Annotated in this window: 38 protein-coding genes and 1 pseudogene (1 of these 39 running past the window's edge); 20 read left to right on the top strand and 19 right to left on the bottom strand. The window is 36.2% G+C overall.

Going from position 1 to position 44,788, the window contains the following annotated elements:
- A pseudogene (locus ACL9RH_RS12485) lies at window positions 1–762 on the bottom strand (alpha-mannosidase); the annotation flags it as partial.
- Between the two features lie 95 nt (window positions 763–857).
- Here ACL9RH_RS12485 and ACL9RH_RS12480 point away from each other — a divergent pair.
- The 3 genes from ACL9RH_RS12480 to ACL9RH_RS12470 all read left to right on the top strand — a co-directional run bounded on the left by ACL9RH_RS12480 (window position 858) and on the right by ACL9RH_RS12470 (window position 4,806).
- Window positions 858–3,200 carry a TonB-dependent receptor domain-containing protein gene (locus tag ACL9RH_RS12480; protein WP_422693688.1) on the top strand — a complete coding sequence of 781 codons (2,343 nt, stop codon included), beginning with the start codon at window positions 858–860 and terminating at the stop codon, window positions 3,198–3,200.
- A gap of 200 nt (window positions 3,201–3,400) precedes the next feature.
- Window positions 3,401–4,507, top strand: coding sequence for an Mrp/NBP35 family ATP-binding protein (locus tag ACL9RH_RS12475; RefSeq protein ID WP_422693687.1), 1,107 nt, complete (start codon window positions 3,401–3,403; stop codon window positions 4,505–4,507).
- A 50-nt stretch (window positions 4,508–4,557) separates the two neighbouring features.
- Complete coding sequence (locus ACL9RH_RS12470; RefSeq protein WP_045500144.1) at window positions 4,558–4,806, top strand: NifU family protein; 249 nt, start codon at window positions 4,558–4,560, stop codon at window positions 4,804–4,806.
- A gap of 152 nt (window positions 4,807–4,958) precedes the next feature.
- Here ACL9RH_RS12470 and ACL9RH_RS12465 read toward each other — a convergent pair whose 3' ends face one another.
- From ACL9RH_RS12465 to ppk1, 7 genes are all read right to left on the bottom strand, one after another.
- Window positions 4,959–5,351: a DUF3060 domain-containing protein gene (locus tag ACL9RH_RS12465; RefSeq protein WP_422693686.1), complete on the bottom strand. Its 393-nt coding sequence runs from the start codon at window positions 5,349–5,351 to the stop codon at window positions 4,959–4,961.
- 79 nt (window positions 5,352–5,430) lie between these two features.
- Entirely contained in the window at window positions 5,431–6,258 is an 828-nt protein-coding gene (locus tag ACL9RH_RS12460; RefSeq protein WP_422693685.1) for an SIR2 family NAD-dependent protein deacylase, read from the bottom strand.
- 92 nt (window positions 6,259–6,350) lie between these two features.
- Window positions 6,351–9,389, bottom strand: a complete 3,039-nt coding sequence (locus tag ACL9RH_RS12455) for a choice-of-anchor I family protein (protein ID WP_422693684.1) — start codon at window positions 9,387–9,389, stop codon at window positions 6,351–6,353.
- Window positions 9,390–9,537: 148 nt separating this feature from the next.
- Window positions 9,538–9,687, bottom strand: a complete 150-nt coding sequence (locus ACL9RH_RS12450) for a hypothetical protein (protein WP_422693683.1) — start codon at window positions 9,685–9,687, stop codon at window positions 9,538–9,540.
- Window positions 9,684–10,337, bottom strand: a complete 654-nt coding sequence (locus ACL9RH_RS12445; protein ID WP_422693682.1) for an NAD-dependent epimerase/dehydratase family protein — start codon at window positions 10,335–10,337, stop codon at window positions 9,684–9,686. Before ACL9RH_RS12445 ends, ACL9RH_RS12450 begins: the two co-directional genes overlap by 4 nt.
- A gap of 126 nt (window positions 10,338–10,463) precedes the next feature.
- Window positions 10,464–11,348 (bottom strand): exopolyphosphatase, encoded by an 885-nt coding sequence (locus ACL9RH_RS12440; RefSeq protein WP_422693681.1) that lies wholly within the window; start codon window positions 11,346–11,348, stop codon window positions 10,464–10,466.
- Window positions 11,345–13,417, bottom strand: coding sequence for a polyphosphate kinase 1 (ppk1, locus tag ACL9RH_RS12435; RefSeq protein WP_422693680.1), 2,073 nt, complete (start codon window positions 13,415–13,417; stop codon window positions 11,345–11,347). The genes ACL9RH_RS12440 and ppk1 overlap by 4 nt, the downstream gene beginning before the upstream one ends.
- Before the next feature lie 174 nt (window positions 13,418–13,591).
- Here ppk1 and ACL9RH_RS12430 point away from each other — a divergent pair, with 174 nt between their 5' ends.
- From ACL9RH_RS12430 to ACL9RH_RS12385, 10 genes are all read left to right on the top strand, one after another.
- Window positions 13,592–14,059 carry a hypothetical protein gene (locus tag ACL9RH_RS12430; RefSeq protein WP_422693679.1) on the top strand — a complete coding sequence of 156 codons (468 nt, stop codon included), beginning with the start codon at window positions 13,592–13,594 and terminating at the stop codon, window positions 14,057–14,059.
- Window positions 14,060–14,068: 9 nt separating this feature from the next.
- Window positions 14,069–14,611, top strand: coding sequence for a hypothetical protein (locus ACL9RH_RS12425; RefSeq protein ID WP_422693678.1), 543 nt, complete (start codon window positions 14,069–14,071; stop codon window positions 14,609–14,611).
- A 162-nt stretch (window positions 14,612–14,773) separates the two neighbouring features.
- Window positions 14,774–16,672, top strand: a complete 1,899-nt coding sequence (dnaK, locus tag ACL9RH_RS12420; protein ID WP_422693677.1) for a molecular chaperone DnaK — start codon at window positions 14,774–14,776, stop codon at window positions 16,670–16,672.
- 1,368 nt (window positions 16,673–18,040) lie between these two features.
- Window positions 18,041–18,874 (top strand): M12 family metallopeptidase, encoded by an 834-nt coding sequence (locus tag ACL9RH_RS12415; RefSeq protein WP_422693676.1) that lies wholly within the window; start codon window positions 18,041–18,043, stop codon window positions 18,872–18,874.
- Between the two features lie 349 nt (window positions 18,875–19,223).
- Complete coding sequence (locus ACL9RH_RS12410; RefSeq protein ID WP_422693675.1) at window positions 19,224–19,703, top strand: GNAT family N-acetyltransferase; 480 nt, start codon at window positions 19,224–19,226, stop codon at window positions 19,701–19,703.
- A 351-nt stretch (window positions 19,704–20,054) separates the two neighbouring features.
- Entirely contained in the window at window positions 20,055–22,778 is a 2,724-nt protein-coding gene (locus ACL9RH_RS12405; RefSeq protein WP_422693674.1) for a TonB-dependent receptor plug domain-containing protein, read from the top strand.
- A 23-nt stretch (window positions 22,779–22,801) separates the two neighbouring features.
- Entirely contained in the window at window positions 22,802–24,151 is a 1,350-nt protein-coding gene (locus ACL9RH_RS12400; RefSeq protein WP_422693673.1) for a DUF4876 domain-containing protein, read from the top strand.
- Complete coding sequence (locus ACL9RH_RS12395) at window positions 24,141–25,733, top strand: DUF6850 family outer membrane beta-barrel protein (protein ID WP_422693672.1); 1,593 nt, start codon at window positions 24,141–24,143, stop codon at window positions 25,731–25,733. The genes ACL9RH_RS12400 and ACL9RH_RS12395 overlap by 11 nt, the downstream gene beginning before the upstream one ends.
- A 7-nt stretch (window positions 25,734–25,740) precedes the next feature.
- A complete protein-coding gene (locus ACL9RH_RS12390) occupies window positions 25,741–26,889 on the top strand; it encodes a cytochrome-c peroxidase (protein ID WP_422693671.1) in 1,149 nt (382 codons plus the stop codon).
- A gap of 203 nt (window positions 26,890–27,092) precedes the next feature.
- Entirely contained in the window at window positions 27,093–27,605 is a 513-nt protein-coding gene (locus ACL9RH_RS12385) for a thioredoxin family protein (protein WP_422693670.1), read from the top strand.
- A gap of 62 nt (window positions 27,606–27,667) precedes the next feature.
- Here the strand turns inward: ACL9RH_RS12385 and ACL9RH_RS12380 are convergent, their stop codons facing one another.
- From ACL9RH_RS12380 to ACL9RH_RS12360, 5 genes are all read right to left on the bottom strand, one after another.
- Entirely contained in the window at window positions 27,668–28,258 is a 591-nt protein-coding gene (locus tag ACL9RH_RS12380) for a hypothetical protein (protein ID WP_422693669.1), read from the bottom strand.
- 205 nt (window positions 28,259–28,463) lie between these two features.
- On the bottom strand, window positions 28,464–28,859 hold the full coding sequence (locus tag ACL9RH_RS12375; RefSeq protein ID WP_422693668.1) for a DUF7674 family protein: 396 nt from the start codon (window positions 28,857–28,859) through the stop codon (window positions 28,464–28,466).
- Between the two features lie 51 nt (window positions 28,860–28,910).
- Window positions 28,911–29,042 (bottom strand): hypothetical protein, encoded by a 132-nt coding sequence (locus tag ACL9RH_RS12370; RefSeq protein ID WP_422693667.1) that lies wholly within the window; start codon window positions 29,040–29,042, stop codon window positions 28,911–28,913.
- Between the two features lie 82 nt (window positions 29,043–29,124).
- Entirely contained in the window at window positions 29,125–29,481 is a 357-nt protein-coding gene (locus tag ACL9RH_RS12365) for a DUF7674 family protein (protein ID WP_422693666.1), read from the bottom strand.
- A gap of 11 nt (window positions 29,482–29,492) precedes the next feature.
- A complete protein-coding gene (locus ACL9RH_RS12360) occupies window positions 29,493–29,657 on the bottom strand; it encodes a hypothetical protein (protein ID WP_422693665.1) in 165 nt (54 codons plus the stop codon).
- Window positions 29,658–29,951: 294 nt separating this feature from the next.
- On the opposite strand from ACL9RH_RS12360, the gene ACL9RH_RS12355 reads away from it, so the two are divergent.
- From ACL9RH_RS12355 to ACL9RH_RS12335, 5 genes are all read left to right on the top strand, one after another.
- Complete coding sequence (locus tag ACL9RH_RS12355; RefSeq protein WP_422693664.1) at window positions 29,952–30,965, top strand: nucleoid-associated protein; 1,014 nt, start codon at window positions 29,952–29,954, stop codon at window positions 30,963–30,965.
- 62 nt (window positions 30,966–31,027) lie between these two features.
- Window positions 31,028–31,990: a hypothetical protein gene (locus ACL9RH_RS12350; protein ID WP_422693663.1), complete on the top strand. Its 963-nt coding sequence runs from the start codon at window positions 31,028–31,030 to the stop codon at window positions 31,988–31,990.
- A gap of 219 nt (window positions 31,991–32,209) precedes the next feature.
- Complete coding sequence (locus ACL9RH_RS12345) at window positions 32,210–32,413, top strand: bacteriocin-like protein (protein ID WP_422693662.1); 204 nt, start codon at window positions 32,210–32,212, stop codon at window positions 32,411–32,413.
- Window positions 32,414–32,485: 72 nt separating this feature from the next.
- On the top strand, window positions 32,486–33,343 hold the full coding sequence (locus tag ACL9RH_RS12340; protein WP_422693661.1) for a GLPGLI family protein: 858 nt from the start codon (window positions 32,486–32,488) through the stop codon (window positions 33,341–33,343).
- A gap of 165 nt (window positions 33,344–33,508) precedes the next feature.
- A complete protein-coding gene (locus ACL9RH_RS12335) occupies window positions 33,509–34,282 on the top strand; it encodes a cyclase family protein (RefSeq protein WP_422693660.1) in 774 nt (257 codons plus the stop codon).
- A 104-nt stretch (window positions 34,283–34,386) separates the two neighbouring features.
- Here ACL9RH_RS12335 and ACL9RH_RS12330 read toward each other — a convergent pair whose 3' ends face one another.
- The 6 genes from ACL9RH_RS12330 to ACL9RH_RS12305 all read right to left on the bottom strand — a co-directional run bounded on the left by ACL9RH_RS12330 (window position 34,387) and on the right by ACL9RH_RS12305 (window position 41,690).
- Window positions 34,387–35,136, bottom strand: a complete 750-nt coding sequence (locus ACL9RH_RS12330; protein ID WP_422693659.1) for a succinate dehydrogenase/fumarate reductase iron-sulfur subunit — start codon at window positions 35,134–35,136, stop codon at window positions 34,387–34,389.
- Window positions 35,137–35,149: 13 nt separating this feature from the next.
- A complete protein-coding gene (locus ACL9RH_RS12325) occupies window positions 35,150–37,066 on the bottom strand; it encodes a fumarate reductase/succinate dehydrogenase flavoprotein subunit (RefSeq protein ID WP_422693658.1) in 1,917 nt (638 codons plus the stop codon).
- A gap of 11 nt (window positions 37,067–37,077) precedes the next feature.
- Window positions 37,078–37,734, bottom strand: coding sequence for a succinate dehydrogenase cytochrome b subunit (locus ACL9RH_RS12320; RefSeq protein WP_422693657.1), 657 nt, complete (start codon window positions 37,732–37,734; stop codon window positions 37,078–37,080).
- 16 nt (window positions 37,735–37,750) lie between these two features.
- Entirely contained in the window at window positions 37,751–39,181 is a 1,431-nt protein-coding gene (locus ACL9RH_RS12315; protein ID WP_422693656.1) for an anion permease, read from the bottom strand.
- 21 nt (window positions 39,182–39,202) lie between these two features.
- Window positions 39,203–40,369, bottom strand: coding sequence for a porin (locus tag ACL9RH_RS12310; RefSeq protein ID WP_422693655.1), 1,167 nt, complete (start codon window positions 40,367–40,369; stop codon window positions 39,203–39,205).
- Between the two features lie 271 nt (window positions 40,370–40,640).
- Window positions 40,641–41,690, bottom strand: coding sequence for a linear amide C-N hydrolase (locus tag ACL9RH_RS12305; protein WP_422693654.1), 1,050 nt, complete (start codon window positions 41,688–41,690; stop codon window positions 40,641–40,643).
- Between the two features lie 381 nt (window positions 41,691–42,071).
- Between ACL9RH_RS12305 and ACL9RH_RS12300 the strand changes: the two genes are divergently transcribed.
- A complete protein-coding gene (locus ACL9RH_RS12300) occupies window positions 42,072–44,270 on the top strand; it encodes an ATP-binding protein (RefSeq protein WP_422693653.1) in 2,199 nt (732 codons plus the stop codon).
- A gap of 22 nt (window positions 44,271–44,292) precedes the next feature.
- Window positions 44,293–44,788, top strand: the 5' portion of a protein-coding gene (locus tag ACL9RH_RS12295) for a biliverdin-producing heme oxygenase (RefSeq protein ID WP_422693652.1). It continues 56 nt past the right edge of the window; only the first 496 of its 552 coding nucleotides appear in the window; it begins with the start codon at window positions 44,293–44,295; its stop codon lies beyond the right edge, outside the window.

The raw sequence follows: 44,788 nt of genomic DNA, 5'->3' as shown, positions 1-44,788 counted from the left end.
TCCTTCATATCCGGTGGGAGAAAGAGACACTTTTACATGGATGGTTTCTCCTTTTTTAACCTCAGCAGAAAAGGCCAAAGCCAGTTTTGTTCCGGTAAAATGTTGACTTTCCTGTTTTCCATTGACTTCTTTTTTTGAAATTTTCATAGGTTTTGAAAACTCAATTCTGGCATAAACGTATTGATTCTTAGCCCAGGCCTCACTTCTTCTGAATACTTCAATCGTTTTATCATCAATGATCTTTACTTCACCTTCCAGAAGCTGATCTCTGTGGTTCAGATCTAAAATGATATTGGCCTTTCCCGCATTGTTGAACATATATTCGTGATAACCTACTCTCTGCGTAGCGGTAAGACGGACATTGATATTGTTTTTATCTAATTTGACCGAATAAAATCCGGCTGTTGCTTTTTCATTTTTATGCGAAAATTGGGAAGAATAATCTTTACTGTTCAGACTTGGATTTCCCATCGTAGGCATCAGCATAATATCTCCATAATCTGAAACTCCTGTTCCGTTGAGGTGAGTATGAGAAAAACCATAGATCACCGAATCTGAATAATGATATCCGCTACAGCCATCCCAGCTTCCGTCAATTCTTGTGTCGGGAGAAAGCTGAACCATCCCAAAAGGAACGATAGCACCTGGAAAAGTATGCCCGTGGCCTCCGGTTCCAATGAATGAATTTACATATTGAGAATAATTTTGTGCGGAAATAATCTGAGTGATAAATAAAGAAAATGCAATAAGCCTTTTTTTCATATTCTAATTTTATAACAGCGAATATATCGAAAAAGGGGCATACGGATGTAATAAAAACAGAATACGCATTGTCTTATTAAAAACGATAATAAACTATGAAAAAAGTATTTCTTTCTGTGATCATGCTGCTGCCGGTAATAGCATTTTCCCAAAGTATAACAGGAAAAATTACTCAAACCGGAAATGGAGTTTCTTATGTTGAGATAGTGGCCATTAAAGATCAGCAAAGGCAGACCGCCATTTCGGACGAAAAAGGAAATTACTCACTGAAGCTTTTGGAGAACGGAAACTACCATATAAAGCTGATTCAGGATGGAACAGAAATATCCAGTACTGAATTTACTGTAAACGGGGAAGTAAAAAAAGATTTTTTTATTGAAGGAAAGAATGAAAAACAGATTGAAGGAGTTACGCTTACCGCCAGAAAAAAGCTAATAGAAAGAAAAGCAGACAGGTTGGTTTTTAACGTTGCCAATTCTGTTGCCTCGCAGGGAATGGATGGCGCCGATGCGCTGGGCACAACGCCGTTGGTAAAGGTAGATGAAAATACCGGGATTTCAATTGCCGGTAAAAGTGGTGTGGCCATCATGATTAATGAAAGAATACTCAATCTTTCAGGAAGTGAATTGGTAAATTATCTTAAAAGCCTGCGATCTGAAAATATTGAGAAAATTGAAGTGATTACAACACCTCCCGCAAAATACGAAGCACAGGGAAATAGTGGAATTATCAATATTGTTCTGAAAAAAAATCAAAACCTTGGATGGAGTGGGAGCTTTACAACCACTCTTCAACAACAGACGTATACGGGGTTTTCCAACAGTGCGGGAATCAATTATCAGAATGAAAGATTACGCTCTTCATTGAAGCTCAGACAGTCTCAGTATAAAAAGCATTCTTATGAAAATTATAGGATAGAAGGTTTTGACGGGCTTAAAAGTAATGATAACAGACAGGATTTCGGGGACGGACTGGGAGCTAATTTAAGTATTGATTATCAGCTCGGTAAAAAATCGAATATTGGATTCATCTACGATTATGGGTTTGGACATACCAATATGGATATTGTGAATACTTCAGATTATTTTCAGAACAATCAGTATACCAATACGCTGCTTACCAATTCGGAGCACAGAGCAACGGGAAAACAAAATACAATAAGTTCCTATTATGACGTAAAATTTGGAAAACAGGATAATAAACTGAGTATTACCGGTAATTATTTTTCCAATATTCCAGAAACAGTCATAGATTTTACAACCAAAGAAAATTCTGGAGACCAGTTTATCGTTAAGTCTCCATCTAAAGTAGATTATAAAATTTATTCCGGGCAGGCAGATCTTACTTTACCATATCAGTTTGCCAAAATGGAAACCGGGGTGAAGTTTACCAATTTTGATAACAATTCAAATATTTTCTATCAGAATCTGGAGAACGGGAATTATGTTACAGACCCAATAAAGAGCAACGAATTTCAATACAATGAAAAAAATTACGCAGCATACATCAGCTTTGAAAAATCTTTTAATGAAAAATGGTCTGCCAAAGCAGGGCTTCGCTATGAGTATTCTACGGTGAACGGAAATTCTTTAACTTCAGGACAGCAGACAGAAAACACTTACGGAAAGTTTTTCCCAACGGCTTATATTTCTTATAAAAGCAATCAGAATCATACCTTCAGTCTCAATTATTCCAAAAGGATCAACAGACCGGATTTCAGAGCAATCAATCCCTACCGATGGTATATTAATATCAACTCTTATTCTACCGGAAATCCTTTCTTGAAGCCGTCTTTCAATCATAATATTGAATTTTCCTATGTGTACAGAGGAAAGTTATCGGCATCAGCTTACTACCAAAGAAAATTGGACGGTTTTAGTCAAATTGTCAGCCTTGAAGGTGAGAACAGGACCAGTACTTTTGCCAATTTCTATAATGTGAACAGTATAGGACTTTCGCTGAATTATTCTGACACTTTTTTCAAAATGTGGGAAGCCAATTATGCGGCAGATTTATCGTATATGTCGACGAGTGTTTTTGCTACCGATGCTGCATCCAGAAAGGGAAGTGGTTATGAGTTTAATTTTCAGAACAATCTGTCTTTGAACAAAAATAAAACGGTTCAACTGATTCTGAACTACTGGATGCGACTGCCTTCCAATTCAGGAAATGTACGTTGGGATTATCTGGGGAATTTTACAACGGGTCTGAAAATGAATTTTATGGAAAAAGATTTGCAGATTAATGTCTTCGTTTCAGATATTTTTAAGCAATCTAAAAGTAAAGGAAGTATTTTTTATACGACCGGAACCCATTTTTTCAACAATTATTACGATGCAAGAAGATTGAATGTATCAGCCACGTATACTTTCGGAAATAAAAAAGTAAAAGGAGCAGACCGTACTATAAAATTTGAAGAAAAAAACAGAGCGAACTAATGATGAGTAAAGTATTTTACCCTATTTTCTATTCATTAAACTTCGCAATATAATTTGGCATAAATAGATAGTTTCTGATGATTGTTTTCTGAAGGATAAAATACTGCAAATCTGTGTTTACAAAAGAATTTATCTATGATTGTGTTTACTTATTCTAAATAGGCAAAAAATCCGTAAATTTGTAAACAATTTATATTTATATGTTGACGAAAGAAAAGGTTCAGGATTTCCTTAAAGAAATAGAAGTAGACGATTTGGTGAATAATCTTCAGATTATGGGTGATGATGTTTATATCGACATGACAGCTCATTCACCAGCGATGCACGAAAAGAAAAAACTGGAGGCTGCTATGAAGCAGGCTTTTGCCAGTGAGTTTGGAGAAAATATTAATCTAAAACTTAAAATCGCTTCACCGGAGCCTAGTGAAATTCAGCAAAGTCAGATCAAAGGAAAACAAATTCCTGGAATTCAAAATATTATTGCGATCGCTTCCGGAAAAGGAGGAGTAGGAAAATCTACAGTTTCTGCAAATATGGCAGTAACATTAGCTAAAATGGGTTTCAAAGTAGGTTTATTAGATGCCGATATTTATGGGCCGTCTGTTCCTACCATGTTTGATACAGAAGGTGAAAAACCTATTTCTGTAGAAGTAAACGGGAAAAGCTTAATGAAACCTGTGGAGAACTATGGCGTGAAAATGCTTTCTATAGGATATTTCTCAGGGGCTAATCAGGCTGTGGTTTGGAGAGGACCGATGGCGTCTAAAGCTTTGAATCAGATGATCAGAGATGCGGCATGGGGAGAATTAGATTTCTTATTGATCGACCTTCCTCCAGGAACAGGTGATATTCACTTATCAATCATTCAGGAAGTACCTGTAACAGGGGCTGTGATTGTAAGTACACCTCAGCACGTAGCGTTGGCAGACGTAAGAAAAGGGATTGCCATGTTCCAAATGGAAAGTATTAATATCCCGGTTCTTGGATTAATCGAAAATATGGCGTATTTTACACCGGAAGAACTTCCTGAAAATAAATATTATATCTTTGGAAACCAAGGAGCACAATATTTAGCTGAAGATCTGAATATTCCTGTATTGGGAGAGATTCCTTTGATCCAAAGTATCAGAGAAGCAGGAGACGTAGGAAGACCGGCTGCATTGCAGGAAGGATCTAAAATTGCAGATATCTACACAGAAACGGCAAGAAAAATGGTAGAAAGTTTAGTGGAAAGAAACAAAAACCTTCCTCCAACTGAAGCTGTGAAGATTTCTACAATGGCAGGTTGCTCTCCAAAAGCGAAATAATAACAACTTTCAATTAACATTGGAAAAAACCGAATTGAACTGAAAAAAATATGGAAACAAACATAACGCACGAAGATACAGTAACAAGAGTAATGGAAGCTCTGGAAAGCATCAGACCGTTTTTGAATAAAGACGGAGGTGACATCGAGCTTATTGATGTGAAAGATAATCAGGTTTTTGTAAAGCTTTTGGGAAACTGTTCCGGATGTTCATTGAATTTTTCAACCCTGAAATTGGGCGTTGAAAATACGATCAAGCAACATGCTCCGGAGATTGAAAAAGTAGTAAATGTAGAGTAAAAACTACATAGAAGATATTTTTTAAAGACAGCCTGTTTTAGGGGCTGTCTTTTTTTGTTTAAATTAAATAAGAAAATATAAACTAAACCTCACAGGTTATGAAAACCTGTGAGGTTTTATTGATGATCAGAATACTGTAATGATTTAGATTCTTATTGTTTCACCACCTTATTTCCCACTCCTGTAAGAGCAGCGTCCGGTTTTCCTGATTTTGTTCCGGAAGTTCGGTAATACACGGTGTTGTTACCTCCTTCTATAGAAATTTTGTCTACACTGTCGATATACACTTTGTTACCAGTCCCAGAAACGGAAATTTTTTTGGCGCTTCCTTTGATGGTTACTGTATTATCACCCCCTTCCACTTCTACATTTCCCCCTTTAAGGTTGTAGTTCAGTTTATGGCCAACTCCTTCTACTTTTATCATTTTAGAGTTATCCGTTTGTTCTACTCCCTTTGCAGACTCTGTTTTTCTGGATTGAGAAAATGCTGTACCTGTTGTGAACAGTAAGATAGCCAGAACGGCAATTGTTCTAATATTTTTCATTGTGAATTTGGTTTTTCTATCGGGGTAAATATATAAAAAAATATTTTCAATTTTTAATCGTTAAAATTGTTCTCCACTTTTACAGGATCAATTCATCAATAATCTCGTGAATCATTGTGAGCACATCGGTAGATTTTTCCCTAATGATTAAGGTATTTTTTTTATTCCTGATTAAGTTTGTGAAATTATTGTCTTCAATATTAATATCTACTACAAGTGCACCGTATTTTAATGCTGTTTCTGTAATAGCAATGGGAAGATTTGTAGCTCCTGAAGTACCAACAATAAAGAGAACTCCGCTGTTTTTTGCAATTTTCAATGCGCTGAACCTTTTATGGGTTTTCTCATTATAATATTCATCAAACCAAAGAATATTGGGACGCATCCAATGGCCGCACTGGGTGCAGGTTAATAATTCTTTATCGCGGTCTGTAAGATCTTCTCTCAGATCTTTTCCTTTTATTTCCTGGGGAAGAAGAAGAATTTCTTTACATCCGTTTGAACATTTTATTTCCCGGTTATTTCCGTGTATTTCATACATTCTCTGGTTGCCGGAACGACGGTGAAGATTGTCGATATTTTGGGTGATCAAATGAAATCTGTCCTGTAATTGATGCTCAATAGCAGCCAGCTCAGCGTGGCTTTCATTAGGAGAAGCTTCCTCAAACATTTTTTTTCTGAAAAGAGAATATTGAAGGACTTCCTCCGGATGTTGCTTAAAATACCGTAAAGTTCCAAACTCTTCCGGCTTATGAAACTGAGTTCCTTTTACCCAAATCCCATCAATCCCTCGGTAAGTAGGAATACCACTGTCGGAGGAAATTCCTGCTCCGGTAAGAAAAGTAAAAAGATTTCGTTTTTCCTTTTGCCAGACTTGGTGAATGATACTTTCTAATTGTGCTTTCATGGGTTTTATAAGAATCTAAAACTACTCAATTTTTCAATAATAAAAAAGCTCCGGAATTACCGAAGCTTTCTCAATCAACTAAATAATATATTCTACTTTACAATCACTCTTTTTACCTGTCTCTCAGAAGTTTTTACAAGATAAACTCCTGCAGAGAGGGTAGAAGTATTAATTGTTAAAGCATTTTTTTCTTTTCCGATTAGTTTTCCGGACATATCATACAGCTCATAATCCTGCTTTCTGTTGAAATACAATACATTTCCTTTGTTAACAGGATTTGGAAATACATTAAAGGTTGCTGTTTCAGATTGTACTTCACCCGTACCTAAAGTAGGAGGTAATGCTACTTCATACATCGATAAAGTTCCGCTGATTTCATTGGCGATAATCACGTAGCCCTTATTGGTTGTCGTATTTTCCGGAGCGATATAAATAATTCCTTCAGGACCATTGTCTCCACCATAGGCAGAAGTTGATCGGGAATGTTTATAATCGGTGAAAGTAGGGTTGTTAGGATCTGTGATGTTGTACACCATTACACCTCCTGTTCTTTCCAAAGTGATGAAAGCGTAGGTTTGGCCGCTAATTGTTCCTAAAGCAATTCCTTCCGGCTCAGGTCCCTTGGCACGGCTTCTGCTTTTCACTGTATTAGACTCATTATCTGCGTTGAAAATTAATGGATGGTTAGCGGCAATATATCTTTCAAACTGATCACCACTATCATAAACAACTTGCTTCGTATCTGTGTTGAAGATAGAGAATGAGCGGGCTCCCAAAGCAGCCATTTCTTCAAAATCTGAATCTCCGTCTGTATTCCCGGTTGCTGTGGAAACTCTGAATCGTCCCAGATTATAAGATGCCTTTAAAATAGCAGATTGTGGGAAAATAGCAGGATCCAAAATATAAGTATTGGCCCCTACAGTTGTTCTTTCACTGAATCCAGGAAGATCTTTTTCGTCCCCTTCATTGGCGGTTACGATATAATGAGTGTTTCCTACCTTATAATTCTGTACAGCGTCAGGAATATAATAAGCTTTTACCGGCCAGTTGGCAATCAAAACTTCTCCATTATTATCCGAAGCATCAAACCCATTACCTGGAAGGCTCATATCTTTTTTACCCAGTCCCCAGATTCCTGTAATGGTTTTGGTAGCAAGATTGACTTCTGCAATGGCATTGTTTTCCTGAAGCGTTACCCAGGCTTTCTGACTGTCTGCACTGATGGTGACATACTCAGGCTCAAGATCCTGAGAAAGGGTATTGTTGGTTCTTACTTTTCTTAAACCTGTAGCCGTTAAAGAAGCCAACTGAGAATCAAAAGCATTGAAATTAAGGGTTGTCACATTACTTTGTGAAAGACTTCCAATACCGCCTGAAATATCAATAATACTGATGGTTCCTTCAGGATCTATGGTATATGCATCATTGGGTTCCCCTTCATTAGCTGTAACCACTTTCGTTCCGTCTGGAGTAAAAGTAACCATATCCGGTAAAGCTCCAACTGTAACCTGTTTAAGGAAGTTTCCATTAATGTCGAAAAATACAACTGATCCATTTTGTTGAGGATTGGTATTAGGTGAAGCAGCGGCAATAATTCCATTTTTCACGGCAATACTTGTGATTCCTCCATACGCTGACATATTTACAGTTTTTATTACAGAAGGAGTCGTTGGATTGCTGAAATCAATAATATCAAAAACATCTGTAAGAGAACTTATCGTAAATAATCTTTGAGTGGAAGCATCGTGTACTACAATTTCTGTAGAGCTGTTGTTGTTTCCTGAAGGATCAAAACTTCCTATATAATTCAGCTGAATCTGGTTGGAAGGTGCCGGAGCAGGTTTATCATTATCCACAATATAAATGGTGGCAGCATTGTCTCCCGAAATAGTGGCGCCCACTGGATTTTCCAGACTTACCACAAAATATTCTGCCTGCTGTTCTGCCAGAGTATCATCAATGATAGGAATATTAACCGTATAGCTTGTTGTAGAAGGGGTGATATTAATTGTCTGATTGGCTAAAGTGAAATCGCTGCTGTCTGCCGTACTGTAAGGAGCCGGTTTTACCACTAGGTTAACCGTAGCATTGGAAGGATTGGCAACATTGATTTTGAAGGCCAGAGTTCCCACATTTTCATTCACTTTAATGAAATTCTTTTCCAACGAAAGAGAAGTTCCTGCTGTTGTAAATGTTGTAGATGTGGCTGCAGTTAATGCATTATCACTAAAGTCCTCAACAGTATTAGGTTTCAAAGCCAGATAATATGATTGTCCGGCAATCAAAGTTGAGGTTGGGATTACAGTAATGACATTATTACTGAAAGTGATGGTGAAAGGAACCTGTGCACCTGTAGAATTTCCAAGTCTGAACTCTACAAAATTCTGTGCATTGGAGCTATTGATGGCAGAATTATCTATCAATCTTATATTTTCATTAAAAGATAGAGTAGGGTTTACTGTAATGGAAGCGTTATTGGTATTGTTTAAAGGCAGATAAGCAACGGTTGGTGGCGTTGTGTCCACTGTTCCTGCCGGTGTGGCATCCACGGTGAAGTTGTCAAAACGGTTATTACCTCCAGTTCCTCCTCCCGTAGCCGAAAATTCTGCTTTTAATTTAAAATTTGGGTTATTGGATACCCCAGAAACGGTCGAAAAATCAAATGTAATAAGCTGCGGATTAGCATCCTGAGGACTTACCACCTGATATGGAGTGAAATTGGTTCCATCGATAGAATAAGACCATGTTTGGGTTCCTGCTCCCTGCGCAGATCTTCTGGTGGTAAATTTGGCAATCACATTATTGTATCCCGTTGTAGGAAGATTAAACTGTAATGCACCTCCAATAGGGTTATTAAATCTCAGATGGCTCCCTGAAGGATCTCCATTTCTGGCATTTAAATTATCAACATTAAAGTTCTGCCCGGTACCGTTGGCAAAATCAATAACACTCGTTCCTCCGGCAATAGGCAAAAGTGAACCATTCACCATTGTAGAGGAAGGTGTTGTAATCGTTGCTGAGGAAGAATTGTCATTAAAATTCCAGTAATGAATAAGTGTCTGCCCGAAAAGACCGCTTTGGAAAAAGAATGCGGCAATCACAGACCCTTTTAATAGGTAGTTGTTGATCATTTTTAACTTTTATTAGATAAATGCAAAAATGAGCTTTCTGTTTAGCAACTACTTTAATGGAGTTTTAAGAAATGTTTAAAAAATAGGTTTGTTTCTTATAAAAGATAAAATAATAATTGTTCTACGAATGTGTTTTCAGGAAATTGGATTATTTTGAAGGCTTTCCGGAAAAATTCAACATCTTTCCAGTCTTGCTTCCTTCCAGTGGATGTTTCTGCATATAAAAATATCCTGAAACGGCTGTAAGAAGCAAGAGTACAAAAATAACCAGAACGATCCTTTTTAACATATCTCTCATATCGCTAAATTTTTAATATCTCTGATTTCTAAAGTTGCTGTAGGGTATCCTTTTTGGGTAACATTGATCATTGCTCTCCCCACTTCGTGTAAAGTTAGTGATTTTGTTGGTAAAAAAACAGGGAAAATCCAAATAAGAGGTTTGAAAAACCATTTTACATTTGCTTGTCCGTCAACAGGTTTCATAAATCCGGGTCTGAAATTGTAAGCTCCTCTGAAGCCCATCTTTTTCAAAGTGTTTTCTGTTCTGCCTTTTACTCTTGCCCACATTATCTTTCCACTTTCTGTACTGTCAGTATGTGCTCCGGAAACATAGTTGAATACCATTTCCGGGTTTTGATTCAATACAGCTTTCGCAAAATGAATGGTTGTATCATAAGTAATTTGGGTATAATCCTGTTCGTTTATTCCCACGCTGCTGATTCCTGCACAGAAAAAACAAGCGTCGTAGCCTTTCAGCTTTTCATCATTTATATCTATGGACAAAAAGTCGGAAACGAGGTATTCTTTCAGTTTGGGATGGGTTTTTCCGGAAGGTTTTCTGCTGATACTCAGGATTTCAGATACATTGGGGTTTTCCAGACATTCCATTAAAACACCTTCTCCTACCATTCCTGTTACTCCTGTGATAATTATTTTGATTGGGTTCATTTTTTTGCTATTGATATTTATATGACGAATAAAACAGAGGTTTTACTTTAAATGTAAGAAAGAAAATTGAAAATAAAAAAACCGGACAGAATATTAGTCCGGTTTTAAATCATTATGATGTAAAAATTATTTTTTATGCTGCAGTTTGCTATAGATATTTTGAATCAATCCATCTGCTACTGAAATTTTGGGAACAAATATCTTATTGATATCCGACCATGACATGACGTTGTTGAAAATATTCAAAGCATGAACCAAAACATCTGCTCGGTCTTCTCTAAGGCTATAATTGGTCATTCTTTGCTCCACAGAAAGTTCATTGAACTCTTTATACACTTTTTTAAGATGAGCCAGAGACATCGGCTTTCCGTCTTTGGTTTTACTCATAGAAAATACCTTATTGATGTTCCCTCCCGAACCGATCGCTAGAATTGGTTTTTTGCTGACAATATTTTTCTTGATTTCGTCTTTCATTTCCTTCCAGTTATCTACTGTGACAAGATTGTTGAGAAGACGAATGGTTCCGATATTGAACGATCTTTCGTAGACCATTTTTCCGTTTTCGTAGAAAGTAAGCTCTGTAGAACCTCCTCCTACGTCAATATAGAGGTAGGCGAATTCTTTGTCGAGCCCTTCTGCTACATGGTTTTCGTAAATTAAAGTAGCTTCTTCATCACCGGAAATAATCTCAATATTGATGCCGGACGCCTCCAGAACCTGACTGATAATTTCATTTCCATTGGCAGCATCGCGCATTGCACTTGTTGCACAGGCTCTATAATGATCTACTTTATAGATTTTCATCAGATCACTGAAGATTTTCATGGAATCGATGACCATTTTTTCTCTTTCGGGACCTATTTTTCCGATGGTGAATACATCCATACCCAATCTCAAAGGAATCCTCAGAAGATTGAGCTTGATGAATTCTGGCTTTTTATTATTAATTTTAACTTCATTGATAAGAAGGCGGGCGGCATTACTCCCTATGTCTATCGCTGCTATCTTCATTTTTTGCTTGTTTTAGCTTTTAAATATTTATAGGTTTCTATTTGTGATCGGCATTCTTTTTTGTCGTTTCTTACATATTCATTGCTCAGTCTTTTGTCTAAGATTCTTGCTTTTACATTATCTCTGAGTTGAATATCAAGAATATCTTTCAATTCTTTCTTAAGGCTTTTATCTGTGATTTTGGCAGCAGCTTCAATTCTGTAATCAAGGTTTCTGGTCATCCAGTCTGCGGAAGAAATGTACATATCTTCTGCTCCTTTGTTGTAAAAATACATCACTCGGGCATGTTCCAGATACTCGTCTACAATACTGATAGCTTTTATTTTTTCTTTAAATTCTTTTTGGTTTACAGCGCAGTAAATTCCTCTTACGATAAGCTTTATAATAACGCCTACAGTGGCGGCATCATATAGTTTTTCAATCAATAATCTGTCGCTCAGTGAGTTTGCTTTCACAATGATTTCGGCTTTTCTTCCTGCTTTGGCTTCTTCAATTTCCTTATCAATATGATGCACGATCTTTTCACGCATAAACTGGGGGCAAACTAATAAATTTTTGCAAGTTTTCAAAACCGGAAGATAATCATCTTTTGGCTTTTTCAGGACATTGAATACTTTATTGATATCTGCCATAATGCCACGATCTGCTGTTAACAGAAGATGATCACCATATATTCTGGCTGTTTTTTCATTAAAGTTTCCGGTGCTTACAAACCCATACTGAATGGTTTTGTTGTGCGCTCTTTTTTTGATCACACAAAGCTTTGCATGCACTTTTTTGTTGGGAAGACCTACAAGAACTGTAATTCCTTCTGGTTCCAGCATATCTTTCCATTCCAGATTTGATTCTTCATCAAACCTTGCCTGAAGTTCCAGCATAACGGTTACTTCTTTGCCATTTCTTGCAGCGTAGATAAGGGCGTTAATTATTTTTGAGCTGCTTGCAAGTCGGTAGGCCGTAATTTGTATAGATTTTACATCCGGATCCATTGCTGCTTCACGAAGAAGATCAATAACGGGATTGTATTTATGATAGGGGAAAGTGAGGAGTACATCTTCTTTTAGAATAACATCTGTAACTCTTTCACCGTGTTCAAAAGCCTGGTGGGTAAAAGACGTTCTTTCTACCGGTCTTTCATATGTTTCAAAAACATCCGGGAAATCCATGAAATGTTTAAAGTTATGTATTTTTCCTCCAGGGATGATGCTGTCTTTTTTGGTTAAGCTCAGTTTTCTGATAAGGAGTTCAAGCAAAGCTTTGTCCATATCTTTGTCAAAAACAAAACGGGTAGGCTTTCCTTTTCTTCTGTTTTTAAGCCCTTTTTCTATTTTTTCTGCAAAGTTGGTGCGGATGTCATTATCCAAGTCCAATTCCGCATCTTTTGTTACTTTAAAGGCATTGGCGGCAAATTCATCATAGCCGAAATAAGAGAAAATGTGGGGAAGGTTAAATGTGATCACATCTTCCAGAAGCATTACATTTTTTTCCTCAGGATCTTCTGTAGGCAACAGGACAAATCTTCCCACAAATCTTGAAGGAATTTCAATGATGGCATAGTTGCTGGAATACTGCCAGTCTTTTTTTCTCATGGCTACTCCCAGATAAAGACTTTTGTCTCTCAGATAAGGCATTGGAGTGTTCTCGTGGAGTAGAATAGGAATCACGTTAGATTCTACCACTTCATCAAAATATTGTCTTACAAACTCTTTCTGCTGAATCGTAAGGTTTTTTGAATTTTTAATAAAAACTTTATGATCAGCCATTTCAGTCTGGATTTTCTTCCAGGTTTTATCGAAATTGAGCTGGTGTCGCATCACGACTTCATTAATTCTCTGAAGAATTTTGGAAGGGGGCTGGTAGAAAGATTCTGCAATCACCTTTTCCTTAAAATCCATGGCACGCTTTAATCCGGCAACACGCACTCTGAAAAATTCATCCAGATTGTTGGAGAAAATTCCGAGGAAACGTATTCTTAAATGCAAAGGAACTTTTTCGTCCATAGCTTCCTGTAAAACCCTTTCATTAAAGGCAAGCCATGTAATATCTCGTGGATTAAAGTGTAATGACATTATAAATGTGTATATTTTATCAAAAATAATCATTCGTGTAGTTTCTGTCCCTATTTCTTAGGTTAAACTTTGATTAATTTTTAAAGATTGGTGAATTAATTTGCTTTGTTGGTGGTAATTATACTGGTAGTCAGTTTGTTTTTGTAAATTTAGTGTTGAGAAAACCTTTGTTTTATGAAGAAAATATTTCAATATATAGTATTAATACTCACTGTTGGTAATGGATGTATGGTAGCAGGTCAGAAACAGCTCTCCTCATGTTATGATGCTTCAACCTATAAGTTGATTGATACTTCTGCTGTTTATATCATATCAGAAATGATGGGAAAACCTTATTTTGTTAAGTCTAAATCCGATACAGTTATGTTGAATACAGCTAATAAAGGACTTCAATTCTATAAAGACGGAAGGGTAACGGCATTTGATCGTCAATCGCCCAAAAACAACTTATCAGGAGTGTATTGTATCAATAATGAAAAACAGGAAATACAGTTTAAGATGAAACATGTACAGTCTGGAAAATTCTTATCTACAGCAAGATTAGAAATAAGAAACGATACCATAATTAGCGATGTTCTTCCTTCTCCTCAGACAAAGGGATATCGTATCATATATGTTAAGAGTAAAATCACTCATAAATAGGTTCATATTATGATCAAAAAAATCATTGTACTTGCATTTTGTACTGTTTTTATACATTCCTGTGCGCAATCCAGAAAACTTGAAAATGGCAGAAAGGTTTTGGTTAAAAAATTTAAGAACATTGATCAGTTTAATGAATCTATCTTCAAAGATATTGAAGCAGATTATTTTTATGAAAAGATTGATTTTTATATGGCCGATAAAGATTACAATAAAATAAGGGATATCGGAAAAGATATAGACCGGAAAATTCAGTTTTATAAAAATGGAAGGGTGAGATTTTTAAGTACTGATATGAAGCAACCGGATCCCGAAAAAGGAGGAATGAGGGGTGTGATCTACAGGAGGAATAATGCTTTGAAAATAGATACTCAATTTGCGAATCAGGCTGGTCATATTTCAAAAGGAACTTATAGTGTGAAAGTAGAAGGCAATAAATTATACCTTTTAGATAATCATTTTTTAGTTCCGCGATCAGAATATATCTGTTTTGTGTATCAAAAATCAGAGAAAATTCCCGAAAACTGGAAACACTATAAGGCAGATTGGTAGACCATATATGTCTAAAATTTCCATATTATACCAATCAAAACCCCGAATTTATCGGGGTTTTATTTTTATTGTGTCATTTTGTCACAATTCTTCGAATGGTACAGATATTGAGAAATTGAGAGTGTAAATTAAATTAGAAATTAGAAAAAAATATAAAATATTATGAGTAAAATAATTGGAATTGACTTAGGAACAACCAACTCTTGTGTTGCTGTTATGGAGGGTAAAGACCCTGTTGTTATCCCAAATGCAGAAGGTAAAAGAACAACACCTTCTATTGTAGCCTTTACAGAAGACGGAGAAAGAAAAGTAGGAGATCCTGCAAAAAGACAGGCTGTAACCAACCCAACAAAAACTGTTTACTCTATCAAAAGATTTATCGGAACGCACTTTAAAGATGATGCTTCTGAAGTTTCAAGAGTACCTTATAAAGTCGTTTCAGGACCAAACGATACGGTAAAAGTAAAAATCGACGATAGAGAATATACTCCACAGGAAATTTCTGCAATGACTCTTCAGAAAATGAAAAAAACTGCTGAAGATTATCTTGGTCAGGAAGTAACAAGAGCGGTAATTACTGTTCCTGCATACTTCAACGATGCACAAAGACAAGCTACTAAAGAAGCTGGTGAAATTGCTGGTCTTAAAGTAGAAAGAATTATCAACGAGCCTACAGCTGCAGCATTAGCTTACGGTCTTGATAAAAACCATAAAGATCAAAAAATTGCAGTATACGACTTAGGTGGTGGTACTTTCGATATTTCTATCCTTGATTTAGGGGATGGTGTATTCGAAGTATTATCTACGAACGGAGATACTCACTTAGGAGGTGATGACTTTGATGATGTGATCATCAACTGGATGGCTGACGAGTTCAAAGCTGAAGAAGGTGTTGAATTGAAATCTGATGCAATTGCTCTTCAAAGACTAAAAGAAGCTGCTGAAAAAGCAAAAATCGAGTTGTCTTCTTCTCCACAAACTGAAATTAACCTTCCATATATTACAGCTACAGCTACAGGTCCTAAGCACTTAGTGAAGACTTTAACTAAAGCTAAATTCGAGCAATTATCTGCTGATCTTGTAAGAAGATCTATGGAGCCGGTTGCTAAAGCATTAAAAGATGCTGGTTTATCAACTTCTGATATCGACGAAGTAATCTTGGTAGGAGGTTCTACAAGAATCCCAATCATTCAGGAGGAAGTAGAAAAATTCTTCGGTAAAAAACCATCTAAAGGAGTTAACCCGGATGAGGTTGTAGCTATTGGTGCAGCAATCCAGGGAGGTGTATTAACAGGTGACGTAAAAGACGTATTACTACTAGACGTTACTCCACTTTCTTTAGGTATTGAAACAATGGGTTCAGTATTCACTAAATTAATTGAAGCGAACACTACGATCCCAACTAAAAAATCTGAAGTATTCTCTACAGCGTCTGACAATCAGCCGGCTGTAAGCATCAGAGTAGGACAAGGTGAAAGATCTATGTTCAACGACAACAAAGAAATTGGTAGATTTGATCTTCAGGATATTCCACCAGCACCAAGAGGAGTTCCTCAAATTGAAGTAACTTTCGATATTGATGCGAACGGGATCCTAAGCGTATCTGCTAAAGATAAAGGAACTGGTAAAGAGCAGTCTATCAAAATCCAGGCTTCTTCAGGTCTTTCTGACGAAGAAATCGAAAGAATGAAGAAAGAAGCTCAGGAAAACTCTGCAGCAGATGCTAAGAGAAAAGAAGAAGTTGAAATCTTCAATAAAGCAGACGGATTGATCTTCCAGACAGAAAAACAATTAAAAGAATTTGGTGAAAAGCTTTCTGCTGACAAAAAAGCAGCTATTGAAGCAGCTCACGCAGAATTGAAAACAGCTTTCGAAGCTAAAAATGTTGATGACGTAAAAGCTAAAACTGAAGCGTTAGATGCAGCTTGGATGGCCGCTTCTGAAGAATTGTATGCTGCTGGTCAACAGCCGGGAGCTGATGCAGGAGCTGGGGCTCAAAACCCTGGTGGTAATGCAGGAGCTGAAGATGTACAGGATGCAGACTTCGAAGAAGTAAAATAATAAATGTAAACACTAACATTTAATTATAAATCAACCCCGCGGTAAACTTTGTTTACCGCGGGGTTTTATTTTTGATCACTTTAATTGATTTTATCATATTTGTGCTGCATGTTAAATTCGATAATGTACAAGCTATTATATCTTATTCTGAAAATTTAGCTTATGTTATGAGATTTGGTAACTTGTAAATATAAATATTTACAAGATTTGTGAAAAAAGAGTTTGAAGCAAAAACTATAGTTTCTAGATTTTATTGTAGAACATGTATTGACAAATTTATAAAGAAACAAAAGTAGTAAGAAAAGAAAGCTTAATAGAAAATCGTAAGGAGCAGTAACAGTGTCTTGCGAATAAAATGTAAAGTTATTACCTCTTCTAATATAGCTGTAACTTACTTTTCGATTTTTAAGGAAATTTTAAAGTAAAGGGATGTCATCCGTTGATTTGTCTTGTAAAATAAAAGTTACCTAAACAAGCTTTAAAACGAGAATATCTCATAATAGAACAGATTAATATTTAGTGAAATCTCCTTGTAAAAGGCATATTTAAAAAAACTGCTTTATGACATTCTGATATTCAAAAACTTCAATAAAAATAAGTATTGAAAATAATAGGTGTTGACAACATTCGTATTTTATAAACTATAATAAGAAATGGTATATACCTATTTGATACCATATTAGGTGTTGAGTGTTTTATAATTGATTTATTTTTAATGATTTACTTTTTGAGTGTTTTTTAAGTATTCCTTTTTTTTTTCGGTGCTAAGGGTTGTTAGTATTTTTGTAAAAAGTAATAAAAGGCTTTAAGAAACGAAGGGGAATTTGAAACTAGCACTGAGAATAATCTTCCATTTAGGCTAAATTTATGATAGAATTTGTATTTTAATAATGTACTACAAATCTAGAATTTAAGCTTCCTTATTAGAAAATATTTAATAGGTAAGCTTATAATAAATGGTTACTCTACTTTATCTAAACTTTGATTGCAAATTTACTTCTAATAAAATGGATAATGCCTTATTCAATAAGGCATTGTATAATGCTATTCTGTTAGATTTTATATTAACATATATTTTTATGAAGCAAGGTAATAGATGTCTCTAGAGTATATGCTTCATGATGTATACTGTAAAGGTTACAGGAATTTCTGTTCCTGCGCTTATTGAAAGAAAATATAAATTAATTATCGCTGATTATAGACGGGCTATTGAATTAGATAGGACGAATAGTGATGTTCGAAAGTTAAGATATAATGTTGGGGATAGTTATGTAGAGCGTAAGCAAAAAAGTAGATTGAATTTCATAAAGCAATAATGACACTGCCTCAATTGATTTTTAGATATAACTATAAAAATTTTTTACGATTATGAATATTACAATTAAAACGTATGTTTTTCTATTAACTTTTATTATTATTAGCTCACTTAGTGCTATTGGGTGTAGCCAGAGCGACGATCTCAATATCTCAGAAATAAACCCAGTGATGAATTTATATGACTCTGATATAGAGGATTTCTGTGAAACTCCTGATGAAGATTCAGCTATGGTTGAAAATAATAATTTAGAAAGGTTACTACCAGATGAGGATTTGAGTCTTATGGATAAAGCAGCTAATAAAAGGGGAAAGTTTTGGCCAAAAGGAAAAGTTTTAAGAGTGAGATTTTTAAATGGGAGTGTGGCTATGCAGAAAAGAATAATGGCAATAGCCAAAATATGGACAGTAGGAGCTAACATTCAATTTAAAAGTGTTAATGAGGGGAATTCTGATATTAGAGTATCCTTTACGTTGGGAGGATTTAACGGAATTACTGTAATCGGAACAGGTGCAAAAAAAATTGGGGCAAATGTAGCTACTATGAAGCTTGTGCTTCCTAACAATGATAATATAAAATTTCAGAGACTTATTCTACATGAATTTGGACATGCGTTAGGATTAGAGCATGAGCACCAAAATCCAAAATCCAATATTTGTTGGAATAAGGAGAAGGTATATGCTTTTTATCAACAAACAAAAGGCTGGTCAAAAAATAGAATTAATAGAGAGGTTTTTAAAAAATATTCTTTATATAGTAGACAATATGATAGGAAATCAATCATGCATTATACGATAAAGAGAAATTTATTAAACTGCAATAAAGCTGTACCATTTACAAATCAACTTTCTGAGTTGGATATGAAGTTTATTCGTTATATATATTAGAAAGATTGAAAAAATGTACAAGTATTTTTTCAATAAATCTTCGTGCAATTATATTACTACTAAATCGGGTAAAACATTTTTATATTTATTTGTTTTTGCTTTTATCTTAATTGAAGTTTATAAGTAATTGTACCTTATTTGTTATAATTAAATTTAACTATTTGATTTGTAGTGTTGTTCTTTCCTGGAAAGTAAAATAATAAATGTAAACACTAACATTTAATTATAAATCAACCCCGCGGTAAACAAAGTTTACCGCGGGGTTTTATTTTTTGTTATTTAAATAATATCCCGAAATTTGTAGGATAAAAAATCAAACATTTATCACATCTTAGTTTAAAATATTTTTATGAATATTGAGTACCGAAATCTTCTACCGAAAGAAAGCGAAGAGTATCGCAGGATTAGACTGGAAAGCTTAAAAGAATTTCCGGAAGCATTCTCAGCAAATTATCAAGAAAGTTTAGGAATTGAAAAACTGACCCTTGAATATGATATTGAAAATCAAACTTTCAATAAGTTTGTGCAAGGTGTTTTTGCAGACAATGAACTGATTGGTATTTGTGCTTTTGTAAAAAGTAGTGACAACATCGGGAATATCTATCAAATGTATGTTCAGAAGAAATTTCAAGGGAAAAATATTGGACTGAATTTGGTTCAGGAAACCGTAAAAGAAGCTTTAAGACGATACAGTAATCTGGAAATATTTCTTGAAGTATCCCTTGATAATATACAGGCTAAACACTTTTATAAAAAGGCCGGCTTTCAGGAAGTTGAACCGATTGATGGGGTAGAATCAGTGATCTTGATGAAATATAAATCTTTTTAAATTACCCGAATCAATTGGGTATAAAAATAGATAATCTGAATTTATTCCTGAGGTAAAATTACCATTCAGAGATCAAAGTATTCTATTGTTTTTAATGGCAGTTCATTCGCTATATCTTGGTTTCACTGTTGGCTAATTTAAAATTTTGTTCTTCTTTTTTATAAAGTAAGAAGTAGTGTGTTATTTTCTCATTTTTTTTGAATTCAATTTTATTTTTATTTTTTTATTCTTTATCTAGGGAATTGTGTGTGTATAATCAATTGTTTTAAGAAAAAATAACTTAAATATTTTCAAAATATCTTTCTTTATTTAGAATAATTATAATTAATTTTGCGGTCTAAATATTCTAAGGTGAAAGTATCGTTATTAGTGAGTGCCGTTTTTTTAACGGCAGGCGGATTCTTGTCTGCTCAGAAAGTAGAGTTTTATCATAATGGAGCGCTTAAAAGGGGAACCATAATCAACAATGATTCTCCTGTGAAGTGTAAGCAGATAGTTGTAGAAAACTTTAAAATAGCTTTTAAAGGAAAATGTGAGCTTATTATCCGAAATGAGAAGAATAAAAAAGAAACGATCATTTTAAACGAGGGTGAAAAACTGAATTTGAATATTCTTCCCGACAGAGATGTACCTCCAGGAACTTCAGAAATTAGAATAGAAGGAGTACAGCTTACCGCAAAAAAGAAACAATTTTCCGAGATTTCCATTCAGCAGGAAGCCCTTCAAAACTTACAGTCATTCTCTATCGGAGATGTTTTGCAGCAATTACCAGGGCAATACGTACAACAATTCGACAATACTCAGTTTAAAAATATTGTTTTCAGAACAGCAAGCGGCTCGCCCATAACAGGAACTGGTAATATTCCTGGCGGCGATGACTTTGGAAACAGGGCATTTGGAGTTCAGCTGATGGTAAACGATATTACTCTATCCAATAACGAAAATATGCAGAGCTATAATTCTGCCAATAGTGGTCCTTTCGGAATAAGTTTTAATACCAATACCAATAATGGTAATTTAACACCCGGGCAGCCCAATTATGGAGTAGACTTAAGAGAGATTCCCACAGAAAATATTGAAAGTATTGAAGTAATCCAGGGAATTCCTGATGCAAAGTATGGAGATCTTACCTCAGGCCTTATTAAAGTCAATACAATCGCTAAAGCTTCACCTTTGAGACTGGATGCATCTTTAAGAGAAGGGACTTATCAGGTGGGGCTTACCAAAGGTTTCGGGCTCAATAAAAATAATGCACTTAACGTGGCTGTCAGCTACATGAATTCACTTTCTGATCCAAGAACAAGCCTTGTAGGATATGACAGAACAAATTTTAATCTATTGTGGTCATCACGTGGTAAAAATGGTTTCAGTAACAAACTTACAGCTACATTTTCCAGCAACACGAGCAAAGGGAAAAAGGATCCGGATGATTTGAACGGAATGATTATCAATGTAGATAACAAAAGCTTTTCATTAGGAAATAATATCTCTTACAACTTTGCAAGAAACGGAAGTAAACCCTTTTTCAGAAACATAAGCGCAGATGTAGGAATTAATTATGCAACACAGCTAACAGAACGTAGATACTGGCTGAATCAAGGTGCCCGTCCTTATGGAAACTCTTCAGTAAATGATGTCTATTACGCTCCTTACACACCGCCAAGTTACGAGAATCAGGCTTTTGCAGACGGAAAACCTCTTAATATTTATACCAATTTCAGTATAAACGGAACTAAAATGACTGCTTCAAAATGGGTACATTCATATAGTTTTGGAGCCAATTTCAGATACGGAGATAACTTCGGAAAAGGGAGATACGGAACCGCAGGACAGTTTACTACCATTAAATCAACAGGTCAGGGTTCAGATGGGATGAGAGATTATAATTATCGTGATAATGTGTTTTCCAGCAAGCAATATGCTTTTTATGCTCAGGATAATATTACCAAAGCTTTTGCCAACAAAAATATCCTAAGAGCTAATCTGGGAGTACGTTATGATCTTCAAAACTCTTATTCTACTTACTCACCAAGGATTAATACATCTTATCAGATAGGAAACCTTATCGTACGAGGTGGAGTGGGGCTTACTTCCAAAGCACCATCTTTGAATCAGTTGTATACGGCTCCGAGATATTTTGATTTTCTGCTCGGAGATTATCGTTTGCCGGGGTATTATTCCGCAGCAATTATGCAGACGGTTGTTACGCCGGGAGACAATTCCGATTTGAAACCTTCACGCAGCTGGAAAACCGAAATTGGAGTAGATTACAAATTGCCTTTCGGATCTTTTAACCTTACTGCTTATTACAACACACTATTTGACGGCTTTACTACAATGAGTGTTCTGAAGACGATGAATAAAGCTAAAGTAAACGTCAATATCGTGGGAACACAAATTCCTACTTTCGAAATCGTTGGAACAGAAAAGTTCCATTATCTGCAGAACCGAATCGTGAATGGCTATCAATCTGTAGATAAAGGGTTGGAACTTATGGCAAATTTCAAAAAGATTGAGGCGCTTAATTTATTTATTGGATTCAATGCCAGTTATGTAGAAACGTCAGGTCGTAAAGATGATGGGTTGTATACATTCAAAGCCCCGGAAATTTCAGATAAAAACTTTGAGTACGGAATTTATAATGATAGCCGAAATAAGAGTTCCATGGCCAGAGCGAGTTTCAGTTTTGATTATCACTTGCCGAAAGCAGGGCTTATTATAGGTCTTAGAACAGATCATTTCCTTTCAGACAGAAGATTAACAGGTGCCAATGATATTTATCCGGTAGGCTATCTTAAAGCTGATGGAGAAATACAGATGATTCCTGAAAATGAAAGAACCAATCCTATATATCAGAACTTGTTTTTGAAGCCAACTGATGAGAAACTTTCAGGTTTATATAAGAAGACTCTTCATAATGTTCATTTAAGAGTTACAAAAGATTTCCTAAGTGGGTTTAGGCTATCCGTATATGTAAGCAATGTTTTCAATTTAAGAGCATATAACGAAAGAGGGTATGTATATCCCAACTTTACTTCCACATCTTTTGGAGCCAATATTTCCTATAAATTTTAATAATAATACTAAAAATATCAACAATGAAACGATTAATAATATTGCTGATCTTGCCTGTTCTGGTTTTGCTGGGATGCAACAGAGATGATGATTTCGGCGGAAACAACGAGATTAAACCCGTTCCGTTTACAGTGAATATCAAATATGATGCTTCTAAATATCCTGCTGTGGCAGACAAAGGTGTTGCCAACGTTACCATTACTTTGGTGAATGCCGCTACCAATGATAAAATTATAGGAAAGACAAATGCTGACGGAGATTTAGTATTATCAGCCGTATTACCTGGAACTTACAGTATTCAGGCAGAATTGCAGCTGAAAAAGAATGAATATGAACAACAGTTGGGAGAAGATACCAGCTACGAAATCGTGCATTTTGGAGGATTTCAGGAGAAAGTAACCGTTAATGCCAATATTTCTTCTACATTGGTAAGAATTTCCAGCGGAAACCTTGGGGATCTTGTGATCAAACAATATTACTATGCCGGCTCTGATACCAAACTGGGCGCTAATTTCAGAGATCAGTTTATCGAAATTCACAACAACTCAGATCAGACGATTTATGCAGACGGTTTATATCTTGTATTTCTGGAAGGAAATGTAAATAATAATGTAACAAATTATACTCAACCCAACGGACAGTACGACTGGAGCCAGACTGCCGGAGGAGGAGCTGCTGCCAATACAGATTATGTGTATGCCAATATCTTAATTAAAGTTCCTGGAAACGGAAGCCAATATCCAATCTTACCAGGAAAAAGTATTATTGTAGCCCAAACAGCCATTAACCACAAAGTACCTTTTACTGATACTAACGGGACGGGAGTTGCGATACAGGATCCTTCTAAAACCGTGGATCTCAGCCATGCCGATTTTGAAACCTATATGGGAGATTATAATATCAACAATGGTAAAAAACCTTTCATGTGGGATATCCAGAATATTATGGTGCCGGATATGCTGATCAACTATTGGAGTATTGTTTCTAATGACTTAATCCTGAATGTCAATTCAATGCTGGGAGTAGGAATTCTAAGAGCTACAGACGCGGAAATAGCTACTTGGAAAAAAGTAGCCGCACCTAAAGCACCTACCGGAACCCTGTTTTTACAAGTACCAAAGAAATTTATCATCGATGGAGTAGATATTACCGATAAAGAGCAGAAGGTACCTAAAGATTTTCCTTCAGATATTGACGCATCAAGAACCTTTATTGTTAATGAAGTGGGATTGGGACAAAATATGTTTACAGGACTTTCCGTAATCCGTAAAACAAAGGAAATTATTAATGGCCGTGTGGTATTGCAGGATACCAATAACTCGGCGAACGATTTTGTAACGATTAAAGCAAACCCTAGAGGATATGCACAATAATAGAAAAAAAACGATAAAGATTTTTCAAACGAGTATGTTAGGATTGGCTGCATTGGGCAGTCAGTTCTTCCATGCTCAGACTACTCATTTAGATAGTATTAATATCAGTTCTGTAGAGAAGGAGATCAGAATCAACGATCCGTATATTTCTTTCTTTCAGCCTTTAGATTTTTCTCAGACAAGCTTTCAGTTTTCTACCACAAAGCAAAACTTTAAAAGAGTTCAGACCGCTGAAAAAACAGGAGATTTTACCTTTCAGTCTGAAGGAGTATATAAGCTGAATAATAAAATTGCTTTATCAGGAAGACTTCATGCAGATAAAATAACGGAAGACAATGTTCCTTACATCCTGAACGATGAAAGAACAGACAATTCATCGTTTATTTATAACCCATCTTACTATTGGGCACCGCGTGCAGCGAGATGGCAAAAGCAAAGCTACTTTATGAATGGGCAGTTCGCTTATAACCCTATCAAACCGGTTATTCTACAAATGGGCGGAGAAGGGAGGTATTCCAAATCCTACAGACAAAACGCCGATCCAAGACCGCAGGTAGACAATTACAATTATAAAGCCTTTGCAAAATTAGGATTAAAATGGCGTGAGCACTCTATTTTCGGAAAACTGAGCTATGTTCATCACTATAAGAACAACAATATTATGTTCGTGACTTCTGGTGGAAATATACCGGCTAACGACAGTATTTATATCCGTTACAATGAAGGCTATGGAAACCAGTATATAGGAAATACTCAATATAAAACTTCCGAATATAAAATGGGAGGCTATATCTGGGGTGGAGAATATGCTTTTAACAATGCCAATACTCACTTTTCAGCAGGCTACGATTATAAAAATCTCATAGAAAGATTTTATAAAGTCTATGAATATCAGGATGCCAGTTATGCATATCATACAGAGTATACAAAATATTCAGGTTTGAAGACAAACTTACATAGTTTCTATCTTAATTTCTTAGGAAATTATAACGGGGAAAAGTGGGCTTCATCCATAACTTATCAGGATCAGCTCGATACCAATTACAACTATCCTTTAGAATACAGAACCTATCGTCTGGAACAGAAAAACCTTTCCTGGAAAAATAGCCTGATCTGGTTTAATCATAAAAGTGAAGCCTCTAAAGTCCTTTTTGACGCAGCATATGCCAAGAATCATGTAAAAGATGTATCGGTAGTAATGGAGCGAAAACTTTCTTTCTTTCAATATCGTTTGGGGTTTGAAAGAGAATTTTCTTTAATGCCGTTTCACAAACTGTCAGTAGGAATTACACAGAATCTTTACGTTCCTTTGGAAAAAGAATTCAACTATGCGCCTTATCAAAGCACGAAAGAGAATATCTTTGCAACAAAAATAGCCCAGCCTGACTTTGCTTATGATGCCACTTCGAAGATGGGGCTTAATCTTAATGCAAGTTACCGTATAGATGAAGGGAAGATCAGGTATGAATTGTTTGGAAGCTTTACTCAGGTTTGGCTGATGAACAGTACATACAAAAATAAAGTCGACTACAACGGAAGAGCCAATCAGGTCGCTGTAGTAGGACTGAATGTTTATTATTAAAAAAGAAATGAAAGACAGATATCTCGCTTTTCTGGCAATTGCCGGAATAGTATCTTTATTGAGTTATACTTCTAATGACAATAACCCTACGGGATACTCCGTAGAAGAACTGCGTACCTTATACAGTAGTGGAGACCAGTCCAAATGGCCGGCTCCCCATTTATTTGATGAAGCCAAAGAAGGCTTTCAGGATATTGGACCTCTATCTCCAATGAATTATCCTAAAGATAACCCTTATTCTGAAGACAAGATGGAGCTGGGGAAAATGTTGTTTTTCGATCCGAGACTTTCCAAAAGTGGACAGATCTCTTGCGCCAATTGTCATAACCCTGAAATCGGATGGTCCGACGGAAGCAGAGTTTCCTTTGGTCACGATAGACAAACCGGAACCCGAAATGCACCCACTCTTGTGAATATCGGATATGCCAAAACACTATTCTGGGACGGCCGCGCCGGAACTTTGGAAGAACAGGTAAAAGCACCTATCGAAAACCCGGTAGAAATGAATCTTCATATGTCTATGGCCACCAAAAATATCCGAAAAATTAAAGAATATAAACCTTTCTTTGTAAAAGCTTTCGGAAATGGAGATGTGACAGAAGAGAAAATAGCAAAAGCCGTCGCTACATTTGAGCGTTCCCTCATAAGCCCTCCATCCAAATTTGATAAATTTGTTTCCGGGAAAAAAGATGCCCTTAATGATTCAGAATTGAACGGACTGCATTTGTTCAGAACAAAAGCGAACTGTATTAACTGTCACAATACTCCTTATTTTTCTGACCAAAAATTTCATAATCTTGGCCTTACCTATTACGGCAGAAAATATGAAGATCTGGGAAGGTATATCGTTACAAAAAACAATGCAGATGTAGGAAAGTTTAAAACCCCTACACTAAGAGAAGTTTCCGAAAATAAACCTTATATGCACAACGGCCTTTTTCCTGAGCTGGCCAATATTGTAATGATGTACAATGCCGGAATGGGAAGAGAAACACCAAAAGCAGATCAGGTGAACGACCCCAAATTCCCACACAAATCGGGAATGGTGGAAAAACTGAACTTAACGGACGATGAGGTTTTTGATATCGTCGCATTTTTAAAAACACTAAACAGTTACAAATATAAAATGCGTCCACCGGAACTACCAAAATCATAAACACAAAAGACATCTTTCGTAAATTTATAAATTGCAAGAAGCCAGAAAATCGAAGATTTTCTGGCTTCTTGCATATAAAAATATAACATCATCATAATCCTGCAAAAAAGTAGTCTGTGAAAGTTCAACATAAAAAGAGATCTCTAAGCTCTATCGTCTTAGAAAAATACCTACATTCGTATAGTTTTAAAGCAAAAATTAAAATGAAATATTCTAAAATTATTGTAATTGCCGCCTTGTTGCTGTTTCAGTTAAGTATAGCACAGGAAAAAGCAGATGTTGTATTAAATAAAGCTTTTACAGAAGCTAAATCAGGGAAGAAAAATGTACTGTTGGTGTTCCACGCTTCATGGTGCAAATGGTGTAAAATGATGGAGAAAAATATGGATCTTCCGGAAACCAAGCCTATTTTCGACAAAAGATTTGTAACCGCTTACGTAGATGTTCAGGAAAGAGGAGAAAAGAAAAGCCTTGAAAATCCTGGCGGTCAGGAACTGATGAATAAATACAAAGGTGAAAATGCAGGACTTCCTTTCTGGTTGATCTTAAACCCAAAAGGGGAAGTCATTGCCAATTCTTTCAATGATAAAGGAGAAAACTTAGGATCTCCGTCTACATCAGAAGAAGTCAATACTTTTGTAGCTAAGTTGGGAAAAGCATCTAAACTAAGCAAAGAAGAAGCACAAACAATTCAAAATGTATTTCTGAAGAAATAAACTTCATACCACATCAAAAAACAATCCCCGAAATACCAGTGATTTCGGGGATTTTATTGTAATTATAACTCTTTGTAAGCATATTCAATATTACTCCAGAGAACCTGATCATCAGATTTTACCATTTCCAAAGGATTTTTAAAAACAGTTCCAAACATATTCTCATATTGAGTCGTTCCGAAAAATGTATTCTGATTAAGAGTAAATCCATCAGAATCATTCCTAGGCATACGCTTTACATATCTGAACGTTCTTTTTAAAATAAAAGTATTATTACTGAAATCTCCGATGTAACTCATCTGAATATTGCTATCATCAATGAAAACAGAATCATTAACGATTTTAATAGTATAAACAGGATTTGAAGATGTACCGGATATAAGTTGTATTGAATGGTTTTTAAGATCTAGGTTTATTTTTTTCCAGGCCGGTTCTTTATAAAGACTCCAGTAGTTTTTGAGATAGGATTCATCAGGATTGGATTTACTCCCCAACGATCCCTTGTAGAGAACAGTCCCCGTTATATGATAGCTTATGAATTCAAATTGATGGATCTGTCTGTCAACAGGTCGTGGATCATCATTTGTATTATCATTATTTCCGCAAGAAATTAGAAACAACGATACCAACGCAGCATAAAATGGGTATTTCATCGGTACTTTTTACAAAAATAGGGCTTTTGCACGGATTAGTGAAATAGAAGGAACTAAAATAGCCTGTAATGGAGTAAATAAAGTTGAAAAAATATTGTTTTAGCTATTAAAATTAAAATAACTTACTATAAAATAAGAAAAGCGAATAAATGTATTTACCAATCCCTTGATCCGCTTTTCTTTGTTTTTTCAGCTTCTTGTACTATTACTTTCTAAAATACATCTGATCTTGTTTCTGCTGCTCATTATAAATGATTTGGAAACTCACAGGCATATATTGATAAAGCAGCTTCCAATGCTGGATTTTTGCGTGCTTTTTGAAACTTTCAAAAGATCTTATAAAAAGGTTTTCAATCATCGCTTTTACATAAGAATTCCCTTTCTTATAGATCAGGTCCATCAGTTTGATATGGTGTGCGATAATATTGATCTTGGACTCCTGTAATAAGTTCTTTAGATAATTGACAGTAGCCTGCATAATTCCTGCAAAATTGTTCTGTGCAGATAATTGTGCAATTTCATTTCGGAGTGGCGGATAGAAAAATTTTAAGTATTCAACAGCTATTTCCTGAGTAATAGTTTGCATTTTTACTTTCATCATAATTAAGAATTTTTCAAACACTTTTATTTGCAGCGAAATGTATACCAAAATCTACAAACAGGCCGCAAAAATAAATGCACCTACAATCACAGCGATGTGAGTGAGTAATATCTCGGAATTGTGTCTGTTATTCGTGGTTTTCCAGGTTTTCCAGTCGGAAACTTTTCTTATTTTATTTTTCATAATCTATTGATTGTGAGTTATTTTTATTTTTGTTTAATTTAAACACTTTGTAATGAAACAGATAAATAATGTAACAAAACTTTTATATGCCGTGGCTGTAAATCTGTCTTGAATACACCTTTTGCAGGTTGGCAGAAATGTGACTGAATATCACTTTTCGGTATTCTTCACTGCAAAACGCTGTAAAATTGTCCAGAGAATAAATAAAAGTGGTCTCAACTGCATTTTTTAAGACAGAATCTCCGTCGGTGTAAATTTTGTCCATTTTCTGTAAACTTCTGAACAGCAGATTTCTGTCATTCTGGCTGATCATATTTTTAATACGTTCAGTAAAGGTTCGGATGATGCTGTAAGAATTCTGAATTTTGATTTCTTTTACTTCATTCTGAAAATCGGGAACCACTTCTGTGATCTCCTGTACGGCTTGTAAATAGTTCATATGATTATATTTTAATGGGAATGTTGTTCCAACATTTTGATAAGGGCACCAAAGATGAAAATGACTAAAAATGCAAAGAAAAGCATGTGATAAGGTTTCAGCCATTTCGGAGTTTCCGGTCCTCTGCTTTTTAATCTTCTCAGCTTATCAATTCGGTTTAATGTTTTTAAATCCATTTTTCTAGGTTTTGAAAAGGATGATGCCAACAATGTTCCGTTGAAAAAGGTTTTAATTTAAGTGATTGATATTCATTGATTTGTTTGTTTTTTATTGAAGGTGGGAAAGTAAAAAAACGTGTCAAAATGATAAGGTTTTTATCAATTTGGAAATAAAGAACAAAAACTTCTGCTACCTGTCATCACAAATGACTGACAGAGGATGGCCAAAAATAGCGTCGTATAAAATGACATTTTTTAAGTTTCGCAGAAAGAATAAGAATGAATATCTTTGCAGTCCAAATATTCAGAAAAATGTTTTCAAAAATAATCGTACACAGAGTCGGAAATAAGATCAACGGAGATTCCCTGACACTTTCGCAGGAAGAATTGAAGCTTGAAGAAGGAATGGCAGAAATGCTTGAAGATTACTTTTTAGGTTCCTTTAAATCGGAAGAAACCTTCCATTTTTACAGTGATACTTACCTGGTAAATAATCCGGTTTACAGCGCTGTATCGGAAATTTTTGATGACAAATCCAAGTTCATCTGGGAATCTGAAAATATTGCAAAACACCTTTTTGAAGCGGCAGAGAACCCAAGAGTTCAGAGTGGAGAGCTTTTTATCGTTCTTTTTGAAGACGAAAGTGACCGCCCGGACAGAGTAGACAAAATCGGGATCTTTAAAACAGAGAAAAGAGAATCTTTCCTGAAAATAAATCCTTCAGAAGAAACATTTGATATTGAAAAAGATCAGGGAATCGGATTATCGAAAATTGATAAAGCGGCTTTGATCTACAATAATAATAAAGACACAGGATATGTACTTTCCGTAGTTGACAACAACAAAAACGGAGATATGTACTACTGGTTCGAAGATTTCCTGAAAGTAAAACAACGTGATGATGAATATTTCCACACGCAGGAAGCTTTGATGGTATACAAAGACTACATCACGAAGCAGCTTCCTCAGGAATTTGAAGTTTCTAAAGCAGATCAGGCAGACTTCCTGAATAAATCTATCAATTTCTTCAAAGAAAAAGAAGAATTTAAGTTGGATGAATTTGCGAACGAAGTTTTAGGGGACGAACACGTGATTGAAAGTTTTGTGAACTTCAAAACAGATTACGAACAGGACATGCAGGTGAATATTGCAGAAGAGTTCCCAATCAGTGAAGCAGCGGTGAAAAAGACGCAAAGACACTTCAAAAGTATCATTAAACTAGATAAAAACTTCCACATCTACATCCACGGAGACAGACAGAAAATCGAAATGGGAGAGGATGATAAAGGAAAATACTACAGACTTTATTTCGAAAAAGAGGTGTAAAAAAGAAACCGCCCATTTCATAATAATATCATAACTTTATTGCAGATCACAAAATAGGAGTTATGAAGTTTATGTTCATTTTCTGGGCTGTTTATATTCTTTTTTTCTGTATACCATTTCCGATCTTCATTTATGTGATGACTTCGGAAACAACAACAGAACCGAGAAATTCATTAGCTGTGAGCTATGGATATCTCGGTTTTTCTTTGGCTGTATGGCTGTATATTCTTTTTTATTTCGTGTATCATCTTTTTATCAGAACTTTTAAAGAGAAACGTAAAATTCATTCTATTCTTCAAAACGGAATCCCAAGAGAAGCTAAAATTATTGATTACAGATTGCTGAAATATGATCCGAAATCCAATATCAATATGATTCAGATTATGCTTTCGTTTGGCAATTTGAGAAATGTTCAGATTGAGCAGAAGATGATGTTTCATGATACAAAACCGAAGGAAAAAAGATTCGATACCGGAAATACGGTTAAAGTACTTCTCAATCCTGATGCCTCGGGAAGTCCTTACTTTATTTTGGCAGGTCAGCAGGCTCAATTCAGTTCTTCGGGAATGATGTTGAGATTGATATTTATCCTGTTACTGATGGCTTACGTGGTGGGTCTGTATTATTATTTTTATACCCGAGAATCTTTTGACTTTGGCTGGAGATTTCTCACTTTTATGCATCCTATTATTTTCAGTGGAGTGATGATTCTGATTTTCGTATTGATTTTTCAGTTTATTTTCGGAAACTTCTTTAAAAATAAAAAAGAAGAACATCTTTTGTTTACCGGAAGAAATGCAGAAGCCAATATCATCAGTGTAAGCCAGACGGGACTTACTGTGAACGACCAGCCTCAAATTATGTTTCAGGTAAGCTATAGAGATTTCCAGGGAAAAGAACATATTGCTGTGTACAAGAAAATGGTCAGTCTTTTAAATCTTTCTTCTATACCGAAACAGGGAACGGTTGAGATTATGTATGATGAAAATGATCCTAAGAAAATTATAATTCCCAGAAGATTTTAAAAATTGATTATTTATCATAAATAAAAATTTCAAAAAACATTTTTTTAATAAATGCTTTTTGATCCAAGGTATGTGATAAGATTAATTCAATTTTATACGAAAATTTTATAAGTAAAGAATATGTTTTCATAGATAATCAACTCCTTAACATAATGAATGGCATTCTGTAGATAGGCGCTGGTTGTATATATTTGAAACTTAATTTTGAAAACATATTATATGAAAAAATTTAAAAAATTAACGCGTGAAGACCTTAAAACATTAAAAGGAGGTCAAGTTTGGTATGCTGAAACTTCTTGTGGAATACAAGCTACAACTACTCAAGATTGGACAGCTGAGCAAGCAAATGCGTGGGTTAAAGCTCTTGAAGCAAATTATTGTAAGCCAGCTTCTCACTATGGTCCTAGTAATAGTCTAGCCTAATTAGCTTAAATTAATGCACTTATAGCGAAAATTAAGACTATAAGTGCAATTTTATAATGAAAAATATATTTTATGCATTACCATAAAAAACTAATACTAATATTCATTTTATTTTATAGTGTTTTATCTTATGCACAATCATACATACAGGATACTCTTCATGGTGAATTTACTTACCAATTAAAAGCTAAATTCGATTTACGAACTGATTATAAGCATGAGGAACAATTTTCATTACAGATAGGGAATAACCGTGCATTTTTTGCAAGTGATATATCTCTTAAAGGTGATTCTGTAATGGCCGTTTCAGGAACAATAACAAAGAATGCCGATGGTAGTATCACTCTTGGTTGGAAAAAAGGAACAGTGATTCCAAAAACAGGTTTATCTTTTACCATTATTCAAGCTAATGAAAATATACAATATTTTAGATTAGTTGGAATGTCTTTACTTACTTATAAAGAACCTGTAATAAAGAATTGGAAACTTATTAATGAGTCTAAAGTGATCAATACAATTAATTGCAAAAAAGCAGAAGTTACCTTTAAAGGAAGAAACTGGATCGCATGGTATTCTCCTGAAATTCCTTTGCCTTATGGTCCATATAAATTTAGTGGGTTACCAGGACTCATTATCAAAATAACAGATGATAAAGGAGATTTTGATTTTGAACTGGTAAAATCTATACCTGCATCTAAATTAAAAGGAAAATTAGTTACCATCAAGAAAAACAGATATACTGAAGCTGTAGAAACAACACCACAAAAATTAAAACAAGCATTAAGAAATGCAGAAGCAAATTCTGCTGCTGTACTTGCAAGTTATGGAACGACAATCATAAAAGGTCAGGAAATGGTAAGACAAAGACAAAAAGAAAGAGAAGAAAATAAAAAATATGAAAACCCGATAGAAGTAGAAAAAGATCAGTAAGACGCTGATCTTTTTTTGTATACTGATCAGATGATAATTTAAAAACATTCGAGAATTTGAAATCTTGTTTTGTTAAGAAATCGATATTTCTTACTCTGCTGAGACCGCTTTTCAATTATTTTTTTGTCTTATTCATTATCTTTGTAACCTTAGTCTACATCATATATGAAACCAACAATTGTCGATTTAACGAAACCTATTCAATATAATGCAGGGGACCCATGGTTTATGCGGGTGAAAATAAAACATAAGGCACACCGAAAATCGCACTGGCTGATCCGTCTTGCTGTGAAATTACCCTCTAAGCTTTTTCCGAAGAACTGGATTGGCTGGGCAGATGATACCATTAAAAATATGGGGCTCCATGCAACAACACATATTGATGCTCCATGGCATTATGGCCCTGTCGTGGAAGGAAAACCAGCGAAAACGATAGATCAGATTCCTCTCGAATGGTGCTATGGGGAAGGTATTGTAATTGACTGTACCCACAAAGAGGATTTTGTAGCCATTACCGTAGAAGATCTTAAAAAAGACCTTGATAAAAACGGAATTACCCTGAAGGAAGGAAATATAGTTCTTATCCGTACCGATCGTGATCAACTGATGGGAACTTCAGATTTTGTAGAGAAAGGAACAGGGATGAGTCGCGAAGCTACAGAGTGGCTTATTGATCAGGGAATAAAAGTAATGGGTATTGACCAGTGGGGATGGGATCTTCCATTGAAATATATGGCCCAAAAGGCTAAAGAAATGAACGATCCCGAATTCTTCTGGGAAGCTCATCGTATAGGCATAGAAAAAGAATATTTACATATAGAACAGTTAACCAATCTAAGTGCATTACCACCATCCGGATTTAAAATCTGCGTATTTCCCCTTAAAATTGTAGGTGGATCTGCAGCTCCGGCCAGAGTAGTAGCCATTATGAATGAGTAATACTATAAAGAAAAGTTAGAAACCTAAAAGGGCCGATTTGTTGATTCACAAATCGGCCCTTTTTAATATATTATTTACTTATCTTTTGACTTCCTTGGTTTCAATTATTTCTTACGGAAAAATAATGCCCGGTTGTATTCAAAATTCATTCTGGCAATATTCAGTACAGAAATTCCCTGAGGACATTCCACCTGGCAGGCTTCCGTATTAGAACAGTGTCCAAATAATTCGGTATCCATCTGAGCAATCATATCCAGTACACGTTTGCTTCGTTCTTCTTTTCCCTGAGGTAGGAGCGCCATATGTGTGATTTTTGCAGAAGTAAATAAAGCAGCACTTCCGTTTTTACAGGTTGCCACACAGGCACCACACCCGATACACGCTGCAGAATCAAAAGCTTCTTCAGCAGTTTGATGGGTAACCGGAATTGCCGTGGCATCCGGAGCCTGGCCGGTATTCACAGAAACAAACCCCCCGGAAGAAATAATTCTGTCGAATGCAGACCGGTCTACCTTCAGATCTTTTTTCACGGGAAAAGCTTCTGCCCGGAATGGCTCTATCAGAATTGTTTCACCATCTTTGAAAGATCTGAGGTGAAGCTGGCAGGTTGTTGTATTTTTTAATGGGCCATGAGCAATACCATTGATCATCATTCCACACTGGCCACAGATTCCTTCCCGGCAGTCGTGGTCAAATTCTACAGGTTCATCGCCTTCAACAATCAATTTTTCATTTAAAGTATCCAGCATTTCTAAGAAAGACATATGGGAATTCAATCCTTTCAGGTCATAGTTAACGAGTTTTCCCTCACTTTTTCTGTCTTTCTGTCTCCATATCTTAAGGTGTAAATCCATAATTTTCTGTTTTTTATTTGTAACTTCTTACCGTTGGCTGGATTTCTTCAAAGGTTAAAGGTTCCCTGATCAGTTCAGGTTCTCCGTTTTCACCTGTCCATGCCCAAGCAGAGATAAATTGATATTCAGCATCATTTCTCATTGCTTCCCCGTCCGGAGTCTGATATTCTTCCCGGAAGTGGGCACCGCAAGATTCATTACGGGTTAAAGCATCGTAGCACATCAATTCTCCGATTTCAAAATAATCGGCAACTCTGCCTGCTTTTTCCAGTTCGGTATTCATTTTATCTCCCTGTCCGGAAACCCTTACGTCTTTGTAGAATTCCTGTTTCAGTTTTCTGATCTCCTGAATGGCATATTTCAATCCTTCTTCATTTCTGGCCAAGCCACAGTAATCGTATAATAACTTTCCTAAAGTTTTGTGGAAATAATCAACGGTTTTGGTTCCTTGAATATGGATAAACTGCTGTATCTGATCTTTAACTGCGTTTTCAGCCTGCTCAAATTCCGGTGAATCCGAAGATATTTTTCCGGTGTGAATTTCATCAGCCAGATAATTGGCAATCGTATAAGGAGCAATAAAATAACCATCTACGGAAGCCTGCAAAAGAGAGTTAGCTCCCAATCTGTTGGCTCCATGGTCGGCAAAGTTGGCCTCACCCAATGCAAATAATCCGGGAACGGTAGTCATCAGTTCATAATCTACCCAAAGGCCCCCCATAGAGAAGTGGGCAGATGGAGAGATCATCATCGGTTCTTTATAAGCGTCGTATCCTGTAATTTTAAGATACATATCGAATAAATTTCCGTATTTCTCTTTGATCTTATCTTTTCCCTGCTCTTTAATTGCTTTTGAGAAATCAAGATAGACTGCGTTTTTCAATGGACCGATTCCAAAACCGGCATCAATTCTTTCTTTGGCAGCACGGGAAGAAATATCTCTTGGCGCAAGATTTCCAAAAGCAGGATATCTTCTTTCCAGATAATAATCTCTTTCGTTTTCAGGAATATCATTGGGAGCCCTGTTTTCATCATGTTTCAAAGGAACCCATATTCTTCCGTCATTCCGTAATGACTCGGACATTAAGGTAAGCTTTGACTGATAATCTCCGGACTGCGGAAGTGAGGTAGGGTGTACCTGAATCCAACTTGGGGAAGCCATTAAAGCCCCTTTTTTATGAGCCCTCCAGATAGCAGAACCGTTACAGCCCATCGCTAATGTTGAAAGGTAATAGATTTTTCCATAACCACCTGTTGCCAATATAACAGCGTGAGCGGCGTGTCTTTCAATTTCTCCGGTGTCTAAATTCCTTACGATTATTCCTCTGGCTTTACCTTCAATGGTTACCAAATCGAGCATTTCATGCCTCGAAAACAATTGTACGGAACCTTTTCCAACCTGTCTCATTAAAGCTTGATAGGCTCCCAAAAGCAATTGCTGTCCGGTTTGCCCTCTTGCATAAAAAGTACGGCTTACCTGAACCCCACCAAATGAACGGTTGTTGAGATAACCACCATATTCTCGACCAAATGGAACGCCCTGTGCAACGGCTTGGTCGATGAGGTGTAAAGAACATTCTGCCATACGGTATACATTCGCTTCCCGGGCTCTGAAGTCTCCTCCTTTCAAGGTGTCGACAAACATTCTGTAAACACTGTCGCCATCATTTTTATAATTTTTAGCAGCATTTACTCCTCCTTGTGCGGCCACAGAGTGTGCTCTTCTTGGGCTGTCTTGAAAGCAGAACGATTTTACGTTGTATCCCATTTCTCCTAAAGAAGCAGCGATGGAACTTCCGGCGAGCCCTGTTCCTACAACAATGACGTCCAGTTTTTTGCGATTGGCAGGGTTTACCAGTCTGGCTTTCTTTTTATAGTTATCCCATTTATGTTCTAATGGGCCTTGTGGTATTTTTGAATCTAAAATCATGATCGTTCTGTTTAATGATAAGTAAAGAATACATATACCGGCATCAATGCAAAACCTACACAGATAATGATTGAATAGGCCGTTCCGATGGCTTTAAACCATTTGACGAACTTCGGATGATAGAGTCCTAGTGTTCTTACTGCACTGTGTATCCCATGAATCAGGTGATAGCATAAAGCAATCATAGAGAGAATGTAAATGATTACATACCACCATTCTTTGAAAACATTCACCACCAAAATATAGAGGTCTTTATTTCCATTTTCATCCAAAGGCGGATTTCCGAATTTGTAGATATACCAGAAATTCTGAAAATGGATTATAAGAAAGATTAAGATCAATGTTCCGAGAATTCCCATATTTCTGGAAGCCCATTTACTGGCTCTTCCACGTCCGTCTGTTCTGTAATCACCGCCTGATTTTTTATTTTTTAAAGTAATAATCAGTCCGTCCAGTGCATGGAGAAGAATACTGGCATATAAAACATAAGAAACTATTTTGATAATAATATTTCCTGATAAGAAATGCGAATAGGCATTGAACTGGAGATGAGCCTGCTCCTGGGGGAGAAAAAGCTGAAGATTTCCAAGGAAATGAATCAACAGGAAGAAGCCCAAAAAGAGTCCTGTAAGGCACATCAGCATTTTTCTTGACAATGTTGATAACATATTTTCGATTTAATGATTAATAATATCCTAAGATTTTCATCCATAATCCTCCTACAACCATATAAATGACCAGTAGTACAATCCCTATTTCAAGACCTCTTAGCCACCATGCTTTAAGATCAACGTACCCACTTCCGAAGAATACCGGAGCCGGGCCGTGGCCGTAGTGTGTAAGTACTCCATAAATGGAACCCATAAAACCAAGCATCATAGCCAATAGCATAGGTGGAATTCCTAAAGAAACTCCTACACTCAATAATGCTGCATACATTGCAGCTACGTGAGCTGTAGCACTTGCGAAAATATAGTGACTGAAGAAGTAAACCAGAATAATAACAGGGAAAGCAACCTGCCAGCTTAATCCACCAATTTTAACTTTGATAAGATCACTGAACCAGCCAATGAATCCCAGTTCGTTTAAAGAACTTGCCATCATGACAAGCACGGCAAACCAAACGATAGTATCCCAAGCTCCTTTTTCTCCTTTTACATCTTCCCACGTTAGCACAGAGGTTAATAATAAAAGTGTTAATCCAATGAAAGCTGTAGTAGTGGCATCAATAGAAAGAGCGCCCCCAAAAATCCAAAGTCCCAAAAGAATGAAGAATGCCAAAAGCATTAGCCATTCGTTTCTTGAAATAGGGCCCATTTCTTTCAGCTTTTGAGTAGCCATTTTAGGAGCATCTCCTGTTTTTTTCAATTCAGGCGGATATAATTTATAAAGAACCAAAGGAACAACAAAGAAAGCTACAGCACCTGGTAAAAAACCTGCTGCGGCCCAGGACATCCATGTAATATCAATACCAAGGTTAGCGGCGAATTTCTGACACATCGGATTACTGGCAGTTCCGGTAAGGAACATAGAGGATGCGATGAGGTTCATATAATAGCTGTTCAATGTTAAAAACGAACCAAGTTTTCTGTGAGTTTCTGGTTTTTCAGGAACGGAATCAAAACTGATGGCCATAGATTTCATGATAGGGTAGATGATTCCTCCACCTCTTGCCGTATTACTCGGAATGGCAGGGGCAAGACAAACATCTGCAAGTCCCAATCCATAGGCAAGTCCTAATGAACTTTTACCAAAAACTCTAATGAATAAAAAAGCAATACGGTTTCCAAGACCTGTTTTAATGAATCCTCTGGCAATAAAGAATGAAATCCCAATCAGCCAGATTACTTTATCTCCAAAACCTGACAGCGCTTTGGTAATAGATTTTCCTGCATCTCCAGGAGCAACAACCTGTGTAAGGGCTGTAAAGCCAATGGCCATCATACACATCGTTCCCATAGGAGCCGCTTTAAGAATGATTCCTAAAATGGTGGCTGCAAAGATGGCAAATAAATGCCAGGCATTTTCGGCAACCCCTTTCGGAGCGGGAATGAACCATATAATCAACGCAACGGCAAATGTGATCGCTACGTTTTTAATATTAATTTCTTTCATAATCGTAATTATTTATTGGGACTAAAATCTACTCTGTACCTGTACAATGAATAGATTATTATTGTATTGAGAAGTGTTTTCTACCTGATGTTTGTAGCGGTCGAACTGTACCCCCAGCTGAATTCTTGCACCATAGTTTTTCAGGAATTCCAAACCGAACATTGGGGTAATGGTCTGTCTGGGGTTAGAATCCATTCTGAAGTTGGTATCAAGATATTCGTAACGGCAGGATAGTTCGAAGGCACTGAGGTTTTTATGATTGATCTCGTATCTTAGATTAGGGAGAAAATAGATACCACGAGTCAGGTACTGATCGGGATTCTCCGGTCGTAATTCCGGAGCAATGGAATTGTATAGAACGTGATTGGTTGCCTGCTTGGCTTCAAGTTGCATATCAAGACTCCATTTCGGATCAAATTTTACTAAAGAACTTAAATCTACTCCTAAAGCATATACCTTTTTGCTGAAAACTTCTCCTATACCTCCGTTTAAACCTACATTGAAGCTATATTTCTGGGATAATCCGAAGACCAGTCGGGTAGAATACTGTTTTCCGTTATCGTTATCATTAATCTGGTTTTTTCCATTTCCATTCACTACAGAAACCGCGTATTGGAAAGGTATTTCTCCTAGCTGTAGCTGCCCTGTAGCAGACATTCCGATCTGGAAGCTCGTCCAGCCTAATTTTCCGAATTCAGTGTATTGGTTAGACCAGTCTAACGATTTGATGATATCAATAGGATACGTTTCTTCAATACCGAACCAAGGTCTGAATTGCCCTACCGTAATAGCAAGTTTAGGATTGAAAGTATACTTCAGATAAGCGTTTTCGAGGACTCTGCTTTTAGGATCGTTTTTAAAATCGGCAAGGTTGGCCAAAACAACAACTTCAGTACGCTTACTGATCTGAGCCCTTAGCTGAACTCTCATGTATTTGAGCATGAAATTATTGTCCGTTCCGGAACCGTCAGAATGATGAAGCCCGTTTACATCTACATCTTTACTCATCCCAACCAGATAACGTGCCTGGAAGAGGCCTTTGATCTGGAGTTGCGGATATTTTACATTGTCTTCTTCCTGTTGAGGAGGCTGGGCTTTTAGAGAATCCTGTATCTGAGCATTGGCTGATAACCCAAAGGCTAGCAAGCACAGAGCCAGGCTTTTCTTTTTGAGTGAAAAAAAGTCCATATCTTTTTGTTTATTTTTTTAATGTCTTGAAGTCTGCCTTCTTTGTGAAAACTTCATTATAAAACACTTCTTCTGAAGTTATATAACCAACTTCTCCTGTCTATTTTTGGTTTATTTCCCGTTGGGAATTATGGCATAGAAAAAACATTCAATGGTCTCAATCTAAATAGATTTTAGTTAACGAAACTGTTGAATAGGTCTTATTTTTACAGGTTCAACAGACCACTGAAATGTTTTGAGTGTTGATAAGTCGTTTTTACAGTATCTATCTTTAGTTGAGTCCTAAGAAGGTGAAGGGTGCAGATTCTTTAAAATCTGTATTGGTTTTACCGTTATAAGTGCGATAATTGCTTAAATCCAGCTTCATCACTTTTCCTTTAGCACTCAGGTCAAAATCATTAAGGTTTACCCAGAAAGTGTTTGGAGTGAAAACGGTTTCAAAATAGTAGACCAGATTCTTTTGGTCGGATACAGATCTCCATCTGGTAGAAGAGATATTAGGCTCTGTTGCAGAGGTAATTCCGTAAGGTACCGAACAATTTCTGATCACGCCGAAAACACTGGCCACAGCAGTACGGATGTCGGCTGTTTGAGGAATAGCATTGATGTAATAAGAAGCTCGTACAAAGCGGTCTGCTGCGCGGTTGGTTCCCGGAAGCATCACTGTTCCCGGAATGCCTTTCCAGTAATTGTTGAGGGCAAGCTGTTCCTCAAAAACAGGAGAGTTGGTCATGACGGTATAAGACTGATCGTGGTGAATGACAAGCTTTCCGTTGATATATTCAAATACGGCATTATCTCCTGAAGCATCTGAGATCGAAAGGTGTACTGTGGTAAATCTTTCCGTTCCCGGAATATAATCGCTTACAATAACAAATGGCTCTTTTCTTGAGTATTCTACCGCTTCTTTTACTGTAGCAAAATTATCAAGATAATACTGTGCCCATAAAGAAATGGCAATTCCCTTTTTACTTCCTTTTCCATCGAATTTAGGATATTGAGATTCACCCAACCAAAGAAGATTGGCTACCAAACCTTTTTCATTCATACCGTCTGCAGAAGCAATGTCCCATGAAGAACTGATAATGCTTCCATACTTGGAGGTCCATTTTACAGATTTTGGCCCGGTTTGCCCGTTTCGGTCTATACCTTTTGGCAATACCCATAAGTTGGCTGGGATCTCATCACGCCAATCCATAGAACGGGCGGTAATAACAGTGTTTTGGGGTCCTTTGTAAACCACTCTTGTACAGGCTTCGGATGGATTCCATAATCCTACAGAGAGGACCAGAGAAAATAGAAATAATGGGAACTTTTTCATAGTAGTATTATTTGAATTTAAAATTTATATTGAAATCATTGTGAATAATTCAATGAATTTCGCTTCATATTCATTATTTGGTGATATAAATTTAGAAAAATTTGTTTAAATAACATAATAATTAAGGTTAATTATGTGTAATTCATGTTATGAATCATGGTTAATACATGAAAAACCTCATTATTGGAAAATTTTTTGTATATTTTAGAAATATCACATTAAAAAGGGGTGAAAATGGAGAATATTTCAAAAGGTTTTTTGCCCTCTAATTTCCTGAAATCTATTGCAGATGACTGCTGGCGGACACTTTAAAATTAAGTACCACAAATTAAAAAATCTTTCAAAAAAAGCCTATATTTGATAGATAGACTGAAAAGACATATGAATTTTATAGAATGCCATGAAGAACCTATCCATATTCCGGGTTCTATTCAAAGTTTTGGTTATTTGATTGGCATTGATGGGGAATCCCGTACCATTACTTTTTTTAGCAGGAATATCTCGGATATTTTTAATATCGAGAGTTCAGATGAACTTTTCGGGAGAAAGATTACGGATTTTCCGGAAAGCTTTCAGAGTATTATTGATTCGGAGATCTATACCTCATTAGATAGATTTACAAGACGGAAGAATGAGACCTATTTCGACAAAATTTTTATCAATGGAAAAGAATACCATTTTTCCGTTTTCAAAAGCGAGTCTCATATATTTCTGGAGTTTGAAGAAGTTCTGATCAATCCTAATAAACGCATCTCTAATAAATACGACAATTTCTATATCATCGATAACGAAAAGGAACTCTGGAATCACCTTCTGGAAACCTTGGCAAAAGTGGTGAATTATGACCGGATGATGGTTTACAAATTCATGATGGATGGCTCCGGAAAAGTAATTGCAGAGAAAAAAAATGAAGACATGGAAAGCTTTCTGGGACTTCATTATCCGGAATCTGATATTCCCAAGCAGGCCAGAGACCTTTATCTTAAGAAAAGAAAAAGGATTTTCAGTAATGTATATGCAGATACGGTTCCTATTGTAAGTAAATCTCATGAAGAGATAGATCTTACTTTTTCCGCTTCAAGGGGAATGTCTCCTGTTCACGGGCAGTATCTTAAAAATTCTGGGGCAGCTTCCAGTTTCAGTGTGTCTATCATTATGGACGATCATCTTTGGGGACTGGTAACATGCCAGAATATTGAACCGAAGCATATTGATCTTGAAGATAGAGTACAGGCGGGAATTTTTACGGCTCTTGCAGCTAATGCCTATTCATCCTTTAAGTCTAAAAGTGAACTGAATTACCGTTTGGAGCTAAATGAAAGAGTATCTCAACTAAAAACAGGCTTTTTAAAAAATAATAATCTGTTTGATTCTCTTATTGAGAGCAAAACAGAACTTAGAAACTTGCCGGAAGCTGATGGAATGGCGATCATTTCCTATGACAATATGGTAACATCCGGAAGTACACCGGAACCTGAAAGCATCTCCAACATTGTAAAATGGGCGCTTGAGAATACCCAAGAGAATATCTATGTAAGCAGAAGCTTTCTTAAAGATCATGGTGAAGAGCTTGATCTTTCTAAAAACGCTGCCGGAATTGCCATCTACTTTATTGAAAGGGAAAAAAATGAAATGCTGATCTGGTTCCGTAAAGAATTTGATGAACACATCAACTGGGCCGGTAATCCTGAAAAAAAAGTAGAAGTATTTTCTCAAAACGGAGAAGAAAAAAAGATGATCTCACCCAGAACGTCTTTCAGGATTTTTACAGAAAACATTAAAGGATATTCCAAAAGATGGAACTCCCGCAGTGTAAGCGCTGTGCAGGCCGTGAGAGATTTGATTCTGGAAACTTCCCATAAAAATTATAACGCCATCAAAAGGCTGAATGACGAGCTTAAAAAAGTAAACGAGGAGCTTGACAGTTTTTCTTATACCATTTCTCATGATCTGGGAACCCCCTTAACGGTGATGAAACTCAATGCACAGATGCTTTTGGGAAATCTCGGAGCAGATGCTGAGAAGAGTAAAAATAAGATCAATACCATTATTGAAGAAATTGACAGTATGGCTGAAATGATGCACGACGTGTTACAACTCAGTAGAGCCAAATATAGCGAAGTACAGCTTGAAAGTCTGAAAACAGGGAGTACCATTCAGAAAATTTCTGAAAATGCCAAGATGACATACGGAAGCCCTGAAAGTGAAATCATCATTAAAGAATGCCCGGATGTATTGGCGGATAAAACCATGCTTCATCAGGTATTTCTTAATATCATCAATAATGCCGTAAAATATTCTTCTCATAAAGAGAGTCCAAAAGTGGAAATTGAAGGCACAGAAGATGGTCAGACTATTATTTACCGTATTTCCGATAATGGAATTGGTATTCCTGAAGAAGAGAAAGATAAAATGTTCAAAATCTTCAATAGAATGGACAATGCCAAGAAATTTAAAGGAAATGGGGTAGGGTTGTCTATTGTACATCGTATCATGACCAGAATAGGAGGAAATGTAACGTACGAAAGCAATAAAGAGGGAACTTCTTTCATTTTAACGTTCAAAAAGCCTTACATTTGAGAAACTTTTAAAACGTTATTTTATGGTATCAGAATATCTTAAACAGAATACAGCAGAATATCACGACGCGGCAGAAAAACTTTTTAATTCCGAAAAGATTTTTAATAAAACTTTCACGCTGGAGGATTATAAAAAGATCATCCATACCAACTATCTGATGCTTTTGCACAGTGAGGATAAAATATTCAACAATCTTTCTGATAAATATGCGGAAAAACTTCAGTTGGAGGAAAGAAAGAAACTTTCTCTTATTGAAAAAGATCTTCAAAGTCTTTCTCTGGAAAATCAAACCGCTTCTCATACTCTGGAATTCAATAACGAACATGAAGCTTTGGGAGCCATGTATGTCATCGAGGGTTCTACTCTGGGTGGAAACGTAATCGCTAAGCAGCTTTCTAAAACGGAAGGTTTTGATGAGGTTACGTTTAACTTTTTCGGTTGCTATCAGGAAAATACAGGGCCGATGTGGAAGAATTTCAAAGAGGTTCTGGATACTGAAGTAGCGGAAGAAAACTACA

Source organism: Chryseobacterium sp. Mn2064 (assembly GCF_049319685.1).
Classification (GTDB): Bacteria; Bacteroidota; Bacteroidia; order Flavobacteriales; family Weeksellaceae; genus Chryseobacterium.
The sequence above is the reverse complement of the archived record's forward strand: the minus strand, read 5'-3'. Positions and strand labels throughout refer to the sequence as shown.

What these genes read in the sequence shown, in the direction of transcription:
- ACL9RH_RS12480 (WP_422693688.1), top strand. Translation starts at nt 858, where the DNA reads ATGAAAAAAGTATTTCTTTCTGTGATCATGCTGCTGCCGGTAATAGCA.
- ACL9RH_RS12475 (WP_422693687.1), top strand. Translation starts at nt 3,401, where the DNA reads ATGTTGACGAAAGAAAAGGTTCAGGATTTCCTTAAAGAAATAGAAGTA.
- ACL9RH_RS12470 (WP_045500144.1), top strand. Translation starts at nt 4,558, where the DNA reads ATGGAAACAAACATAACGCACGAAGATACAGTAACAAGAGTAATGGAA.
- ACL9RH_RS12465 (WP_422693686.1), bottom strand. Translation starts at nt 5,351, where the DNA reads ATGAAAAATATTAGAACAATTGCCGTTCTGGCTATCTTACTGTTCACA.
- ACL9RH_RS12460 (WP_422693685.1), bottom strand. Translation starts at nt 6,258, where the DNA reads ATGAAAGCACAATTAGAAAGTATCATTCACCAAGTCTGGCAAAAGGAA.
- ACL9RH_RS12455 (WP_422693684.1), bottom strand. Translation starts at nt 9,389, where the DNA reads ATGATCAACAACTACCTATTAAAAGGGTCTGTGATTGCCGCATTCTTT.
- ACL9RH_RS12450 (WP_422693683.1), bottom strand. Translation starts at nt 9,687, where the DNA reads ATGAGAGATATGTTAAAAAGGATCGTTCTGGTTATTTTTGTACTCTTG.
- ACL9RH_RS12445 (WP_422693682.1), bottom strand. Translation starts at nt 10,337, where the DNA reads ATGAACCCAATCAAAATAATTATCACAGGAGTAACAGGAATGGTAGGA.
- ACL9RH_RS12440 (WP_422693681.1), bottom strand. Translation starts at nt 11,348, where the DNA reads ATGAAGATAGCAGCGATAGACATAGGGAGTAATGCCGCCCGCCTTCTT.
- ppk1 (WP_422693680.1), bottom strand. Translation starts at nt 13,417, where the DNA reads ATGTCATTACACTTTAATCCACGAGATATTACATGGCTTGCCTTTAAT.
- ACL9RH_RS12430 (WP_422693679.1), top strand. Translation starts at nt 13,592, where the DNA reads ATGAAGAAAATATTTCAATATATAGTATTAATACTCACTGTTGGTAAT.
- ACL9RH_RS12425 (WP_422693678.1), top strand. Translation starts at nt 14,069, where the DNA reads ATGATCAAAAAAATCATTGTACTTGCATTTTGTACTGTTTTTATACAT.
- dnaK (WP_422693677.1), top strand. Translation starts at nt 14,774, where the DNA reads ATGAGTAAAATAATTGGAATTGACTTAGGAACAACCAACTCTTGTGTT.
- ACL9RH_RS12415 (WP_422693676.1), top strand. Translation starts at nt 18,041, where the DNA reads ATGAATATTACAATTAAAACGTATGTTTTTCTATTAACTTTTATTATT.
- ACL9RH_RS12410 (WP_422693675.1), top strand. Translation starts at nt 19,224, where the DNA reads ATGAATATTGAGTACCGAAATCTTCTACCGAAAGAAAGCGAAGAGTAT.
- ACL9RH_RS12400 (WP_422693673.1), top strand. Translation starts at nt 22,802, where the DNA reads ATGAAACGATTAATAATATTGCTGATCTTGCCTGTTCTGGTTTTGCTG.
- ACL9RH_RS12395 (WP_422693672.1), top strand. Translation starts at nt 24,141, where the DNA reads ATGCACAATAATAGAAAAAAAACGATAAAGATTTTTCAAACGAGTATG.
- ACL9RH_RS12390 (WP_422693671.1), top strand. Translation starts at nt 25,741, where the DNA reads ATGAAAGACAGATATCTCGCTTTTCTGGCAATTGCCGGAATAGTATCT.
- ACL9RH_RS12385 (WP_422693670.1), top strand. Translation starts at nt 27,093, where the DNA reads ATGAAATATTCTAAAATTATTGTAATTGCCGCCTTGTTGCTGTTTCAG.
- ACL9RH_RS12380 (WP_422693669.1), bottom strand. Translation starts at nt 28,258, where the DNA reads ATGAAATACCCATTTTATGCTGCGTTGGTATCGTTGTTTCTAATTTCT.
- ACL9RH_RS12375 (WP_422693668.1), bottom strand. Translation starts at nt 28,859, where the DNA reads ATGATGAAAGTAAAAATGCAAACTATTACTCAGGAAATAGCTGTTGAA.
- ACL9RH_RS12370 (WP_422693667.1), bottom strand. Translation starts at nt 29,042, where the DNA reads ATGAAAAATAAAATAAGAAAAGTTTCCGACTGGAAAACCTGGAAAACC.
- ACL9RH_RS12365 (WP_422693666.1), bottom strand. Translation starts at nt 29,481, where the DNA reads ATGAACTATTTACAAGCCGTACAGGAGATCACAGAAGTGGTTCCCGAT.
- ACL9RH_RS12360 (WP_422693665.1), bottom strand. Translation starts at nt 29,657, where the DNA reads ATGGATTTAAAAACATTAAACCGAATTGATAAGCTGAGAAGATTAAAA.
- ACL9RH_RS12355 (WP_422693664.1), top strand. Translation starts at nt 29,952, where the DNA reads ATGTTTTCAAAAATAATCGTACACAGAGTCGGAAATAAGATCAACGGA.
- ACL9RH_RS12350 (WP_422693663.1), top strand. Translation starts at nt 31,028, where the DNA reads ATGAAGTTTATGTTCATTTTCTGGGCTGTTTATATTCTTTTTTTCTGT.
- ACL9RH_RS12345 (WP_422693662.1), top strand. Translation starts at nt 32,210, where the DNA reads ATGAAAAAATTTAAAAAATTAACGCGTGAAGACCTTAAAACATTAAAA.
- ACL9RH_RS12340 (WP_422693661.1), top strand. Translation starts at nt 32,486, where the DNA reads ATGCATTACCATAAAAAACTAATACTAATATTCATTTTATTTTATAGT.
- ACL9RH_RS12335 (WP_422693660.1), top strand. Translation starts at nt 33,509, where the DNA reads ATGAAACCAACAATTGTCGATTTAACGAAACCTATTCAATATAATGCA.
- ACL9RH_RS12330 (WP_422693659.1), bottom strand. Translation starts at nt 35,136, where the DNA reads ATGGATTTACACCTTAAGATATGGAGACAGAAAGACAGAAAAAGTGAG.
- ACL9RH_RS12325 (WP_422693658.1), bottom strand. Translation starts at nt 37,066, where the DNA reads ATGATTTTAGATTCAAAAATACCACAAGGCCCATTAGAACATAAATGG.
- ACL9RH_RS12320 (WP_422693657.1), bottom strand. Translation starts at nt 37,734, where the DNA reads ATGTTATCAACATTGTCAAGAAAAATGCTGATGTGCCTTACAGGACTC.
- ACL9RH_RS12315 (WP_422693656.1), bottom strand. Translation starts at nt 39,181, where the DNA reads ATGAAAGAAATTAATATTAAAAACGTAGCGATCACATTTGCCGTTGCG.
- ACL9RH_RS12310 (WP_422693655.1), bottom strand. Translation starts at nt 40,369, where the DNA reads ATGGACTTTTTTTCACTCAAAAAGAAAAGCCTGGCTCTGTGCTTGCTA.
- ACL9RH_RS12305 (WP_422693654.1), bottom strand. Translation starts at nt 41,690, where the DNA reads ATGAAAAAGTTCCCATTATTTCTATTTTCTCTGGTCCTCTCTGTAGGA.
- ACL9RH_RS12300 (WP_422693653.1), top strand. Translation starts at nt 42,072, where the DNA reads ATGAATTTTATAGAATGCCATGAAGAACCTATCCATATTCCGGGTTCT.